Consider the following 49116-nt stretch of genomic DNA (forward strand, 5'->3'; position numbering starts at 1 on the left):
ATCAGGTCAAATCAAACCACAACAAACAGACATTTTACAATTTGAATTTGCTGGAGAATTGGCGCTTTCAGGACGCTTGCGACCGATTCGAGGCGCTTTGGCGATGGCTGTGGCTTGTGCTAGCCACCAACGAGCATTTGTTTTGCCTAGTGTGAGTGCAGAGCAAGCGGCATTGTTGCCTGATGCGACGGTGTATGCTGCCGAAAGCTTGAGCCAAGTGGCAGCGCAATTGAATGGTTTGCAGCCGTGGCAAATAGCGCAATATGATGGTGTGGCGCAAACGCCCGAAGCATTGTTGGATTTGGTCGATGTTAAGGGTCAGCACAGCGCACGTTTTGCATTGGAAGTGGCTGCGGCTGGTGGGCATCATTTATTGATGTTAGGGCCGCCAGGCACAGGGAAATCCATGTTGGCGCAGCGTTTGCCCAGTATTTTACCCCCTTTGAATACGCAAGAGCGTTTGAGTTTGGCCAGTATTCGTTCTTTATTGATGCAGAAAACAGCCGATGTTTTGCCTGCGCATCGTCCTTTTATTGCACCACATCACTCTGCTTCATTGGCTTCATTGGTCGGTGGTGGCTCAGACCCTAAGCCTGGCGCGGTTTCTTTGGCGCATCACGGCATTTTGTTTTTGGATGAGTTGCCAGAGTTTGACCGAAAAGTATTGGAATCTTTGCGTGAGCCATTAGAGCAAGGTGAAATTCACATTTCTAGAGCCAAAAGCCATGTGGTATTTCCTGCACAATTTCAATTGGTCGCAGCGATGAATCCTTGTCCTTGTGGTTTTTCAGGACACCCCAGTAAGCCATGCCGTTGTTCTGTGGAAAGCATACAACGCTATCGAGGGAAAATTTCAGGACCTTTGTTAGATCGCATGGATATTATTATTGAAGTACCTGCTTTGGGGCATGATGATTTGATATTGAAAAGCATACCTGAAAGCAGTGCGGCTGTTAAAATGCGTGTACATGACGCTTACATTTTACAACAGCAGCGACAAGGTAAGAGCAATGCGGCTTTAGGGGTTGCGCAATTGCAAAGCTTGGCAAAAATTGAAAATGATGCGCAAGCTTATTTGTCAAAAATAATCAATGATTTGGGCTTGTCTGTGCGTGTGTTTCATCGTTTGTTAAGATTGGCCCGTACCTGCGCAGACTTGCAAAGAAATGATACAGTTAAGGTTCAGCATATCATTCAGGCAATACAGTTGCGAAGGGCGGGGTCAAATCGCTTTAGTTAACATTTAAAACTTGGTAACATAACGCCGATTCTGTCATTCTGCGTTCAGAAAGTACATATTTAATATGAATAAAAAAATGTATCAGCGACAAAGCAAGTCTAAGTCATCGGGGAAAACTTTGACAGGGATTTTGATTGGTTTGATTTTGGGCGCTGTCATTATTGCGGTGTTGTTATGGTTTTTGAATCAAAATCGTGTGCCAACAGAGCCGCAAAAAACATCGCAAAACAAAGATGTCGAAATTATGATTCCCAATCAAGCCGTTTTGCCTGATACGCGAGAGATTTCGGGGTCTGTGGCGTCGGCAGTATCGGTGGTGGAAGAGTCTGTCAGTGGTTGGATAGAGGTGGATGAGGGGCTAGATGAGGCGGATAAATCAGTCAGCTTGTCGCCTGTGATTTTGCCTTCGTCTAAGTCTGAAACAGGACAATCCTCATTGACTGATGAAAAAGCTAAGGACAAACCCGAGCTAAAAAAACAGCCTGAAGTGAAAAAACCAGTTGAACACAAAGCGCCTGTAGCACCAGAGAAGATTAAACCAAGCGCAGAGCAGATTTTAGAGCACGGTAGCGTAGAAAAAGCGCGTGCCGCAGCAAAAACTGAGACTGTTGCGAAAGAAACACCACCTAAAAAAGAAGCTATAAATAAAAAAGCAACGTCCGCCAAAGTGCAAGCGGGTTCTTATGGTAAAACTGAGCAGGCTGAGGCACAGCGTGCGAAGTTGGCATTATTGGGTATTGCTTCACATATCGAGTCCGCTCAGGTGAATGGCAAAACAGTACACCGTGTGCGTACGGAAACTTTGAGTGGCGAGCAAGCAGCTCAAGTGCGTCAAAAGTTACAACAGCAAGGCATTGATGCTATTACGGTAAGTGGCCAATAAACGGTGCGCATCATCAAATAGAAATGCATAAGGAAATAACATGTTACAAAAATGGATTGCAACTGCGGTATTAGCGCTGGGCTTTGTGGGTGTGTCGCAAGCGGCATTGGTTGAGGGGCAAGACTTTGCAGTATTGCCTAAACCTGTACCTCAATTGCAACAGGATAAAATTGAAGTTTTAGAGTTTTTTGGCTATTTCTGTATTCATTGTAAGAACTTAGATCCTACTTTGTTAGCCCATGTGAAAAAAATGCCAAGTGATACTTATTTCCGTGGTGAACATGTGGTGTGGCGACCTGAAGACATTGGTTTGGCGCGTATTACAGCAGCGGTGAATGCTTCTGGTTTAAAATACCAAGCCAACCCTGCGATTTTCAAAGCAGTGATGGATGAGAAGATTAATTTAAGCAATCCTGATGTGTTTAAAGATTGGGTTGTGAAACAAACGGCATTTGATGGTCAAAAATTATTGGCAGCTTACAATGGTTTTCAAAATCAAGCTGAAGCCAAAGCGATGGCGCAATTAAGTGCAGACCATGCCATCCAAAGTACGCCAACGATTATTATTGGCGGCAAATACCGTTTGTTATCTCAAGACATGAATAAATTGGATGAATTGATTGATAAGGTACGTCAAGAGCGTGGTATGCCAGCGGCACAAATCAAAGCGGCAGTGAAAATGCCTGCAACTGGTGCTCGTTTGGCTAAGGCCGCTAATCAATAAACTGAGTGAAAATCAATTTTTGTAGTAGGGCAGCTTATGACAAGCTGCCTTTTTTAGTGCATGCGAGATATCTTGAGGTTGAATGATGAGTTTTTTTGAAGCGATTTTGATTGCAATTGTTGAAGGGTTAACTGAGTTTTTACCCGTTTCTTCAACGGCACATATGATTTTTACCAGTTCATTTTTTGGTATACAAGAAGATACCTTTGTCAAAATGTTTATGGTGTCGATTCAGTTAGGCAGTATTTTGGCTGTGGTTGCCATGTATTGGAAACGCTTTTTTGGCGCCAATAGTAAGCTTTTTTATGTGAAGTTAGCTTTTGCAGTGTTGCCTGCTTTGGTATTAGGTAAATTGTTTGATGATGCAATTGAAGCGGTGTTGGGCAGCCCTCGCCCTATTGCGGTGATGTTAATCATAGGTGGTGTGGTTTTGTTGTTTATAGACAAAGTTTTTCAAAACCCAAGCATTCATTCGGAGCAAGAAATCAGTATTAAAAAAGCAGTGGCGATTGGTTTTTGGCAATGTTTGGCAATGATGCCTGGTACCAGTCGTTCGGCAGCATCTATTATTGGTGGTATGCAGCAAGGTTTATCACGACAAGCTGCTGCAGAATTTTCATTTTTCTTAGCGGTACCAACCATGTTGGCAGTGACCACTTATTCTTTGTTTGTCAAAGAGTGGGGATTAGAAGGTGAGGGCTTGACTGGGGTTGAAATGATGATGGAAACGCCACAGAATTTGTGGTTGTTTTTAGTCGGAATGGTTGTGGCATTTGTGGTCGCAATGATTGCCATTAAGTTTTTTATAGGCATTATCAAGCGTTATGGTTTTAAACCGTGGGGTTGGTATCGTATTGTAGTGGGTATTGTTTTATTGGCTTATTTCAGTTTTTAAGCTTTAAAAATCTATTCAGACAGCTTTTTACTGTGATTTTGGCGCAGCTGTGCTATTATTGAGTGTAAAAAACTGTCGGAGGTGGGTGTAAACCCCGCCTTTTATTTTGTATAAAAAAAGAGAGTTCCTCATGCAATCTTGGCAATTACCTGAATACATTGCCGATATCCTGCCGTCTACTGCACGGCAATTGGAAAGTGCTAAAGAAGCACTACTAGGTCTTTTCAGGGTACACGGTTATGAGCTTGTTAGCCCTCCTTTACTCGAATACACATCTTCCCTTTTATTAGACATTGATGATGGCTTAGCATTGAAAACCATCCGTATTGTTGACCAAATCAGTGGTCGCCAATTGGGTTTGCGTGCTGACATCACCCCACAAGTGGCGCGTATTGATGCTCATTTGTTGTCTGCCAATGATGGTATTAACCGTTTGTGTTATGCAGGTTCGGTTATCCATGCACGTCCAGACAGCTTGTTGAGCACGCGTGAGCCTTTGCAAGTGGGTGCGGAATTGTATGGTTATGAAGGTATTGAGGCTGATGTTGAAATCATTGACTTGATGTTGAAAACATTGAAATTAGCACATGCAAAAAATGTGTATTTGTCATTGGGTCATGTGGGAATTTTTCAAGCATTGGCTGACAAAGCGCAACTCACTGTCGCACAAAGTCGTGAATTATTGTCTTTAATGAAAGACAAAGACAGTGAGGCTGTATTGGCGGCAATGGCTGGTTGGGATATTGACACCATTTGGAAGCAAACTTTTGCGGTATTGCCAACTTTGTATGGTGATGTGGAAACAGTCTTGAGCCGTGCTAAAACTGAATTGCCTGCGATTAAAGGTGTTCAGGACGCTTTGGATGCATTGAAAACCATTTGCAAACAGTTTAAAGAATATAAAGTGCATATCGACTTGTCGATTTTACGCAATGATTCTTATCACACGGGTTTGTTGTTTGCAGCTTATGCGCCAGGTTGGTCTGATGCTTTGGCTCGTGGTGGTCGTTATGATGGTTTGGGTCATCAGTTTGGCCGAGCACGTCCTGCGACAGGCTTTAGCTTAGATTTGCGTGATTTGATTGAAGTGTTGCCACAAAAACCAGCCAAACAAGGTATTAAAGTGGCGGCTCAATGGGCAGTGGATGCCAAAGCCTTTATGGATGAGTTGCGTGCGCAAGGCGAAGTGGTTGTGATTGATTATGTGGGTGACGATGCCAATACATTGCATTGTGACCGTGAATTGGTATTAAAAGACGGGGCATGGATGACTGTGCCTTGTAATTGTTAATTTTGAAGTAGGAATAAACAATGGTTAAGAATGTTGTTGTAGTTGGCTCCCAGTGGGGCGATGAAGGTAAAGGCAAAATCGTTGACTGGTTAACCGACCAAGCCAGCGGTGTGGTGCGTTATCAAGGCGGTCACAATGCGGGACACACTTTGGTAGTCGGCGGTAAAAAAACCGTTTTGCGTTTGATTCCAAGCGGCATCTTACATGCAGGCAAACGTTGCTTCATCGGTTCAGGTGTGGTGGTTTCTCCTGAAGCTTTGTTGAAGGAAATGGCCGAATTGGAAGAGGCTGGTATCGATGTTGCGAAGCAGTTGACTATTGCGCCAACTTGCCCATTGATTTTGCCATACCATGTGGCTTTGGATCATGCACGTGAAGCGGCCAAAGGCGACAAAAAAATCGGTACAACTGGTCGCGGTATTGGCCCAGCTTATGAAGATAAAGTAGCGCGTCGTGCGGTTCGTGTGATGGATTTGTTCCAGCCTGAATTGTTGCGTCAAAAAATCGAAGACGTTTTGGCGATTTATAACTGCCAATTGGTGGGTTTATACGGTCAAGAAGCCATTGAAGCAGATGCGATTTATGATTTAGCTATGAGCTTGGCTGAAAAAATCCGTCCTATGGTCGGTGACGTTTCTCGTACTTTGTACGAAATCAATGAGCGTGGCGAATCTATTTTGTTTGAAGGTGCGCAAGGTACGTTGTTGGACATCGACCACGGTACTTACCCATACGTTACTTCATCTAACTGTGTGGCTGGTGCTGCTTCTGCAGGTGCTGGCGTGGGTCCTCACAAATTGCATTATGTTTTGGGCATCGTTAAAGCTTACACCACTCGTGTGGGTTCAGGTCCATTCCCAACAGAATTGTTTGATGATATCGGCGCAGGCTTGGCAAAACGTGGTAATGAGTTTGGTGCGGTTACAGGTCGCCCACGTCGTTGTGGTTGGTTCGATGCGGCTTTGATGAAGCGTTCGATTCAAGTGAACGGCATTTCAGGTATGTGCGTGACCAAATTGGACGTGATGGATGGCATGGATGAAATCAAAATCTGTGTTGGCTACACATTGCGTGGCGAAACGGTTGATATTTTCCCATTCGGTGCGGACGATGTTGCTGCTTGTGAGCCTATTTACGAAACCATGCCAGGTTGGACTGAATCAACCTTCGGCGTGAAAACGTATGATGCATTGCCTGACAATGCCAAAGCTTACTTGGCGCGTTTGGAAGAAATTTGTGGTGCGAAAATCGCCATCATTTCAACGGGTCCAGACCGTGAAGAAACCATCGTTTTGGAACACCCATTCAAATAATTTGAATGTTGTTTTAAAATAAAGAAAGCGTCCTGTAAATGTTACAGGACGCTTTTTCATGCTGGGATATCAATATAGTATTAAGTAGAGGTCAATTGTTTGGCTTGCTGCTGCCAAACCAAATCACACAACGCATCGGCAGGTGTGAAAGCGGTTGGCGCTTCTATTAACAAATTGCGTACTTCTTCATAATTGCTATTGCGGCAAGCTTGGTCTAAGCGTTCTAATAAAGCTTCTAACTCTGACCATGGCAACATGATTTCATTGGCCGTCATGATGCGTTCATGCGTGCTGCGTGTGACGTTGTCACCAATGAGCAATTCTTCATACAGTTTTTCACCAGGGCGTAAACCTGTAATTTGAATTTCAATGTCACCGTGTAAGTTGTTCGCATCACGAATTTCCAAACCACTTAAACGAATCATTTGTTTGGCCAAATCAATGATTTTGACCGATTCACCCATATCCAATACAAAGACATCGCCACCTTTACCTAATGCACCAGCTTGAATCACCAATTGCGCTGCTTCGGGAATGGTCATGAAGTAACGGGTAATATCTTGATGGGTTAAGGTAATAGGGCCACCAGCTTCAATTTGCTTTTCAAATACAGGAACCACCGAGCCAGATGAGCCCAATACATTGCCAAATCGTACCATGCAAAAACGGGTTTCGTGGTCAACTCGAGCGGCCAAAGCTTGTAATACCAATTCAGCCATGCGCTTACTCGCCCCCATCGTATTGGTAGGACGCACCGCTTTATCAGTTGAAATCAATACAAAAGTTTCTACTTTGGCTTCAATGGCTGCAAGCGCACAGTGTAAAGTGCCATAAATATTATTACGCACACCTTCAATCGTATTGAACTCTACCATTGGCACATGTTTATAAGCTGCTGCATGGTAAATGGTTTGTACATCATAAGCATGCATGACAGTGAATAAGCGCTTTTGATGCTGCACCGAACCGAGTAAAGGAATCAGTTCGATATTAAGACCTTTGGCATTGATGTGCTCGCGCAATTCTTTTTCTATGCTATATAGCAAAAATTCAGAAAGCTCAAACAACAGCAAAGCCTTGGGCTGGTTGGCAATGATTTGACGGCACAGCTCAGAGCCAATGGAACCACCCGCACCAGTGACCATGACAATTTTATTCATGATATTGGCTTGAATCAGTTCTGCAATCGGTTCAACAGGCGTACGTCCTAGTAAATCGATGACCGAAACCTTTTTTAAACTTTGGATGCTGATTTTGCCTTCTACCAGCTCTAACATGCCGGGGATGGCGAGTACTTCTAAGTTTAATGGCTCTAAAAACTCTAAAATTTCTTTTTTGCTCTCGCGGCTCAAGCTAGGAATGGCCAGTAGAATTTTTTCTACATCATATTTCTGCACCAATTGTTGTATTTGCTGGGGCGAGTAGACAGTCAAATTATTGACAGTTGTATATTGCCTTTGAGCATCATCATCCACAAAAGCCACTGCATAATAGTGCTCTACTTGGCGTATGGCTTCTAGTAATTGGGTACCAGATTGTCCTGCGCCATAAATGATAACTGGCGTATTTTTATCGAGATAACTCTCCCGAATCCATTCACGGACTATCAAACGAGAACTGATAGTACCTACCAGTAAAACAAAAAAATACAAAATAGGTACACTACGAGGAAGTGGAAAATTGCTAAAAAATCCAATAATGACCAATGCCAAGACTGAAATGCTACTGCCTACAAGGCAGATAAACATCATTTTGGTCCCGACATAGCGAATCACTGCTCGATATAATCCTAATTTAATAAAGGTGGTGATGGTTACAATCAGTGTAACACCTAAAACAATCCAATTAGGCACAGACAAGAGGGGTGCTAATTCAAACGTAAAACGTACCAAATAAGCAAACCAAAAAGCCAAACAAATCATGATAATATCATGAGCAATGAATATGGCTTTTTTAGCTGAGCGCGGTAAAGTTAAAATAGCATTGTAACGCATAAATTAATCTGCACAGGCTTGAGTGATGATAGAGTGAATGATGTCGATATAAGCATCCATTTCCTCATCGGTGATGGATGGGTGAGTCAAGAACATCAAGCTGGTTTCGCCTAATTCAATTGCATTGGGTAATCGTTTTTCAGGACGCCAAGGCGTGTTATCAAAGGCTTTTTCTAGATAAACTTCTGAGCAGCTGCCTTGCATGCAAGGATAACCAGTAGCGGCAATTTCAGATACAATTCGGTCTCGGTTCCAACCTGATTTAAGGTTTTCAGGACGAACAAATGCATAAAACTTGTATTGTGCATGTTCAATATAATCAGCCACTTCGACCAAGCGAATGCATTTGAACGCTTGCAACACTTGAGTGAGACGCGCTGCATTTTGTTGGCGTTGCTGTGTCCATAATGGCATTTGGCGCAATTGAATACGTCCAATGACTGCTTGCATTTCCATCATGCGCCAATTGGTACCAAAACTCTCATGTAACCAGCGGAAACCTGCTGGATGGGTGCGATTGTAAATGGCATCATAACTTTTACCATGGTCTTTATATGACCACATTTTGTTCCATAGACTTTCATCATTGGTTGTGACCATACCACCTTCACCGCCTGTGGTCATGATTTTGTCTTGGCAAAAAGACCAAGCACCGATATGACCAATGGATCCTACAGGATGACCTTTATATACAGCACCATGAGCTTGTGCACAATCTTCAATGACATACAAATTATGTTGTGCAGCCAAAGCCATGATGTCATCCATTTCAGCAGGCATACCAGCTAAGTGAACAACGATAATGGCTTTGGTATTGGGTGTTAAAACAGCTTCAATGCTTTGAGCAGTAATATTTTGACTGTTTAAGTCGATATCAGCAAAAATAGGATTGGCACCAGTGGTAATAATGCTTGAAACTGAAGCTAAAAATGTACGAGAGGTCACAATGACATCATCACCGTTACCAATATTCAATGCCTTCAATGCGACATCTAACGCCAACGTACCATTGCCAAGAGCAACAGCATATTTGGTGTTGATGTATTTAGCAAATTCTTGCTCAAATTGACGACATTCTTGACCAGTCCAATAATTGACTTTATTAGAGAGTAAGACATTTTTAACAGCATCAGCTTCTTCATGACTAAAACTTGGCCATGGTGATAATTTGGTATTTAACATAATTTTTAGCTTTTCAATCGGGCAGGTACGCCCATGACGATAGAGTTATTATAAACATTTTGTATGACCGCTGCACCTGCTCCAACGACACAGTCTTGTCCCACTTCAACTTGTTGTTTTGTAACAGAACCAATTCCTAGCCAACTTCTATCTCCAACGCGACTGGCTCCTGCAAGATGTACACCAGGGCTAATATGGCAGAAATCTCCAATGACACAATCGTGGTCAATACTGGCAGAGGTATTGATAATGCAGGCATTTCCAATTTGGGCATTAATGTTGACAACACTATGAGCAAAAAAAACTGAACCTTGACCTAAGGTACTATATTGGCTGATATAGGCTGTTGGATGAATGATGTTTGGAATATCAAAATTCAAAGATATGGCTAACTCAAAAAATTCAGCTCGCATGCTATTGTTGCCAATACCAATAGCAATGGCGTATTCGTTTGAACTAATTTTATTTAAATCTGAAATTGTTCCAAGAATAGGCCAATGCAAGATATTATTGAGACCATCATTAAAACGATCATCTAAAAAAGCAATGGCATCAAAAGCTTTGGTCTGTTCTGCAGTATCTGCTATAACTTTGCCATGACCGCCTGCTCCTAATATCAGTAATTTAGTCATTTTTACTACCAGTGAATTTGCTAATTGTGACTTCACCTTCTGCTGAGATGCCTTCTTTAATAAACACTTTTTTTACAGTTAATAAAAGTATTTTAATATCTAGCCAGAATGATTGATTATTAATATACCAAACATCTAATTTAAATTTCTCTTCCCAGCTTATGGCGTTACGTCCATTGACTTGTGCCCAGCCAGTAATACCAGGACGTACTTCATGACGACGATATTGTTCTTGGTTATATAGTGGTAAATATTCCATTAGTAACGGTCTAGGGCCGACTAAGCTCATATCACCCTTAAGTACATTCCATAATCCTGGTAATTCATCCAAACTGGTTGAACGTAACTTTTGACCAAATGGTGTTAAACGCTCTGAATCAGGTAAGGCGTTACCATTACTGTCGGTAGCATTTAACATACTTCTAAACTTATACATTTTAAAAGGTTTACCATTTAAGCCCGGTCGTATTTGAGAAAAAATAACAGGAGACCCTAAATTTCTATAAATGAGCCAATATAAGCATAAAAAAACAGGTGTTAATATAATAAGCCCTATTAAAGCTATTAGGAAATCAACGACCCTTTTGCACATTTTAGTTTCCATAATATTTTGTTTAGTTTTTCATAAAATTTATGATTATATTGTTTGTTATTTTACTATCGTAATTAGATTTTGCATAAAGATGGGCTTGTTTGCCCATATCAATAGTTACGTCTGGATTTTTAATAAAAAATTCTATTGCATTCACTAATTCTGATACTGACCATTTAGGAATAATGAAACCATGCTCCTTGTGGATAATACTTTCTCGACAGCCTGGTGCATCTGTTGTAATGACAGCTCGCCCTATTGACATTGCTTCTTGAGTACTGCGTGGCATACCTTCTCTATATGAAGGGAGTACAAATACATCAGATTGGGAAATGACATCTTGAATATTATTGACTTGGCCTAGAAATTGAATTGTATTTGCTTTTGTTAAAGTATCCAATTGATTTTCTGTAATACTTCCAGGGTTATTAACATCAATACTGCCAGCGATTTTAAAAATAATATTCGGATACTTATTTTTGATTATTTTCGCAGCATCAATAAACTCGTTAATTCCTTTTTCATTTAATAAGCGTCCAATGAATAAAAAGCTTAGTGGTGAGCCAGGAGATGAGAGTGGGTTATATGGGTATTCGCTAGTATTTAGACCAATGCCAGGGATAATTAAAGTTTTAGGTACAGAAATTTTATATGTTTGTAATAAGTCTTTTTCATCATCATGGTTTAAAAAAATAGTACCTTGGCTTAGAGGTAGGCTGATTTTATATAGCATTACCTGTATTTTTTTGATAATTGATGATTTAGTTGAGGAGCCTTGAGGTTGCTCAGTAAAAAAATAGCCGAGGCCTTCAATCATGGCAAATCGTTTAGGCACTTTTGCAAAAAATGCTGAAATAGTTCCATAAATAACAGGCTTTACAAAATAGCTAAGAATAATATCGGCATTAGTTTTTTTAATTATTTTATAAAGATGAAATGTATTAATAACATCTTGAAAGGGATTAAAGCCTGAGCGATTGATTGGATAATGTACTGGAATAGCGCCAATTTCGTTAAGTATATTCATTTGTTCAGCATTAAAGTCATTGGCCAAACAATACACTTCAAAATTGCTAGCGATTAAATCTTTTATAAGTGATAGTCTAAAGTTAGTCATAGAATAACCCGTAGTACCAAGAATAATAATTTTTTTCATTTGTATGTATATGTCGTAATTAAGTTTTGATATAGCTGATTTAATAGTTGAGATTTATCTAAATATGGCAGTGCTGCTTCTTGAATGATAGTGCGTTTCTCTTCTCGCATTTCTATAGCGAAGCCGCATATCTTATCAATTTCAGGAAAACTATTTTTATAGTATGGGAAATTTTCTGGGAAAATATCCTGATGTCCTGTATAAACAGGTACTCCTAGACTTAGGTATTCTCTTACTTTTAGTGTGCATGCTTGTTGCATGTTTTTCCTATATAGTGCAAAAGACCCAAGACCCACATCGCATTGATAGGATAAAGCACTAATTTCTTCTTTTGAAAGCAATCCATGCATAATAACTCTATTATCAGTAGAAGCTACTTTGTAGTCATGTTCAGATAGTTTTCCAACTAAGTGTAGCTTGAAATCTAAATTTGATTTTTTAATATTTGCAAGTAGTAGGTCTAATCCATGCCAAGAGTCAAAATAGCTAGCAATAAAAATTAAATTAATTTGCTGGGGATTTCTATTATCATAAAGAGTTTGATTGTTATTTACGTGATAACCATTAGGATAAAGAAAACTATTTTTATCATGGCGCTCTACTGTATTTAAGCGGTTTAACTCATGTTGTATTATTTCTTCTGTTACTCCAATAATTCCACTAGAAGATTGAAGGCTATATTTACCAATTTGTTTTTCTAGAAAACCACGTAATTTTGCTTGATTGTTATTTGGTAATAACAGTTCAGGTACTTCAAATGAGTGGTGTACTAATAATACTGGTTTTGATGAATTTTTAATAAATTGATATTGCCATATATCATGCACATAATAACGTAATAAATATATGTCGCAAGATTGCATTTTCAGCCAATTGTAATAATTTTTCCTTAATTTATACCAGTTTAATATTTTATTGATTTTAGTTGTTTGGGGCGTGTGATTAATTTCCGAGTCAAAAACACAAATATTTTGATCGGACTTAGAAATAGTATGTTGATTCGACCCCGATGGACAATACATTGCTGTTGTCCAATCAAGTTTGAGTTGATTTGCAGACTCTTGCTCCCAATTCATTTGTTTTAACATACCTGCAGAAGGAGTTAATAGCGCTGCGCTATGAAGTATTTTTAATTTTGGGTTCATATATTTCTTAGAAGATAATTAATAGCTTTTCATCGATTATTAAGGAAGAATATAACTTTTTAGCAGATTACTGTTTCTTCTGTTTTCTCTTAGAAGTGCTAATTAAAGTATAAATTATTGTGGCATAAATAATCAGCGGGATAATAGATGAGATTCCCGCCCTAGGAATAAAAATAACGGAAGGTGCAATGGTAATTAAAATTCTTTTATAAGTTTGATTGTGGTTTGAAAGTACCTCTAACTTATTAATAAAAAATCCCCAAATAAAATTATATAAACTGAAAATGACAATTACGCCCCCAGAAAATACATGAAAATCAGATAATAAGGACCAGCCTGTACCGAAACCTTGATTATATAAGCTAGGATTCAACTGATAGGATAAATATCGGCCAAAGCTAATATAGTAGCTAGGTAGTTCATGACTTATTAAGCCAATCAGAAATGATGATCCAGGAATGAAACTTTGTAGAACTGGGATAGCAGAATAACTTTCAAGTTTTGTTGAGGCATCAAAAATCATTAAACTTGTACCTTGAGAATAGAAAAAATCACTGATTTGGATCAGAAAGCTTTCTTCTTCAGATAGGTGGCGCATACTAAACATAGGTATGATATACGTAACGAAACCAGCAATTAAAATCATAAAAGGTATGATAAATAATAGATTAGGTTTTTTTTTGCCGTAGTCATTCATAACCCAAATTAAAAATAGTAGATAAATTACTAATGCACCGCGGACTCCAATAAAGGCTTGAGTTAAGCAACTTAATCCAAATAGAGTAAGATAAAGTAATTTGATTCTTCGTGTACTATGTACGAGTGTAATGCCTAAAAATACATAAGTAAAAGTTATGAGTAGTGAGCTCCAGCTTGCTTGGATTGCTTCGCTTTGGCTAGCATATAATGCGATATACCCCAGTTTAGATACTAGTTCTAGATTATTTTTTATTTGAAGTAGCGTTAGTAAAAATATTACTGATAGGCAGACAATAATTATATACTTAGAAGGTTTATTTTCTTCGGTGATATGTGATGGATTAATGCTATTCGATTTAGATGTGTAGGCTAAATATGACCCTAGCTCCATTGATATCATTGAAATAAAAATGGTCATCATCAGTTGAGTAATTTCAAAATCATTGAGTCTATATGTGATAAAAAAATCTAAAAAGAATGTATCACTTTGAGGATTAAGTAATGTCGCAATAAATCTGCCACCAATAAATAGTAAAAATGATATAAAGAAAATAGAATATAAATTACTTAAGGGTACTGAGTTAGTAAATCTTAAGATGTAAATTAATACAACAATACTGGTAAAAAAAATTGACCAAGTATAATTGCTTAAGTATAGCTCATCTTTAGATATGTAAATTGATAAAAATAGAATTAACAAAAAGAATAAAATGCTAATTGCAATAGCTTTTTTAGGTTTTATTTTTAACGAGCTCATGATTTTTATATACTACTGATTTAGAAAATGTTGAAAATATAATGACCAAGGTAATTCTCCTATTTTAAATAGATAGAATCAGTAGAATTAAAAAGTCATCAATGATGGTAATCTACGGTAACTCTCCCATTTTTAATGGAGAGGATTAGTAGAATCAAACATTCATCAATGGCGGCTTGCCGCCGTTGGCTTGATGAGGCCTTTCGTGGTTGTAAAACCACAGCCAACGAGTGGCATGTCTTCAACATCGTTCAAGTTATTAAACAGGTATTGCTTTACAATCCATACCGCATGGTACGATTGTAACGTTCAATATAGGCGTTTTGTTGTGGTTTGCCAGGTTGAATGTATTCAATCCTAATACCTTTTTGTGCTGCTCAAGCTTGGAACTCATGGCTGGTAAATTCAGGCCCATCGTCACATCTGATGGCATTGGGTGCCAAAAGATACTCCAAGATTTGGTTCACAGTGCGAATGACTTGACTCATTGGCCATGATAAACCCAACTCCATTGTTAAACCTTCACGCTTGTAATCATCAATGACATTCAATAAACGATAGCTTTGGCAATCAATGCATTATCATTTCCACTTCGATGCTGATAACGATAACACATTTCGTTGATTTGGATGGTGGTACAGGTAAAGCGTATACTGACAGCTTTGTGTTCGATTGCATCAGATGCCATCTTCTTTACGGGAAGGCGGCTTCACCATTTTTTTACTATGGCCTCCTGAATAATTTCAGTTTTGAGTCGCTCTTCGGCATACATCTTTTTTAAGTGAGCGTTCTCTGCTTCCAATTTCTTCATTCTGGCCATCAATGAAGCGCCCATACCTGAATATTTGGATCATCATTTGTAAAAGGTGACTGAGCTGATACTGTGCTCTCGGCGCACTTCAGGTACTGGCATTCCTGACTCAGCTTATTTCAAAATAGCAATGATTTGGCCATCGGTAAATCGTGATTGTTTCATGTAAAATCTCCTACGTATAGATTACGAGAAAATTCTATTTACTGCTTCATTTATTTAAAAGGGTATTACCATTACCTTATGCAATCAGCAATGAGTACATTGCTATTTTATTTATCTTAATATAACAGTTATAAATTTAAATATTGAATTAAATTTAAAATATTTTTATCTTTATTAAAATTCTCTTCCCAATATATATAAGGTGTAAATTTTTGATTCTTCATATTTAGAATATGATTTTTAACTTGATCAGAAGTTACATCTTTAGATACGAGTATCCCAGTATTAAATTCTGAATGGATAATTTCACTCACTCCCCCGACGTTGGTTGCTATTACTGGAATATTAAATGAAATTGCTTCCATAATACTTACAGGAATACCTTCTGTTTCACTTAAATTTATAAATAAATCTATATGATTGTTTTTGTAAAATTCAATAATATCGTTATGGTTTGTTTGACCATGTAGATTGATATTGAGCATATCGGGGTTGTAATTGTCAGTTTCTATTAATGACTTTAATTTAGGCATATCGGTACCACCACCAAAATGATGCCAAGTAATTTTTAGTGACTTAGAAACCAGTCTAATTGACTGATAAATTAGATCAACTCTTTTTAAAGGGATAATGCTGGAGCAGCTGACAATAACATAGGAATCAGATTCTTTTTGATTGGATGAGCTGCCATGAAATTCAGTACCTAAATAATTCGTGCTAATTTTATGGTTTAAATTCCAATTTGGATATGTGGAATTGAGATATTCAGCCCCTTGCTTTGATATAGTAATAATATGATGGCTAGATTCAAAAAGACTGAATCTAATAGGAAGATAACCATGTTGCCTATCTAAATACAAATCTCCACCATGTAATCTAATCCAGCTTTTATGTAATTTTGTCTGATCAATCCATGGTAAGGCATAACCACTTCCCATACCCCAAAATAAATACGCATCAAATTGAGTATTAGAATCTTGGTTTTTAAGAAAATGATTTACTTTAGAAGAAAAATATCGTCCAGTTAGAATAGCAAAAATAAGGTGTTTAAAGTGAGCTAATTTCTTGAGATGGGGATATTCTTGCTTAAGGATTTTTATGGTTTTCCATAAAGAGGATGTATTAAAGAGTCCTTTAAGTACAATTTCAAACTTATTATTGAAGCCTGCTTCTATAATATGAAAATTAGCTGGCATTTCTAGAACAGGATACGTTTTACTATTAAAAAATCTAATGATATAAACATTTTCATAAATTTCAGATAAATGCTTTACTTCTGGCTGAATGAAACTACTATCTCCATAATTAAGAGGATAGTTGTTAGTGAATAATAGTAATGATTTGATTTTTCTCATAATGTTATTTATTTTTTTGTTAGCTTAAGAGCCATATATGTAAATATACATAGTAGAAATGACATGGATATAGAAACTAGGGTTAAAGTTTTTATTATATTGTCATTAAAGAGGAAAATGATACTCAGAGGAACCAGCATGTAGAATATAGAAAAAATTAATAGGACTCTTTCTTGTTTTAAGACTACATAAATAGAGGAAATAGGAGAGGTAATAAAGTTAAAAAATAACCATGGTGTTAATACGCTGCATATTTGACCAGCTAACTGCCAAGAAGAGCCGAAGAAAGTTGTAAATAACCATTCTGATAGTAGGAATAATAATACAAAAGGCACAATCCCAATTAAAAAAGATTTTTTTATGCAGCTTAATAAAAATCGATGAAGATCATCTTGTTTTAGCTGAGTAAAATGCTGGTAATAGACTTGAGATAGTGCACCATTAATTAAGGAGATAGGACCTTGTAGGATGCGCCAAGCTAAAGCAAACTGACCTAAAACACTCACAGTAAAAAAGATAGACAGCAGGATATTAATGCCATTTAATCTAAGCGCATCAATCAGGGCTGTAGGAGCATTGTATAGTGGTAAATTTTTAAAGTGAGATAATAATTTCCTATTAAGCATAGGATACTTTTTTTGAATCTTCTGAGGAGTTAACTTCCTGATACTATAAATTAAAGCGATAGCTTGTCCTATTAGATTTCCTAATATAAGACCTGATACACCAAAATTAAGTCCTAACCCCAACGTGATTTGACTGCCATTAGTTGAAATACTTTGTAACATGCGCTGATTGGCAATTGTTGAGTATTGTTTGTGTCGATTAAACCAAAATGTAATAGATTGAGTAATACCTAATATGAGTATATTAATACCAATGAGAGGTAGCCAAATTGCAAGATCTGCATTGCCTAGTAAATGGCTAATTTCATTTTTGAAAGAGCTAAAAAAAACTAAGCATATTATTGAAAATATGAAAATAATTTTAATAGTTAAAGCCATTAAATGCCAAGCAGTTTGATGCTTTTTAGGAAGTATTATTCCATAGTCATATCTTAAGCCTGCAATTGGAATAAGAGATAGAACTATCGATGTGTATAATATAAATATGCCAAATTCATTTGGAGTATAAATTCTGGTTAACAGGGGCATACACAAAATAGGTAAAATTTGTGCAAAAGCCCCACTTTTTAATAAAGTTAAAATATTGGTTGTTAACTCATTTTTTTTTGTGAGAGGCCAGTATTTTTTAAAATATTTATTGCTCACGATGCAGAGAAAACCTTAGCAATATGTTCTTGGTCATGAATAGATAAATAAGGATGCATAGGTAAGCTCATAACCTCTTCTGCCACTTTATCGCCCACAGGTAATACTGCATCGCTGGCTACTGCGGGTTGTTTGTTCAATGGAATAGGGTAATGTACGGCTGTTGGGATACCTGCCTCTTTCAATTTTGCTTGCATGACATCACGATTTTTCACACGAACAGTAAATTGAGCATAAGCACTGATATTGTGCTCTTCAATGAATGGCACAGCGGTAAAGCCAACTTCTGCAAATAGCTTTTGATAGTTTGCAGCGACTTCTTGGCGCAAGCGCATTTCATCGTCCAAAATTGCTAATTTAGGCAATAAAATAGCGGCCTGTAAGGTATCTAAACGACTGTTCACGCCCACGCGAATGTGGTGATAACGGCGATCTTGGCCATGGCGGGCTACTTGGCGAATGATTTTTGCCAATTCTTCATCATTGGTAAAAATTGCACCACCGTCACCATAGCAACCTAAAGGTTTACTTGGGAAAAAGCTGGTGCAGCTAATAGTAGTTAAATTGCCAGATTTGCGACCTTTATAAGATGCACCGAAGCTTTGTGCTCCATCTTCAATCACGGGAATATTGTATTTGGCAGCGATGGCATTGATGGCATCAAAATCCGCACACTGACCGTACAAAGACACAGGAATGATGGCTTTGGTCTTGTCGGTAATGGCCGCTTCCAAAAGCTCGACATTTAAATTATAAGTATTTTCATACACATCAACATAAACTGGTTTGGCACCTAGCAAAGCCACTGTTTCAGCAGTTGCAATGTAAGTGAAACCTGGGGTGATGACTTCATCGCCCATGCTGACACCTAAGGCCATCAATGCAATTTGCAAAGCATCGGTACCATTGGCACAGGTGATACAATATTGGGCACCGGTGTAAGCAGCTAATTTTTCTTCTAATTCGACCACTTCTGGACCTAAAATGTATTTGCCATGGCTTAATACTTTTTGAATGTTGGCATCAATTTCAGATTTGATACGTTGTTGTTGTGCGACTAAATCAATGAATTCCATTTAAAGCGTCCTGTAATTTTTATTGTGCAACCGTCTTGGTTAAAAATTTGCCATTCAATTGGTATTGATCACCAGAATGAATGCAGATACTGGTGGCTTCACCTTCTAATGGTAAATCTAATTGTTCACCATATTCGCTCATCCAACCAATTTGGCGAGCGGGTACGCCTACCATTAAAGCATAGTCTGGTACATCTTTATTCACCACAGCACCTGCACCGATAAAAGCGTAGCGACCAATCGTGCTACCGCAAACAATAGTACAGTTGGCACCAAGCGTTGCGCCTTTTTTGACTAAGGTATCGCGATATTCGCTTTTGCGTTCAATTAAAGAGCGTGGATTGTAGACATTGGTAAAAACCATACTTGGACCACAGAAAACCCCTTCTTCCAATGTTACATTGTCATACACAGAAACATTGTTTTGGACTTTGCAGTTGTCACCAATGATGACTTGATTACCCACAAAAACATTTTGACCAAATGAACAACCTTTGCCGATGACAGCACCGCTACAAATATGCACAAAGTGCCAAATGCGGCTGCCTGCGCCAATTTGTGCGCCTGCATCCACAATAGCGCTTGGGTGTACGGTGTAATTTAATTCAGACATTTTAATAATTCCTCACAGGCCATTTCGCCTTGTATTTGTGCAGTAGTCCATTTGCCGCCATATACATGTAATACATTGCCAACCGTTTCAAAAGCCCATTCTCTTGTACTGTTACTTGGATTAATCGCATCTTTGAGTAATGGTCTCACACCAGCAAACGTCTTGCAGACATCTTGTGTCGTCAATTGCTGCTGGTGATAATAATTGTAAGACTCAAGCAAATATGCGATTTCCTTATCTGAGGCAGGCTCTGATTCAGGTTGATTTTGACGTATTTCCGTTGTGCCTATCATGGTTTGACCGTGGTAAGGCAAGACAAAGAAAATCCGCTTTTCATTCGGAATCGGCAGCATCAAAGCTTGGTTCAAAGGCTTATCCACCAGAATGTGGCTGCCCCTGACCCAATCCATTTCAATGGCCAATTTTGCTGCTTGTTGCTGACGCAAATGCATGACCCAAGGACCTGTGGCATTGACAATGGCATCAAAATTTGGCAATTGTGACAAGTCTTTTACAGGGCGCTTAGTGTGAATCATCCCACCCAAATTTTGAATTTGTTCAATGACCCACAAGCCCAATTGGTAATCATCCATTTGAGCATCATAAAAAGAATAAGCACCCAAAAGGTTTTGCGAGCTCAAATTTGGATTGCGTAACAGTGTTTCAGACGCACTTAACCAGCGACTTTTGGGAAAGCCGCTGCCTATGGCAAGGACATCATACAATTTGGTGGCCGTACCAATTTGCCAACGTGGACGGCCAATGCCTTGGTAGATGGGAAACAGCAATTCCAATTGGTGACACAAATGCGGCGCTTGTTCTAACCAAAACTGTCTGGCTTGCAAAGCTTTGTGTACCAATTTGAATTGGCCAGTTTCCAAATAGCGCAATCCTCCATGCAGTAATTTAGAGGAGGATTGGCTTGTGTGTGCCATAGGCGCATCTTTGTCAAACAACTCAACCTGATAACCACGTTTGAGTAATGACCAAGCAGTACAGGAACCAATGATTCCTGCACCAACCACAGCGATTTTTTTCATGAATCAATAAATCAGTGGCAAAGACACGGTTTTGTTGTCGCGTGCTGCTAAATAAATAGCAATCAACAATTCTAATGATTTTAAACCTTCACGGCCGTCTGTCATTGGCTCAGCTTCACCACGCAATACATCGATTACATTTTTGTAATAGAGTGGGTGGCCAAAACCATACACAGAAGTGGTTTCGTAATTGGCTTCTTTGACTTGGGCATCATAGTCTTTTTCGTCTGCGAAATCCCAAGTTTGAATGTCATTGACAGCCACGCCACCAACACGCACAGTACCCTTATCACCTAAAATAGTGATAGAGCCTTCGTAGTTTTTAGGATAAGTACACATAGTGACTGCCATAGAGCCTAAGGCACCATGACGCCAGCGAATGTTCACGACACCAGTATCTTCAGTTTCAATGTCACGGTGAGTTGAAACCATGGCTTGCACATCTTGTACTGGGCCAATTAACCATTCCATCAAGTCTACATAATGGCTAGCTTGATTCATGAATGCGCCACCATCAAACTCCCAAGTACCACGCCAAGCACCTTGATCGTAATAGTCTTGTGGGCGAGTCCAAAAAACATTCAAATGAACCATATTGATGTTGCCAAAACGTTTTTCTTCAACGGCACGCTTTAACAATTGCATGGTGGCATTCAAACGGTTTTGTTTGACTACAAATAAGCGTTTACCTGCTTTATCTGCGGCCTGAACCATACGTTCGCCATCATGTAAACGTGTTGCCATTGGTTTTTCAGTTAAGACATTAAAACCAGCTTCAAAGCAATCAACTGCTTGTTGAGGATGTTGACCAGAAGGTGTCGTCAAGATAATCAAATCTGCATCTGTTTCAGCCAACAAATCTTTCAATTTGCGATAAGCTTTCGCTTGTGTACGCTCAACGGCACTGGCCAATGCAGCTGCATCTGTATCGCATACTGCGACCAATTCTAAAGAATCCTGATGCGCTTCAATGGAGCCAAAGTGGTTGTTGGCAATGCGACCGCAACCAACCAACGCCACTTTAATTTTTCTGTTTTGGATAATATCGTACATAATTTGAGTGACTCTTAAGCTTTAACAACTTTGTTAGATTGTGCAGAGAATTTACCGCGAGTATCTATAATTAATTGTGCATGGGTTTCTAATAACTCATAGTCGAATTTATCATGCTCAGTAGTTAAAATAACGCAATCATAAGAGGCAATATTTTCAGCAGTTAATTCGATACTGTCTAATTCAAAATTGTGTTCGCGCATTTTTGGGAAGCTAGGAACATGAGGGTCGCTGTAATCGACTTTGACGCCTAAATCGCGTAATTTTTCCATGACAAAAACCGATGGGCTTTCACGCATGTCATCTACGTTTTTCTTGTAGGCAATACCTAATACCAAAACACGACTACCTTTTAATGATTTTTCGCGATCATTCAAAGCCAAGGCTGTTTTATTAACAACATAATCTGGCATGCTAGAGTTGATTTCACCTGCTAACTCAATAAAGCGCGTGTTAACACCAAACTCACGGGCTTTCCAAGTTAAGTAAAATGGATCGATAGGAATGCAGTGACCACCAATACCAGGGCCAGGATAATAGGCTACGAAGCCGAATGGTTTGGTTTTGGCAGCATCAATCACTTCGTAAATGTCTACACCCATTTTATCGGCCACAATCTTCATTTCATTGGCCAAACCAATATTCACTGCACGATGGATGTTTTCTAACAATTTGGTCATTTCAGCGGCTTTGGTCGAGCTCACTGGTACCACTTGGTCGATGGCTGCACTATACAAAGCAATACCCACTTGTAAGCAAGCATCAGTATGACCACCGACTACTTTAGGAATGGTGCGGGTTTCAAAATTAGGATTGCCCGGATCTTCGCGCTCTGGTGAATATACCAAGAAGAAGTTTTCACCCACTTTTAAGCCGCTTGCTTCTACGCGTGGCAATAATTCTTCTTCAGTTGTACCAGGGTAAGTCGTACTTTCCAAAGACAGTAATTGACCTGCACGCAAGTAAGGTTTCACAGCATCGGTCGTATCAATCACATAGCTAATATCAGGTTCACGGTATTGGTTCAGCGGTGTTGGTACACACAGAATGATAGAGTCACATTCAGCAATACGAGAAAAATCGGTAGTGGCCTCAAATAAAGTTTGAGCGTCCTGAATTTTTTTAGAATCAATGTGTTCGATGTAGCTTTTGCCTGAATTTAAGGCAGTCACTTTAGATGCGTCGATGTCAAAGCCAACTACCTTGAAGCCTACTTGAGTATAGCGCAACATTAAAGGTAAGCCGACATAACCTAAACCAACAATACCGATAACAGCTTCTTTGTTTTGGTAGCGTTGAATTGCTTGTTCAAACATATTGAATATTTCCCTAAATTGAATGTTAATTTACTTCATTAATAATAGTTTGGATGATGGAATGAATTTGTTGTTGTAACTGTCTACGTGCTTCTTGCTCAGTTACTGACTGTATTGAGGCTAGGGCGGAATAATTTGGGCGTACCCAATCTCGCGATGTGGCTTCTGTCAGTTGTACTTGGTAAGGAGAGCTAGGCATCGTGTACTGAGACAGTTCTTCTGCAATCATTTGAGCCAGTTGTAATCTTGTAATCACCACATTACCACTGTAATGAATGATTTTTTGAGACAATGGCGATTGAATTTGCTGGAGAATAAACTTGGCTAATTCATATGCATTGGTTGGTGTACCAGTCGTATTTTCGGTAATTTGTACGGTCTGTTCACTTAACAGTTTGTTAATGACAGTAGGAATAAAATTGTTACTGTATTGGCTAAAAACCCAAGAAGTACGAATAATCGTCACATTGTCGCACAGAGAGAGTGCCAGCGTTTCACCTGCTAATTTAGATTGACCATAAGTATTGCTTGGATTAGGTGCATCTAAATGGGTATAGGGCTGGTTGGCCTTGCCATCAAATACATAATCTGTGGATAAATGTATTAAGCGACAACCAATTTTTTGAGCAGCTTGCGCTAAGTTGGCAACACCGACAGCGTTGACTTTAAATGCTAAAGCGGATTCATTCTCTGCTTGATTGACATTGGTATAAGCCGCTGTATTGACAATCACATGAGGTTGAAAGCCTTCTACCATAGCGTTGACTGTAGCTAGATTGGTAATGTCTAAGGTTTTGGAATCGGTAAAAATGACTTCTAAGTTATCCGGTGTGCAATCACGCAAACACTGACCTAATTGTCCTCTTGCTCCTGTAATCAAGACACGCATGTTACAAATTCCTTTAATGACATTCCTAATAAGTCTTTTTCTGACATCACTGGCGCTTGATTGAAGAGTGGCCAATCTATGTCTAAGTCATTATCATCCCATAAAATACTCAATTGGTCATTAGGAGCATAATAATTAGTGCAATGGTACAATATTGTGGTGTTTTCTGCCAAGCTTAAAAAGCCATGGGCAAAGCCTGGTGGAATCCATAGTTGTTGGCTTTTTTCTGAATCTAAAACAACGGCTTGCCATTGTTTGAAATGAGCAGACTGAGGGCGAATATCTACAAAAACATCATAAATTTTACCTTGCAAGACTTGAATGAGTTTGCCTTGAGGATGGTTTATTTGAGTATGTAAACCACGTAAAACATTTTGTTTTGATTGAGAAATATTGCTTTGCACAAATACAGGTTCTGGCATATTGAATAAACTTGCATATTGTTGTTGATGTTGTGATTCGCTGAACCAACCACGTTCATCTTGATAACGAGGGATATCTATTAAATGCACACAGCCAAAAAAGGTTTGGGTAATTTTCATGGTAATTGCTCTAAAAACTGTTGTACATATACATCATATGCCGATTGTGACTGATTAGAGTTGTGCTGCAAGATGGTTTGTTTACTGCACCAACCTTGACGCAAGGCAAGCTCTTCTAAACAGGCAATTTTGAGACCTTGCATTTTTTCAATGGTATGAATACACGAGCCTGCATCGAGTAAACTTTCCGCAGTACCTGCATCTAGCCATGCAAAACCTCGACCCAATGGTGTGTGTTGTAAACGCTGTTGCTGACGGTATTGTTCTAATACATCCATAATTTCCAATTCGCCCCGTTGAGAAGGGTGGGTATTGGCGGCAAATTGACTCACTTGTGCATCAAACAAATACAAACCAGTAATAGCAGAATTGGAAATCCATTCGCTAGGCTTTTCATACAACCCAATAATGTTATCGTTTTCATCAAAACAAGCCACGCCAAAGCGTTGAGGATTGTTGACTTGTTGGGTGAAAATGGTAGCGCCATTGAGATTACTGATGGCGTGGTGAAGCTTTTGTCCAAAGCTTTCACCAAAGAAAATATTGTCACCCAAAATCAAACAAACATCATCGCCTTGTAACCATTCTTGTGTGATTAAAAATGCTTCTGGAATGCCTTTGGCTTCTTCCTGTACAAAATAGGTGATGTGTAACCCTAAGCGGCTGCCATCACCAAACATGCGTTGGAATAAATGTTGGTCTTCAGGATTGCTAATTAAAGCAATATCTTGAATGCCACCCAACATCAATACTGATAATGGGTAGTAAATCATTGGTTTATCATAAACGGGTAGCAAGTGTTTGTTCACTGCAAGCGTCATCGGATTCAAGCGGCTGCCTTTGCCGCCTGCGAGCACAATACCTTTCATGCGCAGACTCCCAACTTATGGATGGATGTTTAAAGGGGTATGTAAAGCTTGATGAACCGTCGCAGCCAAGCCCTGTTGCAATGAAGTTTGGGTATGCCAATTTAATTGCTGTTGAATTTTGCTCGCATCCAAAGCATAACAACGATCGTGCCCTAAGCGGTCGTTGACAAATTCAATTGGTGTTTGGTTTACAGGACGCTGTAATTGGGTCTGCACTTCGATGTATAAAGCTTCAAGCAAGTGTAAATTGGAGATAGGGCGGCCTGCCGCAACCACATAGCTTTGATTGGGTTTGGCTTGTGTTAGCATCAACCATAAAGCGTGTGCATGGTCTTCAACATATAACCAATCCCGTTTTTGTAAGCCATCGCCATAAACAGGAATGGTTTGCCCATTTTTAATCCGTTCTATGGCCAATGGAATCAATTTTTCAGGAAATTGGTCTGGACCGTAATTGTTGGTGCAATAACTTATCAAAGTGGGCAAGCCAAAAGTACGTTGGTATGCTTGCACATAATGGTCAGCTGCTGCTTTGCTTGCAGAATAAGGGCTGCTAGGCTTGTATGGGCTGGTTTCTGTGGCAAGATAACCATTGTCATCTGCATCACCAAAGACTTCATCTGTCGACACTTGTAAATATCGAAAAGCGGCCTGTAAATTTGGCGCTAAGCGTTGCCAATATTTTAAGGTCGCTTGTAATAAGGATAAAGTGCCTTGAGTATTGTTGTGTAAAAATACTTGGGGGGCATCAATGGAGCGATCGACATGGCTTTCAGCAGCCAAATGCATGACCGCCCATGGTTGGTGTTGTTGTAAAATTTCGCTGATGGCAGTCGTATCGCATACATCGGTTTGATAAAAGTGTATTTGCGCTAAGGGCAAGACATCGCTTAAGCGGCCTAAGTGACCAGCATAACTGAGTTTGTCGATGATTATGATGTCATCTTGGCTGTGTTGCGTTAAAAAGCGCACCAAGTGTGCGCCAATGAAGCCTGCTCCGCCTGTCACCACAATGCTGCTCATATCAAAATTTCTCCTTGCTCACCGACGTGTTGGCTATGGCGTAAATGCCATTTGATATCTTCTCCAATTGGGGTAACCGTATGGGTTTTCCAGACTGAATGCTGCTGTAAAACATCGGCTTGGACATTGAAATCAAACAATCCTTTGGCATTGTGTCCTAAGATTTTAGGTGCTTGGTATAAAATCAATTCATCTACTAAGTTTTGCTGCAAAAAAGCACTGCTTAGAGTCATACCCGCTTCTACCCAAACTTCATTGATTCCTTTTTCTGCCAATTGTTCTAAGACTTCAAATAAATTTTCACCTTGCCAACATAAGCTAGTGACGCCTAAATCTTCATATGCTTGAGTATTGTTTTCAGGACGGGTAAATAAAATGGTGGGAGCAACTTCGGTATTGAAAATCTGCGCATGGCTAGGGCTTTTGAGTTGTCTGTCCAATACGACACGCACAGGCGGTTTAATCATGATTTGATTGCGTACCGTCAATTGTGGATTGTCCAAAATCACCGTACCACTGCCTGTGATGATGGCATTGCTTTGTGCGCGCAAGTGTTGTACATCTTCTCGTGCTTTGGAGCCTGTAATCCACTGGCTCTGGCCATTTGCTAAAGCGGTTTTTCCATCTAAACTGGCTGCCAATTTGAGTGTGACAAACGGGCGTTTGCGCTGAATGCGTGATAAAAAACCACGATTAAGCGCGGCAGCTTCGATGGCCAATAATCCCGCTTGGGCTTGAATGCCAGCGTCCTGTAAACGTTGTAAGCCTTGACCTGCTACTTGTGGGTTTGGGTCGACCATTGCGCACACCACTCGTGCGACGCCTGCTTGTATTAAAGCATTGGCGCAAGGTGGCGTTTTGCCGGTGTGGCTACACGGTTCTAAAGTCACATAAGCTGTGGCACCTTGAGCCAAATGCGCAGCTTGTCGCAACGCATGGACTTCTGCATGCGGTGCCCCTGCAATCACATGAAAACCTTCACCGACAATATGCTGGCCTTGGGTAATCACGCAACCAACTTTAGGATTAGGACTGGTAGTATTGCCCACGCTGCCCGCCAAATACAGCGCACGCTGCATCATGGCGGTATCAAAATCAGAAAAGCTCATAGACATTATTGAACGCTGATATTTTGAATGGCGCTGGCCAAAGCTTCAGGATTTTGTGTAGTACTGATGGCACAAACAGAGTAAATGTTTTGTTGGTGTACAGCTTGGCAAGCTTGGTTAATGGTATTTTCGCCAACGGTTTCACTAAATTGATATGCCAATTTATTGTTTTGAACCGAGCCTACCACCACTTGTTGCAGTTTGGCATCGGCTTTAACGGAGTCGCTCAATTTGGCCAAATACGTATTGGCATCTGCTTTGGCTGCGCCTAAATCTGCTGCATAAATCAAAACATCATTGCTGGTGTCGTTTTGTAATAACAATAATTGCTCAGTAGGAATGTCGCTGATTAACTGATTTGCTTGGGCCAATTGGTCGGTAAATTGACCTGTGGTTTCAAGGCTTAATTTGCCATTGGCCGAGGTCAATTTTTGGACAGCTGCGGTTGCAGTTGGCGCGGTGGCAGATGCAGTTGGTGTTGCTGCTGGGATGTCACCGACAGAAGATTGTGTCTGTTGATTACAAGCTGCCAACATAACCAAACTCAAAGCGCTGATGCCTAAGGCGTGAAGGTATTTCATTGTTTTCCTTTTAATGAATGCTCAATCATTGTGATGGGGTTTCGGCTGTGTCAGTCTGGCAATGGTTTGCGTAAATTCTGACACATCGTTAAAGCTGCGATAAACCGAAGCGAAACGTACGAACGCTACTTCATCCATTTGGCTCAATTGGTTCATGACCAATTCGCCCACTTGTTGGCTGGTGATATCACGCTCGCCATATTGTTGGATGGTTTGCTTAATGGCCAAAATGGCTTCTTCGATTTGGTCTTGGTTGATGGGTCTTTTATGCAAAGCACGGGTCATGCTTGTGCGCAATTTGGTTTCATCAAAAACAACACGTTCGCCTCGTGCTTTGATGACTTGTGGCATGCGAATTTCTGCGGTTTCGTATGTGTTGAAACGGCGATCACATGCATTGCAACGACGACGACGGCGAACGCTGTGGTTGTCATTGACCAAACGAGAATCGATCACTTGCGTTTCCAAATGATGGCAATAAGGGCAGCGCATTTAAAAGCGTCCTGTAAGCAAGGGTTCAATCATATTTGGTTTTCGTCACTTCTTGAATGGGTTGGGCTTCGGCAATGGTTTCATTGGCATCAGCATGGTCTTGTTCATCAGCGGTTAATTCAGGTTGTAACAGCTCTGCTTTGGGATGATACTGAAATTTAGCATAAACTGGAAAGTGGTCGGAACCCACATTGCTTAAAAGCTGTAAATTTTTAATGAAAAAATCATTGCTCACGAACATGTGGTCTAGTGGCCAGCGCAAAAACCAATATTGGGCATGAAAGGTGTTGTAAAGCCCTCGTCCTACCCGTGGATCTAAGAGACCGCTTATTTTTTGAAACAAGCGGGTGGTGTGCGACCACGCCACATCGTTTAAATCGCCAAACACAATCACAGTTTCATCGGTTTGATCGATTTCTTTGCCCGCTAACAATAATTCGGCATCACGTGGCGTAGACACATCACTTTCGCCCGGAGCAGGCGGCTCGGGATGCAAACAATAAATCTTCATGCTTTCGCCCGAGCGCAAAACCACTTTAGAAACAATAGAAGGAATGTCTTCTTTGACCCAATAGCGTATCTCGGTATCAGACAATTCTAAGTGGCTATACAAATGCATGCCGTATAAATTATCCAAAGGCACTTTGACGGTATAAGGATAGTCTTTTTCCAAAACTTGTAATTGTTGCTCCCACCATAAATCGCTTTCTAGCGTTAACAATAAATCGGGCTGATATTGTTGTACCAGTGCAATGACTTTGTCTGCTTGGTGGTTGGGTGTTAAGACATTCACATTTAAAATGGAAATCGTGCGCTCATCATCAGGACTCAAATCCGACAAAACTTGTTTAGGATGCCAAGGGCTATAAGCGCTGATTTTGTAAATTTGGTAAAGCAAACACAAGACATTAGCGGCCTGTAAAATGTGAATGATGATGCTTTGTTGTTGGAAAAACCAACTGATCAATAAGATGAAGCAACTTAAAAAGGCAATTTGCAAACGTGGAAAGTCAAACATGCGCACAGTCCAATGGCTGTTGCGAGATAAAGGCAAAACAGTCGCAATAATAGGTACGAGCAGCAATAATCCGAGCAGCCAATTCATGACATTCCTTTAATATTGAAGCAGTCATCCATCATAGATATGATTTAGGGTTTGTTGCTAGAAGATGAGCAACCTGCAGCGCCAACACTGCGAGCAATTTTAAGTCCTTCTTCGATATTTAAGTATTGTTTCGGTTCGGGTGCATCGCTGTAAATGACTTTGCCTTCTCGAAAACAAACCAATTCATTGACTGCCAATTGTTGCCATTTTTCATTGGTGGTTAATGGCAAAGTGGCAATCACTGCCACGCGATCGTTGGGCGTGGTGACGGCTGAGAAATCAATATTGATGTCATCATCTAACAATACCGCTTCACCAAATGGCGCTTGGCGCACAATGTAATGCAACAAAGTGGTGGCGTGCGCAAACATCATGTCGCCATTGGACATTAAAAAATTAAACAAGCCATAGTTGCGGATGTCTTTGACTAAAACATTGATATGGGCAGTCAGAGTTTGCTCGTCAGGTTTGGTATCAAAGGTTTGGCGCAATTGTTCCAAAATATGGCAAAAGGCTTTTTCAGAGTCGGTATTGCCTACAGGACGGTAATATTGTCCTACGGCAGGATGAAAACCTCGCAAATTGCCATTGTGGGCAAAAACCCAATATTCGCCCCACAATTCACGCATGAATGGATGGGTATTGGCCAAAGCGGTTTCGCCTTGTGTGGCTTTGCGAATGTGGGCGATGACGTTTTCAGATTTAATTTGGTAAGTTTTGATCAAATCGGCAACAGGTGAAGAGGCACTCGGTGCATCATCATGGTAAAGACGCACGCCTTTGCCTTCAAAAAAGGCAATGCCAAAACCATCGGCATGGCTATCGGTTAAACCACCGCGCAAACGGAAGCCTTCAAACGAAAAAACGATGTCTGTGGGCGTGTTACAATTCATTCCGAGTAATTGACACATGCGGTTTCCTTAGGGTGGTGATGGGTTGGAGCAAGGGTATATGGCTGATTATAACAATGGCTGTGCGCCTGTCCAAATCTTGGCACTTGAAGTTGGTCTTACAGGCCGCATCTTATGAGCAGTTAATGATGAATTGAGGAAGTAAACATGAGCAATCAACGAACCCGTTTTATTTTGGATCAACAGCCTGTACGTGGCTTACATGTACAATTAGAGAGTGTTTGGCAGCATATTGTGGGTCAAAAAAACTATCCACAACCGATTGCCAAAGCTTTGGGTGAATTGCTAGCTGCAGGTTCATTGTTGGCTGCCAACTTGAAATTTGATGGTACGTTTATTTTGCAAGTGCAAGGTACGGGTGCGTTGAAATTATTGGTGGTGGAGGCGACCAGTGATAAAACTTGTCGTGGTACGGCGCGTTGGGATGAAAATCAAGAAATTGCAGAAGACGCGAGTTTGACTGATTTATTGGGTGAACAAGGTCAGTTTGTATTGACCTTACAACCACGTCAAGGTGAAATGTGGCAAGGCATTGTGGGCTTGCAAGGCGATAGCATTGCAGCAATGTTGGGCAATTATTTGGCTCAATCTGAGCAGCTAGATAGCCAATTGATTTTGGCAGCCGATGGCAATCGTGCTGTTGGTTTGATGGTACAACGCTTACCAGGTGAAGAGTTAGAGCGTGAAGATTGGAAATACATCGAATCTTTATTGCATACGGTTGGGAATGAAGAATTGCTCACTACCGATGCGCATACTTTGTTATATCGCTTGTTCCATGAACAAGAAGTGCGTGTGTTTGAAGCCGATGAAGTGGAATTTGCTTGCACTTGTTCACATGAAAAAGTTGGTAATATGTTGTTGCTGTTAGGTGGTCAGGAAATTGGTCAAGTGTTGCTAGAGCAAGGTAGCGTGGAAATTGCATGTGATTTTTGTCAGCAAAAATATGTGTTTGATGAAGAAGATGTGACGGATTTGTTTGGGGTGAATGTAGTGGAAGCAGTACGTCATGAGCCAAAGCAATAAGCAATGATATTCATACGTCTGCCATATGTGGCAGACGTTTTTTTTGAGAGGGCAAATTTTGAAAATATTGACGACAGGCGGTATGGGCTATATTGGCTCACACACAGTGATTGCTTTGTTGGAATCTGGTCATGAAGTGGTTATTCTAGACAATTTAAGCAATGCCAATATTGAAGTGTTGGCTCGTTTGAAAAAAATTACAGGCCGCGATGTCCCTTTTATTGAAGGCGATGTACGCAACCGTGAATTGTTGGCACAGACTTTGGCACGTTATGGCTTTGATGCGGTCATTCACTTTGCAGGCTTAAAAGCTGTTGGTGAGAGCGTGGCTGAGCCGATGAAGTATTATGATAACAATGTCAATGGCTCATTGATTTTGATGCAAGAAATGGCCAAAGCGGGCGTATTCCAACTGGTTTTCAGTTCATCGGCAACGGTGTATGGTGACTCTAAAGTCGTGCCTTTGACCGAAAGCGCGGAAGCTGGAAAAACCACCAATCCATATGGCGCGAGTAAGTATATGGTTGAATGTATGATGCGTGACATTGCTCAAGCAGATGAGCGTTGGAGTATGGTGGTTTTACGCTATTTCAATCCTGTGGGTGCACATGAAAGCGGTTTGATTGGTGAAGCACCCAATGGCACTCCAAACAATTTATTGCCATATATTTGCCAAGTAGCGGTCGGTAAGCGTGAGTTTTTATCCGTGTTTGGTGGCGATTATCCTACACCAGATGGTACGGGTGTGCGAGATTATATCCATGTGACCGATTTGGCAGATGGTCATGTGAAAGCGGTACAAACCCATCAACATGGTGGTGGTTTCCATATATATAACTTGGGTACCGGTATTGGTTATTCGGTATTGGAAATGGTCAAAGCTTTAGAACAGGCGGCACAAGTGAAAGTAGGATACCAAATTGTGCCTAGACGACCGGGTGATATTGCGGTGTGTTATGCTGATGCAACTTTGGCCAAACAAATTTTAGGCTGGCAAGCGCAGTGTGGTTTGGAAAAAATGATGCAAGATTCTTGGCGTTGGCAAAGCCAAAATCCCAATGGTTATGATGTGTAATGTGATATCCATATTTAAAAAGCCACTTGATGAGTGGCTTTTTATTTAAGCTGCCGCTTTGTAAAAACGCAGCGTCACGCACACACCGTCCTGTAAATTGAATAATTTGGCTTCACCTTGGTGGCGTTGCATCACTTCTTGTACCAAGGTCAAGCCGATGCCTGTACCACGATTGCCACTGCTGCGTGCCAACGAAAAATAGCGGTCAAATACTTTTTCCAAGGCAAATTCATCTACTTGAGGGCCTTGGTTGCTGATGTGCAATAACCAATCCTTGCCCACATTTTCGCCCCAGATTTTCACCACGCCTTCGGTGTGTGAAAAGTCCAAAGCATTGTCCAAAACATTGCCTATGGCTTGCTCTAGCCAAAAGACATCACCTTGTAGTTTGGGTGTTAAAACGCCCTCTATTTGCAAAACAATGTTTTTGCTTTGTGCCATATTTTGGCGCTGTTGTATGACGCTGTGTAAGAGTTGCGGCATATCTATGGTTTCTTGCTTGGTCAGCAATTGGCTTTTTTCCAAACGCATCAACAACAGCATCCGTTCAATCAATAAATGCAATTTGTCTGCTTGAGCGACTAAGTTGCCTGCGAAATATTGTTGGTCTTCCAAAGGCAACGGGTCTTGTAAAATTTCGGCACCTGCACGAATGCCAGCCAAAGGGCTTTTAAGCTCATGGGTCAAGGTACTGACATAATGTTCGACATAAGCTTGATCTTCCAATTGCGTGCGCATATTGGCAATGGCTTCTGTTAAATCGGTCAATTCTTTGGACAGATAAAATTTTGGTCTTTGACTGGTTGGCGCCAATGCCAAGGCAAAGCGTCTGACTTGGTTGATATTGTGACTGAGCCACCAAGACAAAAAACCTGCCAAAATCCAACCAATGAACAAATACCACATGGCCAATTGCCACATTTCTTGTTCGGCAGTCATTAGAAATGGCTCAATGCTGGTATTGGGTTTGCCCAAGCTGACCACCCCAATCAATTCACCTTTGTAAATAATAGGTGCCGCGACATACATCACTGACAAACGGCTTTGGTCTTGCGCTGCATCTAGGCTAGAACGTGCACCATAACGACCACGCAGCGTTAAATACACATCGTTCCAACGTGAAAAATCTTCACCTTTGAATTTGCCCAATGAATCATATAAAACAATGCCTTTTTCATCGGTAATATACATGCGTTGCTGTACGGCAGCTTTGTCTATAGACCAAATTTTGCCGCTGATTTCCCGTTCCATGACGGTTTGCATACGTTCGTCAAAGGCTTTGCTTTTGACATGACCGCTGGCGACATCTCGTGCAATCAAGGCTGAAATTACATTGGCATTGTCAGCCAAAATGTCTTCCATGACTTTGCGGGTGTTGGGTTTGATTTGTTCTTGAAACTGTTGCACCAACAACAAGCCGCCACATACCAATAAAATGGTGAATAGCAGCCAAATGCGTAGAAAAATCGGCATCAATGTCTCAATTCGTAACCCAAACCACGATGGGTGACAATGGTTTGGTCGGCATCGACAGTTTTGAGTTTTTGACGCAAAGTCTTGATGTGGGTATCGACAGTGCGCAATAAGCTGTGATCGGGATGAGCCCAAGCGGCCTGCATCAATTGCTCACGACTTAAAACCCAATTGGGACGGCGCAAAAATGCCACTAATAAATTCAATTCATTGCGTGTTAAAGACAAGGCTTGACCATTGAAGCTCACTTGTTGGCGTGCAGCTTGGTAATGCCAAGGATGCAAAGACACATCATCAGGATGTACGGGTACGGCCAATATTTCGGTATGAACAGAATCAGTGGCATGAGTGGTCGGTGAGGTTTGTGTGCGTCGCAAAATGGCCTTGATGCGTGAAATCAATTCACGCGGGCTGAAAGGCTTGGCGCAATAATCATCTGCACCAATTTCTAAGCCGATGATGCGCTCGATTTCTTCGGTACGTGCCGTCAAAAACAGTAAGGGCGTATTGTTGGTTTTGCGTATTTTTCGGCACAGCTCAAAACCATCCATGTCGGGTAAGCCCACATCCAAAATCATGAAATCCACTTGATGTTCCGATAAATATTCCAAAGCCAAACCAGCTTTGGCACACCAAATGACTTCCCAATTTTCACGCTTCAAAGCATAGCTCAAAGGTTCGGCGATGGCGGCATCGTCTTCTACCAATAAAATCGCTGTCATGGTTGCAAACTTCATCCATTTTTGAAAAAAAGTGACTTCGCATAGACTTCTCTATGCAATGGATTGCTACTCTAGCATAGATTTAAATACAGATTCAAAACTTTGCTTTATTTCTGTATTGACAGAAATTTTGAAAAAAATTATGATGGCTCAAACGATAGGAGAGATGACATGGTTTTGACATCGGTGGCTGAGAGATTTGTGTTGCATTGGGGCGAGATGGGCACCAAGTGGGGGGTAAACCGCACCGTGGCACAAATTCATGCTTTGTTGTTTATTGCAGGCCGCCCAATGGCTGCAGATGAGATTTGCGAGACTTTGGGTGTTGCTCGTTCTAATGTCAGCAACAGCATCAAAGAATTGCAAGGTTGGCGTTTGGTGACAGTGGTGCATCAATTGGGTGACCGTCGTGATCATTTTGAAACCCAAGGTGATGTGTGGGAGTTGTTGCGTATTGTGGCTGCAGAACGGCAACGCCGTGAGATTGAGCCAACCGAGCGTTTTTTGGCCGAATTGATGGCAACGCCTGAATTTGCCGAACAAGACAAAGCTGTGCAGCAACGCATACACCAAACCCATGATTTGGTGTCTACTTTGACTGCATGGACGAGCCAAATGTTGAAAGTATCGACGGCTACTTTGGTGAGATTGTTGAAATTGGGTAGCAGCATTCAGAAGTTTTTGAAGTAGGTTTGATTGAGGCTGTGTCGTGTAGATGCAGCCTTTTATGGGGTGATTTATTTCTCTTAAAACAGAAATAACAGGAATTTATAAATGAATATTTTGATTTTAGGTGCTCATGGCTTATTGGGAAAGGCTTTTGTAGATTGCCAAACATTCAATGTTAATTGCTTGTCACCATCATCCTCACAATTGAATCTCTTGCGTCCTGAAACGTGGCGACCATGGTTGTGTCAAGCCGATGTCATTGTCAATGCGGTTGGCTTGATGGCGCCAGATGCAGGGCAAATGTGGGCGTTGCAATACCATGCGTTGAAAGCATTTTTGGAACAAGCATGGATTTATGGTCGATTGCGTTATGTTTTGAATGTATCGGCTTGGGGCGCGGATGTGGCATCTGAAACGGCTTTTTTGCGCAGCAAAGGCTTTTGGGATGCTTATTTATTGCAGCAAAACCAAGCGGTAGGCATTGTGCGACCTTCGTTGGTGTTTGCCCAAAAAGGTGTGAGCAGCCGCGGTTTACTGACATTGGCCAAGCAGCGTTGGCGCGTGTTGCCGCAAGTGGCGTGGCGTCCTGTATTGCAACCTGTGGCTTTGCGCGATGTGGTACAAGCGATGCAAACCATGTTGCAACAACATTACCAAGGCTGCGTGAATGCGGTGGGCGGGCAAGTATTGAGTTTGGTCGATTATTTAGCGTATATGCGTTTGTATTATTGGCAGCGTCCTGAAGGGCGCAATTGGGCTGTGGTAGATGCGAGGATGATGAAAATATTGCAAGCAGGGCGGTATTTGCGGCTGCCGAATTTTTTGCAAGCAGATGCGATACGCATGTTGCAAGAAACCCATGTTGCTGAGGGTGAGGCATTTGCACAATTGCTGTTGCGCACGCCTCAATGTCCACAACAATTTTTACAGGACGCTTTACATGAACGGTTTTAAAGCGATGGCTTGGTCGTTGGTGGTGTTGTGGTGGTGCAGTGGTTTGTTGCCGTTGATGTTCGCTCGAGCGGAATCTTTGCAATTATTGGCCGATGTGGGTATTGCACTGGCATGGCAGTGGCCGTTGTTGGTGGCCGCTGCGGTGGTGGATGTGGTTTTAGGAGTCTGGATAGTATGGCGGCCCAGCCGTTTGATGTGGTTGTTGCAAGCGGTGTTGGTAGCATTTTACAGCGTGGTCATTGCCCTGTATTTGCCACAACAATGGTTGCATCCGTTTGGGCCATTGGTCAAAAACTTGCCCATTATGGCGATGTTATGGTGTTTGTGGCAGCATGAAACAAGGATGGTGTGACATGGGTGAATATTATTTGTGGGTGAAGGCTTTGCACATTTTGTCATCGGTGGTGATGGTGGGAACGGGTTTTGGTACGGCATTTTATCTGTTTTGGATCAATCGCAGCGACTCGATTGCCGCGCAAGCTGTGGTCAGCCATTGGGTTGCCAAAGCCGATTGGTGGCTGACCATGCCTGCGGTGATTTTTCAGCCTTTGTCAGGCTTATGGCTGATGCAGGCAGCGGGTTGGGCTTATGATGCTAAATGGTTGTTGTGGACGTTTGGCTTGTATGTTTTGGCGGGTTTGTGTTGGTTGCCTGTGGTGTGGCTGCAATTGCAAATGCGCGATATGGCCAAGCAAGCTTATGCTCAAAAGCAAGACCATTTGCCGCCACGCTATTGGCGTTATGCGCGTTATTGGGAATGGTTGGGTTATCCTGCGTTTACGGCAATGATGGCAGTGTATTTTTTGATGGTATTGAAACCGATGTAATCAACAAGTATGAAGCGTCCTGTAAAAGTTTACAGGACGCTTCATATCGTTACAGAGAAATGTTCAACACAAGCCGAAACGGTCGATGAGTTTGCCCAATTCAATCAAACGTCCGTGGAAAAAATGACCTGCTTGTGGCATGACGATTGTGCTGATGCCTTGCGCTTGTCCCCAAACAAAAGAGTCTTCCAACGCCACCACATCGTCGGCATTGCCATGAATGATGATGGTGCGCTCAGGATGTGGCACAGGCGCGGCATGATTTGCATATTTCATCACCGCAGGCGCAAGCAAAATCAAATGGTCGATGTTCAAATGTTGTGCGCTATTGGCGGACACAAAGCCACCGAACGAAAAACCTGCGACGGTCAATTTGGGACAATCAGTGTGTTGCGCTTGGGCAAAATGCGCCACCGCCACCACATCCATGATTTCGCCCACACCAAAGTCATGCACACCTTCGCTATTGCCCACGCCACGCAAATTGGGCAAATAACAATGCCAGCCTTGGCGACTCAAAGATTTGGCAACGGTTTGAATCACTTTGTTGGTATGGGTGCCGCCTTGGGTTGGGTTGGGGTGGTTGATGACAGCCACGCCGACAGCTTGACCTTGAGCAGGCATGTAAATGGTTTCTAAGCGGCCTGTAGGGCCATTGATCCAAACAATTTCAGGAAGTTTTAACATGGTTTTATTTCAATAATAAACGGGTCACAGCTTGTTGGTTTTGTAAATCAGATTCGACAATTTCTTTCAAATCGTCTTCGTTGTGATAAGCATACCAACGCGCTTCAGGGTAAATCACCAGCAACGGACCTTCTTCACAGCGACCCAAGCAACTGCTTTGGGTCACGCGCACTTTGCCGATGCCGTGAATTTGCGCTTTCATGCATGCGTTTTTAATGACTCCTGCGGCTTGTTTGCCGACATTGTTGTCACCACAAGACTTGCGGCAAGCATCGTTACGGCTATTGGTGCACACAAAAACGTGGCGTTCAAAATAAGACATCTTCCATCCTTTTACAGGACACTTGCTTTAAGCAGGCGTGAATTGCAAGACTTTGCCATTGTGTTGATGGCGAGATTTCAATGAAGTGAGCATTTGCAAAAACTCCAAACCGTATTGGCTTTCCAGTGCCTCTGCCCGTTTTTTCAATTTGTCCAAATTCATTTCAGGTGCTTGCTTGAAAGCGAACACCGCAATATTGCCATGGGTTTGTGCTGGAACGAGCAAGACTCGGTCTTCAAACACGATGCGCAGTTTTTCGACAAACAAATCAAAACGCTTGTCACCTTGCCACCAGTTTGTGACAAAAATACCGTCGTTGCTTAACGCTGTACGACAATCTTCAAAAAACGGTACATCGACAAATGCATCAATGATTTGTTCACCATCAAAACCATCGACCAAAATCACATCGGTGCCGCCACGCATGGTTTTGATGTAATCAGCGCCATCGGCTTCGATGATTTCGAAGGTGTCGCTTTCTTCAGGAATGTCGAACATGGATTGCGCAATGGCAATCACTTGAGGATGAATGTCGACCACAGTTTGCATGGTTTGCGGGCAATATTCGGCAATCCAACGGGCAAACGAGCCGCCACCCAAGCCGATTTGGGTGATGTGACGGGGCGCATCACGAAACAACAACCACGCCATCATGGCACGGCTATATGACAATACCAATTGGCTTGGGTTGTCCAAATTCATCGAGCTTTGAATGGTCGGACTACCCAAATGCAAAGAGCGAATGTTGTTTTCTTCAGAAATGCCCACTTCAGGCAATTCAAATTGTTGCGCCCGTAAGCGCTGATACGGGTGACGGGTCATGTGTGTGTTTTTTCGATGCAATAAAGCTTGAATTTTAACATAAAGCACAGTTTAAATTGTGGCTGTGCATGGCGTTTTGATGATGGATGCCGTGTGAACACTGCGTTGGTTTTTAGTTTTGTGGTACGGCCACGCGTGGCGGAAATTGATAATGGCTTTGTTGCCAATGGTAAAGCTGTTGGTAATCTTGATTTAAGGCCGCATATTGGCATTGTACCAATTGCAAGCGCAAAGCCAGATTGGGAGAGGCTGGATTGGCGCAAGCTTTGAAACGCAATTGGCGCAAAATTTGAAAATGTGTGCGTGCGGCTGCATAAGCGGCATCGGTTTTCTGTTGCTCTAAAATAGTGGTTTCAGCGGTGGCATAGACCCGATTCAAACGGGCACGATCTTGCTGCAATCGTGCCAATTCTTGAGATGATTCGCTGATGGTATGGGTTTGGCAAGCGCTCAAACCCAATACACTCAAACAGATTAAAGCGCTTAATCGCATCCTTGTGGTTCCGAAATTTTGCTGCGGCTGTCTAAAATGCTGATGACTTTGCTCGGTGCTTTGAATTCTTCTTTGTCAAAAGCAGTGTCCCCACCATGAGGCAATTCTTGACCACGCTGTAAGCCTTTAAAATCAAACAATTCAGGGTCGGCCAAATGTGACGGTACCACGTTTTGCAAGGCGCTGAACATTGATTCTATGCGTCCTGGAAAACGTTTGTCCCAATCTTCCAACATTTCTTTGACCACTTGGCGTTGTAAATTCGGTTGTGAGCCACACAAATTACACGGAATGATTGGAAACTCGCGAATTTGTGCGAAACGCACCAAATCTTTTTCTTTCACATACGCCAAAGGACGGATAACGATGTGTTCGCCATTGTCCGATACCAATTTAGGTGGCATGGCTTTGAGTTTGCCGCCAAAGAACATGTTCAAGAACATAGTTTCTAAGATGTCATCACGGTGATGACCCAAAGCGATTTTGGTGCAGCCCAATTCTTTGGCGACACGGTACAAAATGCCACGGCGCAAACGGCTGCAAAGCGCGCAAGTGGTTTTGCCTTCAGGCACCACGCGCTTGACGACGCTGTAAGTGTCTTCTTCGATGATGTGGTATTCAATGCCCAAGCCTTCTAAGTATTCAGGCAAGATGTGGGTTGGAAAGCCTGGTTGTTTTTGGTCTAAATTGACCGCCACCAATTCAAAATCAATCGGAGCAGACTTTTTCAAGCCCATTAAAATATCCAACATGGCGTAAGAGTCTTTGCCACCTGACAAACACACCATGATTTTATCGCCTTGTTCAATCATGCCAAAGTCGTTAATGGCATCACCGACAGCGTGGCGCAAACGCTTCATCAGTTTATTGGCTTCTAGTTCGGCTTTGGTTTTTTCAGACATAATCAGACAAGACTTAATAAGTAGATAAAGGGCAAGGATTATACGCTAAAAATAAAGTTGGCATGGGATTAAAGTTTTTAAGTGTTTGTAATTGTTTGGGCAAATGTCTTGATGATGCAAACATCATCTTGTTTTCAAGATTTAGGCATATTTAGGGAAACGAACCAATACACGCAATTGACAGTCGGATAGTCACAATGGCATTGGAAACATGCCAAGTTAATGATTGAAATTGGTTTGAAAAAGGTATGAATATGGCGACTGAACATATGCAACACAATCCCATGTGGACTTTGGCAGTGCCTGCTGTGGGGGCTGCGGTTTTATTGTTGTCTTGGTTGGTATCGGGTTTCCCATTGATGACGTTGTTGTTGAGTTTGGGCTTGGTCGGTGGCGTGGTGGCAGCAGTACACCATGCTGAAGTGATTGCCCACAAAGTTGGTGAGCCATTTGGCACTTTGGTTTTGGCTTTGTCGGTGACGATTATCGAAGTGGCTTTGATTGTGTCGATGATGTTGTCAGGTGGTGACAATGCGATGGGTTTGGCACGCGACACTATTTTTGCGGCGGTGATGATTATTGTCAATGGCATTATTGGCGCCAGTTTGCTCATAGGCGGCCTGAAACACCATACACAAGATTACAGTTTGGAAGGCGTGACCGCTTCGTTGGGAACGATGACGGTGATTGTGGTGATGGCGTTGATTTTGCCCAATTATGCAACTTCTGAAGCTGGAACCGTTTATTCGACCAAACAATTGATTTTTGTGGCGCTGATGACTTTGGTTTTGTTTGCCGCATTCACTTTTTTTCAAACCATGCGCCATCGTGAGTATTTTTTGGTAGTGAGCAAAGAGGGCGATGTTATGTATGTGGATGACATCGAGCCGCCGAGCATGAAAGAAGTATGGACGAGTTTTGGTATGTTGTTGTTGTCTTTGGTGGTGGTGGTTTTGAGTGCGAAAAGCATTTCGCCAACGCTGGAAGCATTTTTGGGCAAAATGGGGGCGCCGTTGGCCACTTTAGGCATTGTGATTGCGGCGATTGTATTAATGCCTGAGTTTGGTGCAGCGATGCGCGCGGCGCGCGCCAATCGTTTGCAAGCGAGTTTGAATTTGGCAATCGGTTCCGCCATTGCCAGCATCGGCTTGACCATTCCTGTGGTGGCGTTGTTGTCGGTGTTTATGGGTTGGCCGCTAGAATTGGGCTTGGATACCAAATCGATTACATTATTGACCTTGTCTTTGTTTGTGGTCACCATTTCCTTGCGTACAGGACGTACCACAATTTTGCCGGGCATTGTGCATTTGTGTATTTTTGTGGCGTATTTGTTTTTCAGTTTTGTACCTTAAACAGGTTAACAAAAAGCGTCCTGTAAATGTTTACAGGACGCTTTGGTTTGGTTTTAAGCCATTTTAATACAGTGTTTTGCCATCAATATGGGTATATTCTTCAAACAATTTCAAACAAGCTTCACGTTGGTGTTCTTGCAATAATTTGGCCTTGCCTTCAGGCGTGGCGATGCGATAAAACACTTCGTCACGAAAACCGATTTGATCGGTATCTTGAATATTGCAGCCATAATACACTTGTCCAATATTCGCCCACAAAATCGCACCCAAACACATCGGGCAAGGCTCGGCAGTGGTATACAGCTCCGCACCGCTCAAATCGTGCGTCCCCAAATTTTTGCATGCATCCCGAATGGCCATCACTTCGCCATGACAAGTCGGATCGTTTTGCTTTAATACTTCATTGTGACCGCTGCCAATGATTTCACCATTTTTGACAATCACACAGCCAAACGGACCACCGTGACCTGCGTGAATGCCTTGTTGCGCCTCGCTAATAGCTTGTTGCATGTAATCTTTGTTCACTTTGAACCCATCTTTCTCAATTCATTACTGATAGATAATGCCAAACTTGGCAAGTTAGAACAAGTAAACCTTATCGGGGTTTTATTTCAGGACGCTTGTAAACTCGGTTACAATCAATTTCTTTATGTCAACGGTTTAGGCTTCATGGCTCAGTTGGAAACTTGGATAGGACTACGCTATTTGCGCGCGAAAAAGCGCAATGGTTTCGTGTCGTTCATTTCACTCATTTCGGTAGCAGGCATCGCTTTAGGTGTGATGGCTTTGATTGTGGTGTTGTCGGTGATGAATGGCTTTCAAAAAGAAATTCGTGGGCAATTGTTATCGGTTGCACCACATATGGAAATTGGTTATTTCGATGAAGGTGGCGGCAGACCTTGGCAAGATTTGCAAACCATGGTCAAAAACAATCCTGCTGTCGTCGCTTCAGCTCCTTATGTTGCCGACCAAGCGTTGCTTGCCAATTCAGGCGAAATGCGTGGCGTGCAATTGCGAGGGGTTGATCCTGCGCAAGAAAGCGCGGTGGTAGATTACGCCAAGAATGTGGAAGGCGGTCAATTGGCGGATTTGCGTGAGGGCGAATTCAACATTATTTTGGGCAAAGATTTGGCGATGTTGTTGGGCGTGATGGTGGGTGAAAAAGTGACTGTGATTACGCCTGAAGGCAATGTCACGCCTGCAGGTGTCACGCCACGCTTGAAACAATTCAATGTGGTTGGTGTGGTACAAACCAAAATGTTTGAAGTGGATTCGACTTTGGCGATGGTCAATTTACAGGACGCTCAAGTGTTGTATCGCATGGGTGATGCGGTCAGTGGTGTGCGTTTGAAGCTGGCAGATCCTGCTACTGCGCCTGAGCAACTGGACACCATCATTCCTGTTGCGGAACAAAATATGGTGTGGGCGCGCGATTGGACGTATCAAAACCGCAGTTATTTTGAAGCGGTAGAGTTGGAAAAGAAAATGATGACCATCATTTTGAGCTGTATTGTGATTGTGGCAGCGTTCAATTTGGTGTCGTCTTTGGTGATGGCGGTCAATGAAAAACAAGCCGACATTGCTATTTTACGCACTTTGGGTATGTCGCCTGCATCCATTATGAAAATTTTCATGGTGCAAGGGGCGATTGCAGGCTTTTTTGGAACGCTCTTTGGCGTGGTCGGTGGCGTGGTTATTGGTTTGAATATTGGCAAAATGGTGCATTTTTACGAACAACTGACAGGCACCCGTTTGATCAATGCGCAAACTTATTTTATTGATTACTTGCCTAGCGATGTGCGTATGAGCGATGTGTTGATTATTGTGGCGATTTCTTTGTTGATGTCTTTCTTGGCGACTTTATACCCAAGCTGGTCGGCAGCACGCACCCAACCTGCGGAGGCTTTGCGCTATGAATGATGAAACCGTATTGTTGTGTCAAAACGTGGCGCGCACCTATCAAGATGGCAAACTCAAAGTTGATGTGATTCACGAATTGAATTTGCAAGTGCAAGCGGGCGAGAGTGTCAGCATTGTCGGCGCTTCAGGCAGTGGCAAATCGACTTTGTTGCATTTGTTGGGCGGCTTGGATGAGCCTTCTAGCGGCAGTGTGACTTTGATGGGCAAGCAATTGAGCGGCCTGAATCAAAAAGAATTGGGTTTGTTGCGCAATCAATATTTGGGTTTTGTGTATCAGTTTCACCATTTGCTCAATGAGTTTTCCGCATTGGAAAACGTGATGATGCCACTGCTCATTGGAAAAGTTTCCAAAGCCGAAGCCACTGAGCGTGCGACACAAATGTTGGAAAAAGTCGGTTTGAAAGAACGTTTGTTGCATCGCCCTGCTGAGTTGTCAGGTGGCGAAAGACAACGTGCGGCGATTGCGCGGGCCTTGGTGACCCGTCCCAAATGTTTGCTTGCCGATGAACCGACAGGCAATTTAGACCGTAAAAATGCGCAAGTGATTTTGGATTTGATGCTGGATTTGCAAAGCGAATTGGGAACGGCTTTGGTGGTGGTGACGCATGATGAAGAATTGGCCAATCGTTTTGACCGTGTTTTGATGATGCGTGAAGGGCAGTTAATGCCGTTTGCCATGCAAAAATAGTCTGTGAAGAGCAATCGTAAGGGGGCAATATGGAGCAAGTAGCACAGTTTCAAGCGCAGTCGACTTATCAAAATTTGCGCAAATACGCGCCAGAAGCGGCAGACATTGTACAGCCGTGGTTGGAGCGTTTGTTTGTGGCATTTCACGATGGCGATTCTTGCATTGTTTTGCCCAAACACGAGCGTTCTCGTTTACAGGACGCTGCTCCCATCGTGGGTGAAGCGCACAAAATGGATGGTGTTTACCAAGCATCTACGCCCTTGGTGGCATTTGCTCAAGGTCAATTGGCTTTGGGGCGGGTGTGGCAATTGGAGGCGGAGATTGCGCAACATTTGCAACGCTTGAGTCGCACTATCATTCCAACACAGTCTTTGGCGGATTTACTAAACCGTTTGTTTGATGAGCCTAGTAGTTGGCAACAAAAACAAGCTGCGGCTTTGGCATGTTTGAACCAATTGGCGATTATTACAGGCGGCCCGGGCACAGGCAAAACCACCACGGTTGCCAAGCTTTTGTGTTTGTTGTCCGATGGCAAGGTGGAACAGCCACGCATTGCTTTGGCAGCGCCCACAGGTAAAGCGGCGGCACGCATGACCGAGTCTTTGCGTGGTAGTTTGCAACGATTGCAAGACCATGCACTGATTTCTGCGGCTACTGCGCAAAATTTGCTCAATTTAGAAGGCAAAACCTTGCACCGTTTGCTAGGAATGATGCCGCCTAAAATGTTGCCGCGCTACCATGCCAAACACACTTTGCCTTATGACATTATTGTGATTGATGAAACATCGATGTTAGACAGTTCGATGTTGCGCCATTTATTGGCTGCTGTTGATAATGACACCCGCCTGATTTTACTAGGTGATGCCGATCAATTGCCACCTGTGGGCATGGGGGATTTGTTGTCATTATTGCCAGCTAAGACGCAAGTGTTGCCTGAGCAAAAAGCCTTATTGGATGCATGGGGTTTACAGGTCGATTGGGACAGTGCTGACGAGGTGCCTATGTTGGCAGCACAAACTGCCCGTTTGAATATCAGCCACCGTTTCAAAGCCGATAGCGGCATCGGGCAATTGGCAGGAGCTGTGTTGCGGCAAGAGGGTGAGCGTTTGCAAGATTTGTTTGAACAATTTGCCGATATTGAGATGCGTCCTGTACCTGAATACACTCGTATGTTGGCATGGCATTTGTGGCTGGCACAGCAAGAATATTGGCATGCCGTCGACGATGGCAATGCTGCTGCGGTATTTGCGGTTTGGCTCAAGCGCATGGTTTTGACGGTGCGTCGTCATGATGCTGAACAAATCAATTTGGCCTTGCGTGAGATTTTGAAACAGCAAAATCGTTGGGATGAATCGCATGGTTTTTGGTATCACGGTCAAGCGATTATGATTGTCCGTAACCACGCTGAAATGGGCTTGTTCAATGGCGATGTGGGCGTGGTATTGCGCGATGCAAAAGGCCGTTTGCAAGCGTATTTCCCAACTTTCGATGGCATGCGTGAAGTGGCATTAAGCCGTTTGCCGCAACACGAAGATGCTTTTGCAATGACGGTACACAAAAGCCAAGGCTCGGAATTTTCTGAAATATGGTTGTTGCCGCCATTGGGTGCTGCCGAACATGCCGAAGACTACGATTGTGCTTTGCTGTATACGGCCATTACCCGTGCGAAAAACAAATTGGTGTATTGGGGTGAAGTTGCCAGCTTACAGGCCGCTAGTGAGCGTGTGGTACACCGTCAAACCGTTTTGGCTTATTTATTAAGCCGTTCTTCACAACAGAAATCCGTTTTATGAATAAAGAAACAGACAATGTCGCACCTGTGCGCAATTACATCACACCGCAAGGTTGGCAGGCTTTGAAAGATGAGCTTTACCATTTGGTTCACAGAGAGCGTCCTGAAGTGACCAATGTGGTCAATTGGGCGGCCAGTAATGGTGATCGCAGTGAAAATGCCGACTATCAATATGGCAAACGCCGTCTGCGTGAGATAGACCGCCGCATTCGTTTTTTGACCAAACGCTTGGAAATTGCCGAAGTCGTTGATCCCGAAACCCGTGAAGCCACTGATCAAATTTTCTTTGGTGCGACGGTAACAATTTGGCGAGAAAGTGGTGAAGAACAAGTGGTGAAAATTGTCGGTATCGATGAAATTGATACGTCTAAAGGCAAAATTTCTTGGATTTCGCCTTTGGCCAAAGCATTGATTAAGGCGCGTGAAGGCGATGAAGTGCGCTTGCACATGCCTGATGGTTTGGAGTTGGTCGAAGTTGTTGCGGTTGTGTATCACAAAATAGAGTAAATATTTGATTTTATTGGTAAATGGCAAGAAGCAGAATATTGGAATTGCATATGCAATTCCAATTTTTTATTGCAAATTCAAATGCTTATTTGAAATAAGATTTTGTTTGTTGTGTGCGTTATTGTCCGTTTGTATTAACTTGTTATTGTTAATAAGTTTTATTTATTGGGAATCCGTATAGATATATCTCTAAAATATCATTAACTTAGTATGTTTATGAATAAGTTCCATTTATTAGTGTTAATTTTTTTAAAAATGGTATTGTATTTGCTTATATGCCCAACATAATTTTTATTTAATTAGCATTAATAAATTAGTGTTCGGATGGACACACAGCACAATTATCTTTTTTCAACTTGAATATGATGTTTTTCAGTTTTGGCTTGGTATGCATACTACATTTTATGCCAACTGATATAAGCATTTTAAATTACAGGTCGCTTGTCAATTATGAATAAAATCTACAAGGTTATTTGGAATGAGTCTTTAGAGACTTATGTTGCAGTTGCAGAAATCGAAAATAGTCACAGTTCTTCTTCACGTCGCACTCGTGTTCGAGCGCTTTTGAATACGATTGTGTTTACGCCAGTGATGAGCGTGATGGCCGTGGCGGTGGTTGGGACATTGACGACACCACAACAAGCACACGCTGCTTATGCTGCGGATGGCGGTGTTAATAATGGTGGTACTGTTGCGATTGGAGCAGGTGCGGTAGCCGACGGTACACGATCAATTGCGTTGGGTGGGGATGCCAAAACCAAAGGCACACATACGGTTAAAGTGAAGGGTGTAGATAAGGTCTACACCACTCCAGATGGTAACAATCAAGCGATTGCGATTGGTTATGAGTCTTATGCATATGGTTCACAAGCTGTGGGTTTGGGTGCCAATGTGCGTGCGGTGGGTAACTCATCGATTGCCATTGGCGGGGATGACTTGAACGCAGCAGCAGGTACTAGTAATAACAGTGACACAGCCAAGGCTTATAAAGATATTACTGGTGATAATTTGGTGCGTGCTTATGACGGTAAAACTGGAGCGACCAATCAGTATTTTGGTACTTCAGCAGGTCATGCCGCAGTGGCTATTGGTGTACAGGCCGGTTCAATGGGCGATTTGTCGACTGCGTTTGGTACACGTACACAAGCGGATGGCTTGGCTGCAACCGCATTGGGCGTTGGTGCAACAGCGAATAAAGATGGCTCTATCGCATTGGGCGCAGGTAGTCAGACCTCAACAGATGCTGTCAAAGTGACACAAGCCGAAATTGGCGGCATTTTGTTTGATAACTTTACCGGAACCAACGCATTTGCCGGCACTATTTATGATACTGGACGTCAAGTTTCTATAGGTAGTGCAGGTAAAGAACGTCAAATCAAACATGTGGCCCCAGGACAACTGACACAAACCAGTACCGATGCTATTAATGGCAGTCAATTGTATGCAGTGGCTATGAAATTGAGCAATGTGAAAGATACGGCGGAAAAAGGCTGGTATGTGAATTCAGTCTTTGCTGGAGGAGCGCTCACAGCCACGGGTCCGGAAAAAATGTCACCTGGAGATACTTTGACTTTTTCAGTGGGCGAAAATCTAGAATTGGATCAGATTAGAGGCACAATTGCTCTTCGTGTTGCAAAAAATGTGCAGTTTGACAGTGTAACTACTGGTGACAGCGTATTGAACAGTACGGGTTTGAATATTGCATCAAGTAAAGGCAATACAGTCAGCATTACCAATGATGGTATTAACCTAGGTAATCAAGTCATCAATGGTGTGTCTGAAGGCTTGGTTTCTGGTCAATCTAAGCAGGCGGTGAACGGCAGCCAGTTGTATGCCGCGAACCAAAACATTGCCAATAGCTTGGGTGGCAATGCCGGTGTGGATGCGACCACAGGTGCGTTGACCGCACCAAACTACCAAGTGACCAATGCCGCAGGCGATGCAGTGGTTTATACCGATGCAGCAGGCAATACTTTGGCAACGGCAGCGGGCAATGTGGGCGATGCGTTGACGCAAATGAACACTTATGTGAATACAGGCTTTGACGTACAGCAAGCGGGTACGACTAAAGGCACTGTGACTCCGGGTGACAAAATCAACTTCGTCAATGGCACGTTGACCACAGCCAAAGTGACAACGGAAGCCAATGGCGTGACCGATA

At 42.1% G+C, this 49116-nt stretch carries 49 protein-coding genes and 1 pseudogene (1 of these 50 cut by a window edge); 18 read left to right on the plus strand and 32 right to left on the minus strand.

All coding sequences use genetic code 11. The features are described 5' to 3' along the window. From H150_RS0106765 to H150_RS0106790, 6 genes are all read left to right on the plus strand, one after another. On the plus strand, positions 1-1240 hold the 3' portion of the coding sequence (locus H150_RS0106765) for a YifB family Mg chelatase-like AAA ATPase (RefSeq protein WP_019958294.1). Its footprint begins 275 nt before the window's first position; the window shows 1240 of its 1515 coding nt (coding positions 276-1515); its start codon lies beyond the left edge, outside the window; the stop codon is at positions 1238-1240. A 64-nt stretch (positions 1241-1304) separates the two neighbouring features. Then, entirely contained in the window at positions 1305-2123 is an 819-nt protein-coding gene (locus tag H150_RS0106770; RefSeq protein WP_081619558.1) for an SPOR domain-containing protein, read from the plus strand. A gap of 40 nt (positions 2124-2163) precedes the next feature. Beyond that, on the plus strand, positions 2164-2847 hold the full coding sequence (locus H150_RS0106775; RefSeq protein WP_019958296.1) for a thiol:disulfide interchange protein DsbA/DsbL: 684 nt from the start codon (positions 2164-2166) through the stop codon (positions 2845-2847). 82 nt (positions 2848-2929) lie between these two features. Beyond that, a complete protein-coding gene (locus H150_RS0106780) occupies positions 2930-3742 on the plus strand; it encodes an undecaprenyl-diphosphate phosphatase (protein WP_019958297.1) in 813 nt (270 codons plus the stop codon). 130 nt (positions 3743-3872) lie between these two features. Beyond that, positions 3873-5033, plus strand: a complete 1161-nt coding sequence (locus tag H150_RS0106785) for an ATP phosphoribosyltransferase regulatory subunit (RefSeq protein ID WP_019958298.1) — start codon at positions 3873-3875, stop codon at positions 5031-5033. A 20-nt stretch (positions 5034-5053) separates the two neighbouring features. Next, entirely contained in the window at positions 5054-6346 is a 1293-nt protein-coding gene (locus tag H150_RS0106790; protein ID WP_019958299.1) for an adenylosuccinate synthase, read from the plus strand. A gap of 80 nt (positions 6347-6426) precedes the next feature. On the opposite strand, the gene H150_RS0106795 is transcribed toward H150_RS0106790, so the two are convergent. From H150_RS0106795 to H150_RS0106925, 24 genes and pseudogenes are all read right to left on the minus strand, one after another. Then, positions 6427-8340, minus strand: a complete 1914-nt coding sequence (locus tag H150_RS0106795) for a polysaccharide biosynthesis protein (protein ID WP_019958300.1) — start codon at positions 8338-8340, stop codon at positions 6427-6429. Positions 8341-8343: 3 nt separating this feature from the next. Next, the gene (locus H150_RS0106800) at positions 8344-9522 is read right to left on the minus strand and encodes a DegT/DnrJ/EryC1/StrS family aminotransferase (RefSeq protein ID WP_019958301.1); all 1179 of its coding nucleotides are present in this window, start codon (positions 9520-9522) and stop codon (positions 8344-8346) included. Between the two features lie 5 nt (positions 9523-9527). After that, entirely contained in the window at positions 9528-10154 is a 627-nt protein-coding gene (locus H150_RS0106805; RefSeq protein WP_019958302.1) for an acetyltransferase, read from the minus strand. Beyond that, on the minus strand, positions 10147-10758 hold the full coding sequence (locus H150_RS0106810) for a sugar transferase (RefSeq protein WP_155970465.1): 612 nt from the start codon (positions 10756-10758) through the stop codon (positions 10147-10149). The genes H150_RS0106805 and H150_RS0106810 overlap by 8 nt, the downstream gene beginning before the upstream one ends. 10 nt (positions 10759-10768) lie before the next feature. Next, a complete protein-coding gene (locus H150_RS0106815; RefSeq protein ID WP_040755745.1) occupies positions 10769-11902 on the minus strand; it encodes a glycosyltransferase family 4 protein in 1134 nt (377 codons plus the stop codon). Next, a complete protein-coding gene (locus H150_RS0106820; RefSeq protein ID WP_019958305.1) occupies positions 11899-13047 on the minus strand; it encodes a glycosyltransferase family protein in 1149 nt (382 codons plus the stop codon). Before H150_RS0106820 ends, H150_RS0106815 begins: the two co-directional genes overlap by 4 nt. 67 nt (positions 13048-13114) lie before the next feature. Next, complete coding sequence (gene wzy / locus H150_RS0106825) at positions 13115-14503, minus strand: O-antigen polysaccharide polymerase Wzy (protein WP_019958306.1); 1389 nt, start codon at positions 14501-14503, stop codon at positions 13115-13117. 154 nt (positions 14504-14657) lie between these two features. After that, a pseudogene (locus H150_RS14985) lies at positions 14658-15479 on the minus strand (integrase core domain-containing protein). Between the two features lie 128 nt (positions 15480-15607). Further along, positions 15608-16834, minus strand: coding sequence for a glycosyltransferase (locus H150_RS14760; RefSeq protein WP_019958311.1), 1227 nt, complete (start codon positions 16832-16834; stop codon positions 15608-15610). 8 nt (positions 16835-16842) lie between these two features. Further along, complete coding sequence (locus tag H150_RS0106855; protein ID WP_019958312.1) at positions 16843-18105, minus strand: lipopolysaccharide biosynthesis protein; 1263 nt, start codon at positions 18103-18105, stop codon at positions 16843-16845. Beyond that, complete coding sequence (locus tag H150_RS0106860; RefSeq protein ID WP_019958313.1) at positions 18102-19181, minus strand: DegT/DnrJ/EryC1/StrS family aminotransferase; 1080 nt, start codon at positions 19179-19181, stop codon at positions 18102-18104. The genes H150_RS0106855 and H150_RS0106860 overlap by 4 nt, the downstream gene beginning before the upstream one ends. A gap of 19 nt (positions 19182-19200) precedes the next feature. Next, the gene (locus tag H150_RS0106865) at positions 19201-19794 is read right to left on the minus strand and encodes an acyltransferase (protein WP_019958314.1); all 594 of its coding nucleotides are present in this window, start codon (positions 19792-19794) and stop codon (positions 19201-19203) included. Next, a complete protein-coding gene (locus tag H150_RS0106870) occupies positions 19782-20834 on the minus strand; it encodes a glycerol-3-phosphate dehydrogenase/oxidase (RefSeq protein ID WP_019958315.1) in 1053 nt (350 codons plus the stop codon). The genes H150_RS0106865 and H150_RS0106870 overlap by 13 nt, the downstream gene beginning before the upstream one ends. Positions 20835-20837: 3 nt before the next feature. Then, positions 20838-21887, minus strand: coding sequence for a Gfo/Idh/MocA family protein (locus H150_RS0106875; protein WP_019958316.1), 1050 nt, complete (start codon positions 21885-21887; stop codon positions 20838-20840). 14 nt (positions 21888-21901) lie between these two features. Beyond that, the gene (locus H150_RS0106880) at positions 21902-23203 is read right to left on the minus strand and encodes a nucleotide sugar dehydrogenase (RefSeq protein ID WP_019958317.1); all 1302 of its coding nucleotides are present in this window, start codon (positions 23201-23203) and stop codon (positions 21902-21904) included. Positions 23204-23228: 25 nt separating this feature from the next. After that, positions 23229-24092: a dTDP-4-dehydrorhamnose reductase gene (rfbD, locus tag H150_RS0106885; protein WP_019958318.1), complete on the minus strand. Its 864-nt coding sequence runs from the start codon at positions 24090-24092 to the stop codon at positions 23229-23231. Then, positions 24080-24634 carry a dTDP-4-dehydrorhamnose 3,5-epimerase gene (rfbC, locus tag H150_RS0106890; RefSeq protein ID WP_019958319.1) on the minus strand — a complete coding sequence of 185 codons (555 nt, stop codon included), beginning with the start codon at positions 24632-24634 and terminating at the stop codon, positions 24080-24082. The genes rfbD and rfbC overlap by 13 nt, the downstream gene beginning before the upstream one ends. Next, entirely contained in the window at positions 24631-25503 is an 873-nt protein-coding gene (rfbA, locus tag H150_RS0106895; RefSeq protein ID WP_019958320.1) for a glucose-1-phosphate thymidylyltransferase RfbA, read from the minus strand. Before rfbA ends, rfbC begins: the two co-directional genes overlap by 4 nt. Positions 25504-25518: 15 nt before the next feature. Then, the gene (gene rfbB, locus H150_RS13930; protein WP_019958321.1) at positions 25519-26526 is read right to left on the minus strand and encodes a dTDP-glucose 4,6-dehydratase; all 1008 of its coding nucleotides are present in this window, start codon (positions 26524-26526) and stop codon (positions 25519-25521) included. Beyond that, positions 26523-27641 carry a bifunctional diaminohydroxyphosphoribosylaminopyrimidine deaminase/5-amino-6-(5-phosphoribosylamino)uracil reductase RibD gene (ribD, locus tag H150_RS0106905; RefSeq protein ID WP_019958322.1) on the minus strand — a complete coding sequence of 373 codons (1119 nt, stop codon included), beginning with the start codon at positions 27639-27641 and terminating at the stop codon, positions 26523-26525. The genes rfbB and ribD overlap by 4 nt, the downstream gene beginning before the upstream one ends. Then, positions 27641-28216 (minus strand): hypothetical protein, encoded by a 576-nt coding sequence (locus H150_RS0106910; RefSeq protein ID WP_019958323.1) that lies wholly within the window; start codon positions 28214-28216, stop codon positions 27641-27643. The genes ribD and H150_RS0106910 overlap by 1 nt, the downstream gene beginning before the upstream one ends. 21 nt (positions 28217-28237) lie before the next feature. Next, positions 28238-28708: a transcriptional regulator NrdR gene (gene nrdR / locus H150_RS0106915; RefSeq protein WP_019958324.1), complete on the minus strand. Its 471-nt coding sequence runs from the start codon at positions 28706-28708 to the stop codon at positions 28238-28240. Between the two features lie 25 nt (positions 28709-28733). Beyond that, on the minus strand, positions 28734-29813 hold the full coding sequence (locus tag H150_RS0106920; RefSeq protein WP_019958325.1) for an endonuclease/exonuclease/phosphatase family protein: 1080 nt from the start codon (positions 29811-29813) through the stop codon (positions 28734-28736). Between the two features lie 44 nt (positions 29814-29857). Continuing rightward, entirely contained in the window at positions 29858-30724 is an 867-nt protein-coding gene (locus tag H150_RS0106925; RefSeq protein WP_026353548.1) for a class II glutamine amidotransferase, read from the minus strand. 147 nt (positions 30725-30871) lie between these two features. On the opposite strand from H150_RS0106925, the gene hslO reads away from it, so the two are divergent. Together hslO and galE are read left to right on the plus strand one after the other, a co-directional pair. Then, positions 30872-31750 carry an Hsp33 family molecular chaperone HslO gene (hslO, locus tag H150_RS0106930; RefSeq protein WP_019958327.1) on the plus strand — a complete coding sequence of 293 codons (879 nt, stop codon included), beginning with the start codon at positions 30872-30874 and terminating at the stop codon, positions 31748-31750. A gap of 58 nt (positions 31751-31808) precedes the next feature. Continuing rightward, a complete protein-coding gene (galE, locus tag H150_RS0106935; protein ID WP_040755760.1) occupies positions 31809-32825 on the plus strand; it encodes a UDP-glucose 4-epimerase GalE in 1017 nt (338 codons plus the stop codon). 45 nt (positions 32826-32870) lie between these two features. On the opposite strand, the gene creC is transcribed toward galE, so the two are convergent. Together creC and H150_RS0106945 are read right to left on the minus strand one after the other, a co-directional pair. Continuing rightward, positions 32871-34298 carry a two-component system sensor histidine kinase CreC gene (gene creC, locus H150_RS0106940; protein WP_019958329.1) on the minus strand — a complete coding sequence of 476 codons (1428 nt, stop codon included), beginning with the start codon at positions 34296-34298 and terminating at the stop codon, positions 32871-32873. Further along, positions 34298-35020, minus strand: coding sequence for a response regulator (locus H150_RS0106945; RefSeq protein ID WP_019958330.1), 723 nt, complete (start codon positions 35018-35020; stop codon positions 34298-34300). The genes creC and H150_RS0106945 overlap by 1 nt, the downstream gene beginning before the upstream one ends. A gap of 171 nt (positions 35021-35191) precedes the next feature. On the opposite strand from H150_RS0106945, the gene H150_RS0106950 reads away from it, so the two are divergent. The 4 genes from H150_RS0106950 (at position 35192) to H150_RS0106965 (ending at position 37470) form a co-directional block, all read left to right on the plus strand. Continuing rightward, positions 35192-35710 carry a GbsR/MarR family transcriptional regulator gene (locus H150_RS0106950; protein WP_019958331.1) on the plus strand — a complete coding sequence of 173 codons (519 nt, stop codon included), beginning with the start codon at positions 35192-35194 and terminating at the stop codon, positions 35708-35710. 84 nt (positions 35711-35794) lie between these two features. After that, on the plus strand, positions 35795-36643 hold the full coding sequence (locus H150_RS0106955; RefSeq protein WP_019958332.1) for a Rossmann-fold NAD(P)-binding domain-containing protein: 849 nt from the start codon (positions 35795-35797) through the stop codon (positions 36641-36643). Next, on the plus strand, positions 36630-36995 hold the full coding sequence (locus H150_RS0106960) for a DoxX-like family protein (RefSeq protein WP_019958333.1): 366 nt from the start codon (positions 36630-36632) through the stop codon (positions 36993-36995). The genes H150_RS0106955 and H150_RS0106960 overlap by 14 nt, the downstream gene beginning before the upstream one ends. Before the next feature lies 1 nt (position 36996). Beyond that, the gene (locus H150_RS0106965; protein ID WP_019958334.1) at positions 36997-37470 is read left to right on the plus strand and encodes a DUF2269 family protein; all 474 of its coding nucleotides are present in this window, start codon (positions 36997-36999) and stop codon (positions 37468-37470) included. Positions 37471-37533: 63 nt separating this feature from the next. On the opposite strand, the gene H150_RS0106970 is transcribed toward H150_RS0106965, so the two are convergent. The 5 genes from H150_RS0106970 to ttcA form a co-directional block, all read right to left on the minus strand. Continuing rightward, positions 37534-38157 carry an alpha/beta hydrolase gene (locus tag H150_RS0106970; RefSeq protein WP_019958335.1) on the minus strand — a complete coding sequence of 208 codons (624 nt, stop codon included), beginning with the start codon at positions 38155-38157 and terminating at the stop codon, positions 37534-37536. Between the two features lie 4 nt (positions 38158-38161). Then, on the minus strand, positions 38162-38479 hold the full coding sequence (locus H150_RS0106975; RefSeq protein WP_019958336.1) for a (2Fe-2S) ferredoxin domain-containing protein: 318 nt from the start codon (positions 38477-38479) through the stop codon (positions 38162-38164). Positions 38480-38506: 27 nt separating this feature from the next. Beyond that, a complete protein-coding gene (locus H150_RS0106980) occupies positions 38507-39301 on the minus strand; it encodes a polyamine aminopropyltransferase (protein ID WP_019958337.1) in 795 nt (264 codons plus the stop codon). Positions 39302-39413: 112 nt separating this feature from the next. Further along, positions 39414-39794: a hypothetical protein gene (locus tag H150_RS0106985; RefSeq protein ID WP_019958338.1), complete on the minus strand. Its 381-nt coding sequence runs from the start codon at positions 39792-39794 to the stop codon at positions 39414-39416. Next, entirely contained in the window at positions 39785-40696 is a 912-nt protein-coding gene (gene ttcA / locus H150_RS0106990; RefSeq protein ID WP_019958339.1) for a tRNA 2-thiocytidine(32) synthetase TtcA, read from the minus strand. Before ttcA ends, H150_RS0106985 begins: the two co-directional genes overlap by 10 nt. A gap of 254 nt (positions 40697-40950) precedes the next feature. On the opposite strand from ttcA, the gene H150_RS0106995 reads away from it, so the two are divergent. Then, positions 40951-42048, plus strand: coding sequence for a calcium:cation antiporter (locus H150_RS0106995; RefSeq protein ID WP_244802726.1), 1098 nt, complete (start codon positions 40951-40953; stop codon positions 42046-42048). Between the two features lie 63 nt (positions 42049-42111). On the opposite strand, the gene H150_RS0107000 is transcribed toward H150_RS0106995, so the two are convergent. After that, positions 42112-42573: a nucleoside deaminase gene (locus H150_RS0107000; RefSeq protein ID WP_026353552.1), complete on the minus strand. Its 462-nt coding sequence runs from the start codon at positions 42571-42573 to the stop codon at positions 42112-42114. 144 nt (positions 42574-42717) lie between these two features. Here H150_RS0107000 and H150_RS0107005 point away from each other — a divergent pair, with 144 nt between their 5' ends. The 5 genes from H150_RS0107005 to H150_RS0107025 form a co-directional block, all read left to right on the plus strand. Further along, a complete protein-coding gene (locus tag H150_RS0107005) occupies positions 42718-43968 on the plus strand; it encodes a lipoprotein-releasing ABC transporter permease subunit (protein WP_026353553.1) in 1251 nt (416 codons plus the stop codon). Next, the gene (gene lolD / locus H150_RS0107010) at positions 43961-44656 is read left to right on the plus strand and encodes a lipoprotein-releasing ABC transporter ATP-binding protein LolD (RefSeq protein WP_019958343.1); all 696 of its coding nucleotides are present in this window, start codon (positions 43961-43963) and stop codon (positions 44654-44656) included. The genes H150_RS0107005 and lolD overlap by 8 nt, the downstream gene beginning before the upstream one ends. A gap of 29 nt (positions 44657-44685) precedes the next feature. Then, a complete protein-coding gene (gene recD, locus H150_RS13935) occupies positions 44686-46449 on the plus strand; it encodes an exodeoxyribonuclease V subunit alpha (RefSeq protein WP_019958344.1) in 1764 nt (587 codons plus the stop codon). Beyond that, positions 46446-46955: a transcription elongation factor GreB gene (gene greB / locus H150_RS0107020; RefSeq protein WP_019958345.1), complete on the plus strand. Its 510-nt coding sequence runs from the start codon at positions 46446-46448 to the stop codon at positions 46953-46955. The genes recD and greB overlap by 4 nt, the downstream gene beginning before the upstream one ends. Before the next feature lie 450 nt (positions 46956-47405). Next, positions 47406-49116 (plus strand): ESPR-type extended signal peptide-containing protein (locus H150_RS0107025; RefSeq protein ID WP_019958346.1); only part of this gene is annotated, 1711 nt, incomplete at its 3' end.

It is taken from the genome of Vitreoscilla stercoraria DSM 513, from assembly GCF_000382305.1.
GTDB classification, from domain to species: domain Bacteria; phylum Pseudomonadota; class Gammaproteobacteria; order Burkholderiales; family Neisseriaceae; genus Vitreoscilla; species Vitreoscilla stercoraria.

Coding starts and splice junctions, on each gene's coding strand:
- H150_RS0106820 (WP_019958305.1), bottom strand. CDS start 13,047: ATGAACCCAAAATTAAAAATACTTCATAGCGCAGCGCTATTAACTCCT.
- lolD (WP_019958343.1), top strand. CDS start 43,961: ATGAATGATGAAACCGTATTGTTGTGTCAAAACGTGGCGCGCACCTAT.
- H150_RS0106870 (WP_019958315.1), bottom strand. CDS start 20,834: ATGAAAAAAATCGCTGTGGTTGGTGCAGGAATCATTGGTTCCTGTACT.
- H150_RS0106960 (WP_019958333.1), top strand. CDS start 36,630: ATGAACGGTTTTAAAGCGATGGCTTGGTCGTTGGTGGTGTTGTGGTGG.
- rfbD (WP_019958318.1), bottom strand. CDS start 24,092: ATGCGTGTCTTGATTACAGGAGCAAGAGGACAATTAGGTCAGTGTTTG.
- H150_RS0106950 (WP_019958331.1), top strand. CDS start 35,192: ATGGTTTTGACATCGGTGGCTGAGAGATTTGTGTTGCATTGGGGCGAG.
- H150_RS0106970 (WP_019958335.1), bottom strand. CDS start 38,157: ATGTTAAAACTTCCTGAAATTGTTTGGATCAATGGCCCTACAGGCCGC.
- rfbA (WP_019958320.1), bottom strand. CDS start 25,503: ATGAAAGGTATTGTGCTCGCAGGCGGCAAAGGCAGCCGCTTGAATCCG.
- H150_RS14760 (WP_019958311.1), bottom strand. CDS start 16,834: ATGAGAAAAATCAAATCATTACTATTATTCACTAACAACTATCCTCTT.
- hslO (WP_019958327.1), top strand. CDS start 30,872: ATGAGCAATCAACGAACCCGTTTTATTTTGGATCAACAGCCTGTACGT.
- H150_RS0106995 (WP_244802726.1), top strand. CDS start 40,951: ATGGCGACTGAACATATGCAACACAATCCCATGTGGACTTTGGCAGTG.
- H150_RS0106955 (WP_019958332.1), top strand. CDS start 35,795: ATGAATATTTTGATTTTAGGTGCTCATGGCTTATTGGGAAAGGCTTTT.
- H150_RS0106945 (WP_019958330.1), bottom strand. CDS start 35,020: ATGACAGCGATTTTATTGGTAGAAGACGATGCCGCCATCGCCGAACCT.
- nrdR (WP_019958324.1), bottom strand. CDS start 28,708: ATGCGCTGCCCTTATTGCCATCATTTGGAAACGCAAGTGATCGATTCT.
- rfbC (WP_019958319.1), bottom strand. CDS start 24,634: ATGAAAATTACCCAAACCTTTTTTGGCTGTGTGCATTTAATAGATATC.
- ribD (WP_019958322.1), bottom strand. CDS start 27,641: ATGTCTATGAGCTTTTCTGATTTTGATACCGCCATGATGCAGCGTGCG.
- ttcA (WP_019958339.1), bottom strand. CDS start 40,696: ATGTCTGAAAAAACCAAAGCCGAACTAGAAGCCAATAAACTGATGAAG.
- H150_RS0106865 (WP_019958314.1), bottom strand. CDS start 19,794: ATGTCTGAATTAAATTACACCGTACACCCAAGCGCTATTGTGGATGCA.
- H150_RS0106875 (WP_019958316.1), bottom strand. CDS start 21,887: ATGTACGATATTATCCAAAACAGAAAAATTAAAGTGGCGTTGGTTGGT.
- H150_RS0106800 (WP_019958301.1), bottom strand. CDS start 9,522: ATGTTAAATACCAAATTATCACCATGGCCAAGTTTTAGTCATGAAGAA.
- H150_RS0106985 (WP_019958338.1), bottom strand. CDS start 39,794: ATGCGATTAAGCGCTTTAATCTGTTTGAGTGTATTGGGTTTGAGCGCT.
- H150_RS0106860 (WP_019958313.1), bottom strand. CDS start 19,181: ATGGAATTCATTGATTTAGTCGCACAACAACAACGTATCAAATCTGAA.
- H150_RS0106790 (WP_019958299.1), top strand. CDS start 5,054: ATGGTTAAGAATGTTGTTGTAGTTGGCTCCCAGTGGGGCGATGAAGGT.
- H150_RS0106980 (WP_019958337.1), bottom strand. CDS start 39,301: ATGACCCGTCACCCGTATCAGCGCTTACGGGCGCAACAATTTGAATTG.
- H150_RS0106925 (WP_026353548.1), bottom strand. CDS start 30,724: ATGTGTCAATTACTCGGAATGAATTGTAACACGCCCACAGACATCGTT.
- greB (WP_019958345.1), top strand. CDS start 46,446: ATGAATAAAGAAACAGACAATGTCGCACCTGTGCGCAATTACATCACA.
- H150_RS0106880 (WP_019958317.1), bottom strand. CDS start 23,203: ATGTTTGAACAAGCAATTCAACGCTACCAAAACAAAGAAGCTGTTATC.
- H150_RS0106965 (WP_019958334.1), top strand. CDS start 36,997: ATGGGTGAATATTATTTGTGGGTGAAGGCTTTGCACATTTTGTCATCG.
- creC (WP_019958329.1), bottom strand. CDS start 34,298: ATGCCGATTTTTCTACGCATTTGGCTGCTATTCACCATTTTATTGGTA.
- H150_RS0106805 (WP_019958302.1), bottom strand. CDS start 10,154: ATGACTAAATTACTGATATTAGGAGCAGGCGGTCATGGCAAAGTTATA.
- H150_RS0107005 (WP_026353553.1), top strand. CDS start 42,718: ATGGCTCAGTTGGAAACTTGGATAGGACTACGCTATTTGCGCGCGAAA.
- H150_RS0106770 (WP_081619558.1), top strand. CDS start 1,305: ATGAATAAAAAAATGTATCAGCGACAAAGCAAGTCTAAGTCATCGGGG.
- wzy (WP_019958306.1), bottom strand. CDS start 14,503: ATGAGCTCGTTAAAAATAAAACCTAAAAAAGCTATTGCAATTAGCATT.
- H150_RS0106815 (WP_040755745.1), bottom strand. CDS start 11,902: ATGAAAAAAATTATTATTCTTGGTACTACGGGTTATTCTATGACTAAC.
- H150_RS0106910 (WP_019958323.1), bottom strand. CDS start 28,216: ATGAAATACCTTCACGCCTTAGGCATCAGCGCTTTGAGTTTGGTTATG.
- H150_RS0106780 (WP_019958297.1), top strand. CDS start 2,930: ATGATGAGTTTTTTTGAAGCGATTTTGATTGCAATTGTTGAAGGGTTA.
- rfbB (WP_019958321.1), bottom strand. CDS start 26,526: ATGAGCAGCATTGTGGTGACAGGCGGAGCAGGCTTCATTGGCGCACAC.
- H150_RS0106795 (WP_019958300.1), bottom strand. CDS start 8,340: ATGCGTTACAATGCTATTTTAACTTTACCGCGCTCAGCTAAAAAAGCC.
- H150_RS0106810 (WP_155970465.1), bottom strand. CDS start 10,758: ATGGAAACTAAAATGTGCAAAAGGGTCGTTGATTTCCTAATAGCTTTA.
- H150_RS0106775 (WP_019958296.1), top strand. CDS start 2,164: ATGTTACAAAAATGGATTGCAACTGCGGTATTAGCGCTGGGCTTTGTG.
- H150_RS0106975 (WP_019958336.1), bottom strand. CDS start 38,479: ATGTCTTATTTTGAACGCCACGTTTTTGTGTGCACCAATAGCCGTAAC.
- recD (WP_019958344.1), top strand. CDS start 44,686: ATGGAGCAAGTAGCACAGTTTCAAGCGCAGTCGACTTATCAAAATTTG.
- H150_RS0106785 (WP_019958298.1), top strand. CDS start 3,873: ATGCAATCTTGGCAATTACCTGAATACATTGCCGATATCCTGCCGTCT.
- H150_RS0106920 (WP_019958325.1), bottom strand. CDS start 29,813: ATGAATTGGCTGCTCGGATTATTGCTGCTCGTACCTATTATTGCGACT.